Consider the following 56,223-nt stretch of genomic DNA (forward strand, 5'->3'; position numbering starts at 1 on the left):
CGCCATGCAAGACCCGACCGCAGAAACACCAGTCGCCGAGCCGTGTATGAGTCAGATCGAAGCTGTCGATGTCGAGCTGTCCGTGGTTCTCGGCCGTTCGGTGCTGCCCATGTCGCAATTGCTGAAGATGGGCCGGGGCGCGGTCATTCCGCTGGACGCCTCGGAACATGACGAGGTGTGGATTCTGGCCAACAACCACCCCGTCGCGCGCGGCCAGATCGAGATCCGCGACGACCGCATCGCCATTACGGTCACGCGCCCGGCGGATGTGTATGACTTCATGGCCGGCGCGGCCTGAAGGGCTTAGGGCTTAGGGCTTAGGGCTTAGGGCTTAGGGCTTAGGGCTTAGATTACCTGGGCCAACACGCCTAAATCTCTCCTAAGCCCTACTCCCTACGACCTAATCCCTCACCCGCCCCTTGCCCCGCGCCCGCCCCTAAGCTATCGCCCCCGCTCCGATGCGAGCGGTCGTGGCGGAATTGGTAGACGCGCAGCGTTGAGGTCGCTGTTCCCTAACCGGAGTGGAAGTTCGAGTCTTCTCGACCGCACCATCGACTTTAAAGGACGGAATCATCGGCTAAATAGCTGATCGACAGACAGGGAGGCGAAAGGCGTGAGCACCACCGCAACCGCACCCCTGCATGAGTCCGAGATCGAAGAGCACGAGGCGCTGGACGAGGACTATGTCCTGACGCCCGCCTTCGTCGAAAAGGTCGTGGACGCCGCCGACGACGGCGACGGCCTGCGTCTGCGCGGCCTGTTGGAAGACCTGCACCCGGCCGACGTCGCCGACCTGATGGGCTTCCTGACGGCCGAGCATCGGGCCGTGGTGGTGCTGTGGCTGCCGCCGGACCTGTTGGCCGAGACCCTGCCCGAGCTGGACGACGGCATCCGCGAAGAGGTGCTGGAGCGGGCGCCTCACGGCACCCTGGCCGAGGCGCTTCAGGAGTTGGATTCCGACGACGCCGTCGCCGTGGTCGAAGAGATGGAGGACGACCAGCGCGAACGCGTTCTGGCCGCCATGCCCGACGTCGAGCGCGCCGCCATCGAGCACGCCCTGGCCTATGCCGAGGAGACCGCCGGCCGCCTGATGCAGCGCGAGGTGATGGCCGCGCCCCAGTTCTGGAGCGTCGGCGACACCATCGACCACGTCCGGGCGCAGGGCGAGGACCTGCCCGAGCTGTTCTTCGACGTCTATGTGGTCGATCCGCTGAACCGGCCGGTCGGCGGCGTGCCGATCAGCCGCCTGTTGCGCGCCCCGCGCGCCACGGCCCTGGCCGAGATCATGGAGCCGGTGAACGAGATCACCGTCGATCAGGACCAGGAAGAGGTCGCCTACGTCTTCGAGAAATACCACCTGATCTCGGCCCCCGTAATCGACGAGGGCGGCCGCCTGGTCGGCCAGATCACCGTCGACGACATCGTCAACATCATCCAGGAAGAGAACCGCGAGGACATCCTGCGTCTGGCCGGCGTGTCGGACGAGGATCGCGGCTCGTCGGTGTCCGAGATCGTGCGCGGCCGTGTGCCCTGGCTGGCGATCAACCTGGCGACGGCGGCCCTGGGGGCCAGCGTCATCGCCTTCTTCGGCGCCACCATCCAGCAGGTCGTGGCCCTGGCGGCCCTGATGCCCATCGTCTCGGCCATCGGCGGCAACGCCGGCACCCAGGCCCTGACGGTGACCGTGCGCGCCCTGGCGACGCGTGAGCTGAACAGCTCCAACGCGCGGCGGACCTTCGGCCGGGAGCTGATGGTCGGCCTGGCCAACGGCCTGGTGCTGGCGCCCCTGATCGGCGTCGCGGCGGCCCTGTGGGCGCGGGACTGGCGCATGGGGGCGGTGATCGCCACGGCCATGGTGCTGAACCTGCTGGTGGCGGCCACGGTCGGGGTTCTGACCCCCCTGACCCTGTCGAAGCTGAAACAGGACCCCGCCGTGTCCTCAGCCGTGTTCGTGACGGCCACGACCGACTTCTTCGGCTTCCTGATCTTCCTGGGACTGGCGACGGCGGTTCTGCTCTAGCGGGAACCGGCCCATCCCTTGCTGCTTCCCCAGCGGGGCGAGCGATTCCGTCTCGAATTGGGTCAGTCAGGTGTCCGACGTCACGCCGAACCGCATGAAGATCTCCCGCGAGGGGATCGTGCTCATCAAGAGCTTCGAGGGCTTTCGGCCGCGCGCCGTGGCGCGTGGCGACGGCTGGGTCATCGGCTACGGCCACACGGCCTCGGCCCGCGACGGCCTGACGGTGGGCGAAGCCGACGCCGAACTTCTGTTGCAATATGACCTGATCCCGGTGGCCAAGGCCCTGCATGAGCGGGTCACCGCGCCGCTGAACCAGCATCAGTTCGACGCCCTGGCCAGTTTCGCCTTCTCGCTGGGCGTCGAGCGGTTCGCCACGTCCGACGTGCTGGCGCGGGTCAACGCCGGCGCCGCCGCCGAAGCCGCGGACGCTCTGTTCGGCTGGCCCGAGACGCCGGGACCAGACGCCGCCCTACGTCGCCGCGCGGCCGAGCGCGCCCTGTTCGTCGCCGCGCCCGAAGCGGCCGTGACCCTGGCCGACTTGCTGGCCGCCCCCCTACCCTTGCCCATCTCTCGCGATGACGACGCGCCGGAGACGCCTTCGGCTGACGCCCGCGCCGCCGCAGTGGCCCATCTTCTGGGTGAAGCCGAAACCACGCCCGAGACCGATGCGCCGGCGGGTGAAGCGCCCGCCGTCGAGGCCCCGCGTCCCCCTCGGCCCGTCGCGGCCGCCATCGATCCGCTGTTGCAGCGCTATTCCCCCTATCACGCCGCCGCGGTGGGTCCCCTGCCCGCGCTCGACCCGCAACGGATCCTGGCCGCCGTCGATCTGAGTCTGGTTCCCGCCGCGCCCGAACCGGCGCCCCAGGCCGAACCGGCCAACGACCTGGTTGAAACGGCCTTCCCCGCCGCCGAAGACGCCTTTGTTCCGCCGGTCGAAGCGGCGCCCATCGAAGACGCCGTCGCGTCTGAAGCCCAGGCCGAACCGGCGCTCCCTGAACCGGCCGTGGCCGAGACCGCGCCCGAACCCGTCCAAGAGGCCGTGGCCGCGCCCGCCTACGTCGAGCCGTTGATCATCGAACCGTCGGCGCCGGAGCCTCTGGTTCTGACGCCCCTGACCGAAGCCGAGACCGTCTTCGATTCGCGCCCCTTGTGGACGCCCGAGCAGCGCACCTTCGGCGAGACCGTCACGCCGGACCCCGATCCCTTGTTCGAGGACGGCGGCGACGCGACCCTGGGTCCCATCCTGCGCCATGAGACCGATGAGGAGGCGCCCGGAGGGTTCGACTGGAGCGAGACCGGCGCCTTCCTGGCCATGGGCGGGATCGGTCTGGTCTCCTTCGGCGCGGCCATGGCCGCCTTCCGGCGCGCGGGACAGGAAGGCTCGGGCGGCGACCAGACGGCGCTGATCGGCTGGGTCCTGGCCGTGATCGCCCTGGTCTGCGTCGGCGTGTCCAGCTTCAACCTGTATCAGCGGCTGGGTCGGGCGCAGCCGGAATAGTCGGCGGCTTTGCGCGTCGCGCGCGGGGTGCTAACCCCGCCGCATGAGCATTCCCAACGCCCCCCAATCGATGGAATTCGGTCTCGGCGAGACCGCCGACGCGATCCGCGACACCACGGCCCGCTGGGCCGCCGACCGTCTGGCGCCGCGCGCCGCCGAGATCGACGAGAAGAACGAATTCGCCCGCGACCTGTGGCCCGAGATGGGCGAGCTGGGCCTGCACGGCATCACCGTCGAGGAAGAGTACGGCGGCCTGGGCCTGGGCTATCTCGAACACGTGGTGGCGATGGAGGAGGTGTCACGCGCCTCGGCCTCGATCGGCCTGAGCTACGGCGCCCACTCGAACCTGTGCGTCAACCAGATCCGCCGTTGGGGCACGCCCGAGCAAAAGGCGAAATACCTGCCCAAGCTGATTTCGGGCGAACACGTCGGCTCGCTGGCGATGTCGGAGGCCGGTTCCGGCTCGGACGTCATGTCGATGCGCACCCAGGCCAGGAAGGTCGGCGACCGCTACGTCCTGAACGGCACGAAATTCTGGATCACCAACGCCCCGCACGCCGAGACCCTGGTGGTTTATGCCCGCACCGGCGAGGGCAATGGCGGCGTCACCGCCTTCCTGGTCGAAAAGGGCATGAAGGGCTTCAGCGTCTCCAAGAAGTTGGACAAGATGGGCATGCGCGGCTCAGACACCGCCGAACTGGTGTTCGAGGACTGTGAAATCCCCGAAGAGAACATCATGGGCGGCGAAGGCCGCGGCGCCGCCGTTCTGATGAGCGGCCTGGACTATGAGCGCGCTGTCCTGTCGGCCGGGCCTCTGGGCATCATGCAGGCGGCGCTGGACGTGGTGCTGCCCTATGTCCGTGACCGCAAACAGTTCGGAAAGCCGATCGGCAGCTTCCAACTGATGCAGGGCAAGGTCGCGGACATGTACGTGGCCCTGAACTCGGCCCGCGCCTATGTCTATGCCGTCGCGCGGGCCTGCGATCAGGGCTTGACCACCCGCTATGACGCGGCGGGCGCCATCCTGCTGGCTTCGGAAAACGCCGTGAAAGTGTCGCTGGAGGCGGTTCAGGCCCTGGGCGGGGCCGGTTACACCAAGGAATGGCCGGTCGAACGCCTGGTCCGCGACGCCAAGCTGTACGACATCGGCGCGGGCACCAATGAGATCCGCCGCTTCCTGATCGGGCGCGAGCTGCTGGGAGCGTAAGCGACCAGGCCGGGCGATGACAGCGCATGACCGTTGCCGAATGTTAAGTGGCGTCGCCCCTTTCCGCCGCCTAAAGGCTTGTCGGTAAGCCCTTCTCCACCGAGCGCCATGCCCGACTACGACTATCAGAGCGACGCTCGGCCGTTCTCTCAGGTGCTGGAGGACATCGGGGCGCGTGACGAACCCAAGCTGTATCTGGGGGAGTTGGTCAACGCCTTCGGCGAGCGCGGCTTCGGGGCCATGATGGTCTTTTTGGGCCTGCTGAACGCCCTGGCCTCGCCCATTCCCGGATCGACGACGGTGCTGGGCGCGCCGCTGATGCTGATCTGTCTGCAACTGCTGTTTCGACGCGACCAGTTGTGGCTGCCGCGATGGGCGTTGAAGAGCAGCCTGCCGCGCGAGGAATACCGCAAGGTGGTCGCTCGGGTTCAGGGACCGCTGCGCGCCATCGAGCGGATATCGAAACCCCGCTGGCTGTTTCTGACCAATGAGGTCTCGGAGGTGCTGATCGGTCTGGCCTGCTGCTGCCTGACCCTGATCGTCATGCTGCCGATCTTCGGCGGCAATCTGTTCCCGTCGCTGTTCGTGGCCCTGTTCGGCTTCGGCTTGATGCAGCGCGACGGCATGGCCGTGGCGGCGGCCTGGACCGGCGTCGCCGGCTTCAGCGCCTTCGTCTGGCTGGCCTGGGAGGTGATCAGCCGCATCTTCCTGGTCTCGATGGACTGGTGGCGCGGCCTGATCGGCTAATGGAAAGGGCCGCCGCGTGATCGCGACGGCCCTCCATTGTCTGACCGCGAAACGGTCAGCCGAAACCTAAAGCCTGAAAGGTCAGGCCCGGACCTCCGAAGAAGCCAGGGTCGCGGCCACCGCACGCGATTGATGACAATGAGACACTGGATCACCTCCTTTCACGACGCGCCCCCAAACGAGCGCACGAACAAGAGGTAAGGGCAGTTCGGCGACTTCGCCAAGATCGTTCGCCTTTTCGTGATGCGAACCGCCCTCGCGCTCAAGCAGCGAGGGACCGCGTCCCAAGCGTTGGCGCAACAAGAACGGTCCTCAAGCAGGGAGCCGCCGCGCGGCGAGCGATAGGGCAAGAAGAAACGCCCTGAAGCAGCGAGCGCCCGCGGCGCAAGCGGTAGGGCCAAAAAACGCGCCCTTGGCGTCATGCCAAAACGCCGGGGGAGCGAACTCCCCCGGCGCTTTTTTTAGAAACCTGAAAAGCCAATCAGCCGCGGAACAGCGACAGGACCAACTGAGGAGTCTGGTTGGCGATGGACAGAGCCTGGACTCCCAACTGCTGCTTGGTTTGCAGAGCCTGGAGCTTGGCGCTCTCCTTCGCCAGATCGGCGTCGACCAGATTGCCCACCCCGCTCTCCAGAGCGTCCGACAGTTTGCCGACGAACGTCTGGTGGGTCGTCAGGGCCTTCGACTGGGTGCCCAGCCGCGCGAGCGAGGCCGAGACACGGTCGATGGAGGTGTTGACGGCCGTCAGGGACGCCGTCGCCTTGGTCAAGGTGTCGATCGACTGCGTCGTGGCCACGGTGACGTTGGCGCCTCCCAGGGCCAGGACCTCCGGGGCGACCGTCAGAGACGACGTGCCGCCGGCGTTGGCCAGAGCCTGGAACCCCGTCGCGCCGGTCTTCAGCAGGTTCACCCCGTTGAAGTCGGCGTTGGAGGTGACGCTCGCGATCTGATTGCGAAGCGCCTTGAAGTCCTCGTTCAGCGCGGCCCGGGCCGCCGTCTTCAGCGACGCATCCGTCGCCGCCAGAGCCTTCTCCTTCATTTGGAGCAAGAGGTCGGAGACCGTCTCGCCCGCCGCCATCGCCACATCGACCGCAGCAATGCCCCGGTCGAGAGACTGTTTGACCGCCCCCAGGGCGCCGATGTCGGCTCGTTGGCCTTGGGCGATCGCCCAGATGGCCCCGTTGTCCTTGGCGGAGGCGACCTTCTTGCCGGTGTTGATCCGGTTTTGGGTCTCCGCCAGATCGGCGTTGGTGGCGTTCAGGTTCTGGAGCGCGATCATCGCGCCCACGTTGGTGTTGACCGAGCTAGAGAGCATGCGGCGATCCTTCCATTCTGGTCGGTTGTGAAACGGCCTTCTGGCCGTAGAACCGGTTCTGGTTCGCCCGCGCACACGCAAGAAGCGGACCTCGAGCCGGAACCAATTCCGTCTAGGTTTTTCAGTGACTTGAATGTCGTGCGAATGCCGCCCGGCAGGATCGGCCCGGTGACGGCGGATAGAGTTTGCCTAGTGGGTCAGGCCGCTTCCAGCGCGCCCGACAGCCCCTGCATGACCATCTTGTTGATGTCGATCAGGGGTTCAAAATCCTCGTCGCCCCGCATGATTTCGGACGAGTGGCGGTTCACGAACAGGCTGATGGAGATGATCTGCGCCCGCAGCGGATTGGCCAGGGCGTTATCCGGGTCGCTGCAATCGGTCGCCAGGGCCGACCACAGGCGACGGTTCCAGTCCAGAGCATCGATGCGGGTCTGGATGTCGGAGCGTTCAACCGTTGACGCATGCACCAGAGCGCGCGTCACCTGGCCGAACAGTCGGTATTCCATCTCACGCGGAGACTCGGCCCTCGCGGCCGCCGTCTTATAAGCCTGAAGCGACATGCGTCAGCTTGTCCTCGTACTCGACCAGTTTGCGGGCGGCGAGAAGCGCCTTGTAGTACTCACGCGCCAATACGTGCTTTGAGGCGGCGACGCAGTCGGCCATGGCGTCGGGATTGCGGGTCGCGGTCATGAATTCCGTCAGGCGCTGAGCGAATTCATCATAGAATTTAGCGGCCTGGTTCTCGTCTATGTACATCATCATGACGGGGAAATAGATGCGCCTGGCGGGCGTGGTCACCTCGTCGGCCTGCATGATGTCCTTCTCGCGCAGGACGTTGGCCTTGTTTTGCAGGATCAGCACGCCACGACGGTCGCCGTTCTGGACGACGGCCCCGTTGAGCACGAATTTCTCGCCGGGCTTCAGCGACAGCTTCAACGGCATATGATTGGCTTTCCCTCTGGCCCGTCCCAAGGTCTAGACGAGCGGCGCTGAGAGAAGGCTAAACAGACGTGGTTAACCATGTCTTGTGATGTGGGCGGCCACACAGGCGATGTCTTCCCAGTTCGAGCGTTCGATGGCCCTGACCGACCCTTCCGCCGACCTCGCCCACGCCTTTCAGCCCGTGGTCCAGGGCACGACCGGCGACGCCGCCTCGCCCGAGGCCATTCGCCGCCTGTCGAAGGAGCTGGCCGCCAGCGAACGTGGGCGGCTGGCGACCCAGAGGAAGGTGATCGAGAAGCTGAAGGCGGCCCTGGCGGCCGTGCGGATGCACGACTATCGGCTGGGCGCCAAACGCTGCCTCGACGCCCTGGCGCTGGACGAACGCAGCGGCCTGGCCTGGCACGTGCTGGCCATCTGCCGGGAAAAGGCCGGCGATCTGGCCCAGGCCCTGACCGCCTATGAGGCGGCGCTGAAACTTCTGCCCGACGAGACAGAGGTGGCGCACGACCTGGGCCGCCTGGCCCAGCGGTTGGGCTATCTGGAGATCGCCGAGAAGCTGCTGGTCAAATATCTGACCGCCAACCCCGGCCACGTCGAGGCGACCAACAACCTGGCCTGCGTGCTGCGCGACGGCCAACGCTATGGCGACGCTATCGACACCCTGCGCGACATGATCGCCGTCGAGCCGGCCAATCCGGTGCTGTGGAATACGCTCGGGACGGTGCTGAGCGATCAGGGCGACATGGCCACGGCCCTGACCTTCTTCGAGGAATCGCTGCGGCTCGACCCCGGCTTCGCCAAGGCCCGTTACAACCGCGCCAATGCACGTCAGCCGCTGGGTGACGAAGAAGGGGCGCTGGAGGACCTGGTGGCCGCCTACGACGGCGCCGAGCCGGGTTATGAGCAGGCCATGATGATGATGGCCCGCGCCCTGCTGCTGATGGGCATGGGTCGCATTCCCGAGGGCTTCGAGGCCTATGAGATCCGGCTGGACCCGGCCATGCCGGAGGCGGTTCGCTTTCTGGTCGACGCCCCGCGCTGGAACCCGGCGGACATGGACATCGCTGGAAAACGCCTGCTGATCGTCGGCGAACAGGGCATAGCCGATGAGATGATCTTCGGCGCCTGCATCCCTGACGCCATCGACGCCGTGGGTCCCGACGGCCAGGTCTTCATCGCCGTCGAGGCGCGCCTGGTCGACATGTATCAGCGCAGCTTTCCCCAGGCCGTGGTCGGCGCCCACCGCTCGGTGCGGCTGGAGGGCCGCCTGACCCGCGTCTGTCCCTTCATGGAAGAGTTGGCCGAGGCGGGCGAACCCAAACTGGACGCCTGGGCGCCCATGGCCAGCCTGCTGATCCCGTTCCGTCGCGGCCTGTCGGACTTTCCGAAGACGCACGGCTATCTGAAGGCCGATCCCGCGAAGATCGCCCACTGGAAGGCCGAACTGGAAAAGCTCGGTCCCGGCCTGAAGATCGGCCTGCATTGGAAGAGCCTGGTGCTGACCGGCGTCCGCGCCCGCTACTTCTCCAGCTTCGAGCGTTGGAAGCCGGTTCTGACCGCGCCGGGCTGCATGATGATCAATCTGCAATGCGGCGACGTGTCCGAGGATCTGGCGGCGGCCCAGGCGGCCGGCGTGACGGTCTGGACCCCGCCCATCGATCTGAGGAACGATCTGGAGGACGTGGCCGCCCTGTCGGTCGCCTGCGATCTGGTGGTCGGGCCGGGCATCGCCGGGACCAATCTGGCCGCCACGGTCGGGGCGCGCACCTGGCTGATCCACGCGCCGGACGACTGGCATCTGATGGCAACCGACCGCTACGTCTTCTATCCGCACGTCAGGACCTTCGCGACCGGCGGCTTCGACGGCTGGCCCCGCGCGATCGAGGCGGTGCGGGCCGGATTGGACGATGCGGTCGCGAACGGTTGGAACGACGCCTGACGCTCGGGCGTTTCCGTCTCGAAAGCGAGGCGCGCCATGTCCAAGATCACACTTGAACACGACGAGACCGACCCGAACGACCAAGACGACGACGCGAACCAGACAGCCGAGGGCGAGGTCGAACTGCTCTACGTCGGCCTGATGCGCAACATGCGCGGCGCCCAGGCCAGCGCCGCCCATTGGGAGGCGAAACGCCTGTCCGACGACGACATCGCCGACCTGGGCTACGGACCTGATCAGGAGCCGAGCCGATGACCCAGCCCCTCACCATCAGAGACGACAACGATCCCGACACGCCCTACGCCCGCCGGGCGCCGCGCGAACACGGCAAGCCGGATCAGTTGGAGGCCGAGACCGACCAGGCCGAGAACCGCCAGGAAGCCCTGATCGACGAGGGCCTGGAGGAGAGCTTTCCCGCCAGCGACCCCATCTCGGTCAAGCGCATCACCTGATCGTTGTTAAGCCGCCCCGTCCTGGGCTAGGGCTGTCGAAAGCCTAGCCGAGGATGGATGCGGATGCAGGGTCAGGGCGCGCGGTTCCAGGGAACCGCCAGCTATATCGCCACCGACGATCTGAAGATCGCCGTCAACGCCGCCGTGACGCTGGAGCGGCCCTTGCTGATCAAGGGCGAGCCGGGCACCGGCAAGACGGTTCTGGCCTATGAGATCGCCGCCGCCCTGGGCGCGCCGCTGATCACCTGGCACGTCAAGTCCACGACCAAGGCCCACAACGGTCTGTACGAATACGACGCCGTCAGCCGTCTGCGCGACAGCCAGTTGGGCGAGGAACGGGTCCACGACGTCCGCAACTATCTGCGCCCCGGAAAGCTGTGGGAGGCGTTCACCGCGCCGGTGCGGCCCGTCCTGCTGATCGACGAGATCGACAAGGCCGACATCGAGTTCCCCAACGACCTGTTGCAGGAACTCGACCGCATGGAATTCTACGTCCAGGAGACGGACGAGACGATCCGCGCGGCCGTGCGCCCCATCGTCATCATCACCTCGAACAACGAGAAGGAGCTGCCGGACGCCTTCCTGCGCCGCTGTTTCTTCCACTACATCCGCTTTCCCGACGACGAGACGATGAAGGCCATCGTCGAGGTCCACTTCCCCGGCATCAAGGCGCGGCTGGTGTCAGAGGCGTTGAAGACCTTCTATGCGCTGCGCGACACGCCGGGGCTGAAGAAAAAGCCGTCAACGTCCGAGCTGCTGGATTGGCTGAAACTGTTGATGGCGGACGACATCGATCCCGAGACCCTGCGCGAACAGTCGCCGGGCAAGCTGATCCCACCGCTTCACGGCGCCCTGTTGAAGAACGAGCAGGACGTGCATCTGTTCGAGCGCCTGGCCTTCCTGAACCGGCGTGAAGCCGGTCGCCCCGGCGTTTGAGCCACATCTCGGACGCAGGCGCGACATGGCGATTAACGCGAATTCACTGGTCAATGAGACCGGGGAGCGCAGGATGCGCCTCATGAGACCGTTCGCTCCGTCCCATATCCTTTTGCTGCCGCTCGCGGTCGCGGTGACGGCCCTGGCCGGCTGCGACGAACCGAATGTGCGCATCTCCTCGCCCGACACCACGACGGGCGGCGTGCTGAAAGTCGTCGAGGCCCTGCAATGCCCCGAGACGCAAGGCGTCTTGACGCGCAAGGGTTCAGCGCAGCCTGGCGGCAAGGCCTGCACCTACACCGGTCCCAAGGGGGCCGAGGTCAGCCTGCATCTGGTCGATCTGAGGGGCGATCCGTCGTCCCAGGTGCTGCGGTCGTTCGAGCATCAACTGGCCCAGGACCTGCCGCACACCCTGGCGGACATTCGCGCCCGCCAGGCCCAGGACGCCGCCAATGACGCGGAAGTCCGGGCCGCGGACGCCAAACGCGCCGCGGCGGACGCCGAGCGCGCCGTCGCAGACGCCGACAGGGCCGCCGCCGAAGTCCAGGCCCAGGCCGACGACACGGCCCAGGTTCGACTGCCCGGCGTCATGATCGACGCCCATGGCGACAAGGCCCGCGTGCGCATCGGCGGTCTCAACATCAACGCCGACGATACGGGCGGCACGGTCAATGTCCGCTCCGACGACGAATCCGTCGACATCAACGCCACCGACAGCGGCGCCGAGGTCCGAACGCGCGGCGCGGGCGACGCCACCCGCACGACCTGGATATTGACCGACAACGGCTCTTCAAACCCCGGCTGGCGCATGGTCGGCTATGAGGCGCGCGGCCCGGCCGGCGGTCCCATCGTCATCGCCACCGTGCGCACCAAGGAACGCGAACAGGACGCCGTCTTCGACGCCGCCAAGGCCTTGGTGACGCTCAACGTCGGCCGATAAGACGCCCCGCGGGCCTTGATCCCAAGGGCCGGATGCGTCACCTGACCTGCCCAACCGCAGGACTGTGACCTCATTGGCCGACGCCCCGACCAAGCCCGCCCCCCGCACCAAGCCGCCGCGCGCCTGGCAGCGCATGCTGTCCGGCCGCCGTCTCGATCTGTTGGACCCGTCGCCGTTCGACATCGAGGTCGAGGACATCGCCCACGGCCTGGCCCGCGTCGCCCGCTGGAACGGCCAGACCATCGGCGAACACGCCTTCTCGGTGGCCCAGCACAGCGTGGTGGTCGAAGAGATCGCCGCCCACATCAAGCCGGGCCTGGACCCGAAATGGCGTCTGGCGGCCCTGCTGCACGACGCCTCGGAATACGTGATCGGCGACATGATCTCGCCGTTCAAGTCGGCGCTGGGCGTCAACTACAAGGCCTTCGAGGCGCGCTTGGAGGGCGCGATCCACGTCCGTTTCGGCCTGCCGCCCAAGACCCCGCCGCAGATCAAGGCCCTGATCAAGAAAGCCGACAAGGCCTGCGCCTTCTTCGAGGCGACCCAACTGGCCGGGTTCTCGAAAAAGGAGGCGCTGGGCTTTTTCGGTTCGCCCCCGCCCGGCTATGACCTGATCATCGACCCCCTGCCCCCCTCCCTGGCCCAGGAACGGTATCTGGAGCGGTATCGGGTTCTGGCCGGCGCCGTGGGGCTGATCGCCCCCGCCGACGCCTGGCATACGGAATAGAATGGGCGCGCGGGGCGACGGCGCGGGAATTCGGATCGGCCTGTCGGCCGTGGTCATGGCCGTGCGAGAGCGCCAGGCCGTCGTCCTGACCGTCGGCGGCGAGGGCGAGGCCGCCCTGCCCTTCGGTCCCTTCGACCCTGCGACCGACCGCACCTTCGAGCTGGCCCTGCGCGCCTTCGTGACGGCCCAGACGGGGTTCCGCCTGGGCTTCGTGGAACAGCTCTACACCTTCGGCGACCTGGGCCGCGCCTCGCCGCGCGCCACCCCCGGCCCTGATCGGCGGCGCGAGGTCTCGGTCGGTTATCTGGCCCTGACGCGCGAGGCGGCCGAGACGCCCGGCGCCCGCTGGACCCCGGTCTTCGACCTGTTCCCGTGGGAGGATCGCCGCAACGGCCCGCCCGTCGTGATGGACGCCATCGCCGAAGGCCTGGCCCGCTGGTCCGGCGCCGACGTCCGACGCCGCGCCCGCGCCGATGCGCTGTTCGCCCTGGCGCCCGGCCTGCGCTGGAACGAGGAACGGGTGCTGGAGCGCTACGAACTGCTCTACGAGACCGGCCTGGCCGCCGAGGCCGCTCGCGACCGCGACGAGTCCTTCGCGCCCCCGCCCCTGGGCCTCGCCATGGCCTCGGACCACCGGCGCATCCTGGCCACGGGCCTGGGCCGACTGCGCAGCAAGCTGAAATACCGGCCCGTGCTGTTCGACCTGGCCCCCGAGACCTTCAGCCTGTTCGAGCTTCAGGCCGCCGCCGAGGCCGTTTCAGGCCTGACCTTGCACAAGCAGAATTTCCGACGCGGCGTTGAACGCGCGGACCTGGTCGAACCCACCGGCGTGATGTCGGCGACCGGCGGACGCCCCGCCGAACTGTTCCGCTTCGCCGGACTGGACCCGCAAGGCGCCCCCCTGGGCGGCGTCGCCTTGCCGACACAGCGATAATATCGCTGGCCCTGCAATAATTTCGCGCCGCCCGCTTGCGACGCGGCCCGGACGCCCTTAGAGAAGCCGTCCTTCAACCAAGCCTACTGAAGGCCTCGCGGAGAGGTGGCAGAGTGGTTGAATGTACCGCACTCGAAATGCGGCGTGCGTGAAAGCGTACCGGGGGTTCGAATCCCCCCCTCTCCGCCACTCTTCCCCGCCAGTATTGGGTTTTGAGCGCACTTGGGCGAGCGACGGCTAGGCCGTGCGGGTCGCCTCGGCGATCCGTGCGAACAAGGCCTCGTCCAGCAAGGGCTTTTCGACGATCGAGGCGCCGGCCGTCGCGGCCTGTCGCACCAGGGCGACGGACGGGGCCGTGGTGATGATCACGGCCGGGGCGGCCACGCCGCGCGCGCGCAACCGTCCCAACAGTTCGATGCCGGGCAGGTCTGGAAGGTTTTGGTCGATCACCAGGCAATGCAGACCGTCGGTCGCGGCGGCCAACGCCTCGGCCGAGGTTCCGCATCGACGCACGTCATAACCCCGCGCCTGGGTCAGAAAGGCCAAGGCGTGCAGAACCTCGGGGTCGTCATCGACGATCAGCAGGACCGGCCGCTTGGAACTGTGCACGGGCGACGAACCGAGGCTTGCGGACGCAAGGCGGTCCGACCGTCATCCTCATCGGCCGCGCGAACGACCGCCTTGTTCTGGAACAAGCCTTAGAGACCGGCGGCCAGGGCGATGCGCATCAGTTCGGCGATGTTGCGGGCGCCGGTCTTGCTCATCAGATTGGCGCGATAGATCTCCACCGTGCGTGGACTGATCTCCAGTTCGTGGGCGATGACCTTGTTGGGCTTGCCCGCGACCACGCCGCCGAGAACGTCGCGCTCGCGCGGGGACAGGCCGGACAGGCGCGCGTCCGCCGACAACCGCTCGCTCTCCGTCCCGCCGTCCGGTTTCAGGCGTGTCAGCGCCGATCGGACGGCCTTCAACAGCACGTCGTCGCCGAACGGCTTTTCGATGAAATCGACGACGCCGGCCTTCATGGCCTCGACCGCCAGGGGCACGTCGCCGTGGCCCGTCATGACCACGACCGGCAGATCGACGCCCCGCGCCTTCAACTCCTGCACCAGCTCCAGTCCTGTTCGCCCCGGCATGCGGACGTCGGTCAGCACGCATCCCGACGCAACCGGCAGGGCCTCCAGAAAGGCGTCGGCCGAGACATGGAAGTCGGCGTCCACGCCGTTGACCTCGAACAGAAAGGCCAGGGCCTCGCGCAGGCCCGCATCATCGTCGATCACATGCACGCGCTCAGTCGGCACCGTCGTCTCCCTCGGCGCGCGGAAGGGTGAAGGCGAAGACCGCGCCGCCGCCCTCTTTATCCTCGGCCCAGATGCGTCCGCCATGGGCTTCGACGATGGTGCGACATATGGACAGCCCCACGCCCATGCCGTCGGCCTTGCTGGTGACGAAGGGTTGGAACAGCCGCCCGCGCACCACCGGGTCCAGGCCCGAACCGGTGTCGGAGACGCTGATCCGCACCGTCCGAGCGTCCTCGGCTCGGACGACGATCTCCAGTTCGCGGCGGGCGGCGTCCGCCATGGCGTCGATCGCGTTGCGGATCAGGTTCAGGGCCACCTGCTGGATCTGGATGCGGTCCACGACCACCGGTCCCGCGTCGCGGTCCAACTTCAGGCTCACGCGCACGTCGCGGTCCTTGACCCCGACCAGGGCCAGGGCGCTGGCTTCCTCCAGCATCTTGGCCGGGTCTTCCAGGGTGTGCTCGGTCTCGCCCTTGGCGACGAACTCACGCAGGCGTTTGATGATGGCCCCGGCGCGCAGGGCCTGATCCCCGGCGCGATCCAGCGCCGAACGCAGCCGGTCCAGGTCGGGCGCTTCGCCTTCCAGCAGGGTGACCGACCCCTTCATATAGCTGGCGATGGCCGACAACGGCTGGTTCAGCTCGTGCGCCAGGGTGGACGCCATCTCGCCCATGGCCGTCAGCCGCGAGACGTGGACCAGTTCGGACTGAAGCTCCTGAAGCCGGCGTTCCTGTTTTCGATCCTCCGTCAGATCGGTGACGAAGCCGGTGAAGAAGCGATCGGCGCCCACGCGCGCCTCGCCCACGGCCAGCTCCATGGGAAAGGTCGAACCGTCCTTGCGCTGGCCGACCACGATGCGGCCGATGCCGATGATGCGACGCTCGCCGGTCGTCAGGTAACGCTCCATGTAGCCGTCGTGGGCGGAGCGATCCGGGTCCGGCATCAGAAGACTGACGTTGCGGCCCACCGCCTCCTCCGGCGACCATCCGAACAGACGCACGGCCGCGGTGCTGAAGGACTGCATGATCCCCCGCTCGTCGATGACGACCATCGCCTCGGGCACGGTCTCCAGGATGGATTCCAGGTGCGCCTCGCGCGTCGCCGCCTCTCGGCCCTTGCGACGCAGGCTCTCGCCGACGACGGCGATGGCCGGGCCGACCAACAGGAAGATCAGGGTGTCGATCAGATTGGCGGGGTCACGCCAGAGATCAGCCTTCAGCGCCCCGCCCGCGATCACCACGCCCAAGGCCGTGGCCAGCAGCGCCGGCCCGCGCCCGCCCAGCATGGCCGCGACCAGCACCATGGCGACATAGGGCACGAAGAAGGTCCGGCCCGCGAAGACGTCGTCCAGCAGCAGCCTGAGGCCCAGGGTGATCAGGGCGCCGACCAGGGCGGCGACATAGCCGTAGCGCCGCGAGGTGAAGCCTTCGTTTGCGCTTTCGGCGGGGATCAAGGGCGGCGGCTCCGGGCCTGCGCCGGAATCGGCGGACAGGGCGGACCCTATCACGCAGGCGGCGGCGGGGCGTCGTCGGCGTCGTCCATCAGCACCCGTTCGGCGGCGCCGCGCATATCCTCATACTGGCCGCCCTTGAGGCTCCACAGGAAGGCGGCGACGGCCGCGATGCCCAGCGCCAGGGAGATCGGGGCCAGAAGGACGATGATGTTCATCGCCGCACCCACAGGCGCAGGGCGTTCAACGTCACGATCAGGGACGAGGCCGACATGGCGATGGCCGCGACGAACGGATTGACCAGGCCCAGCATGGCGGCGGGCGCCGCGAACAGGTTGTAGATCCCCGCGAAGCCGAAATTCTCGCGCACCCGTCCGCGCGCCGCCCTTGCCGTGCGGATGGCGTCGACGACGGGGAACAGGGTCTCGCCGGTCAGCACCAGATCGGCGGCGTTCTGGCTGGCCTCCAGGGCCGTGCCGGGGGCGACGGCCGCGTGGGCGCGCGCCAGGGCGGCGGCATCGTTCAGCCCGTCGCCGACCATCAACACACGCCGCCCCTCGGCCTTCAGTCCGTCGATGACGGCGGCCTTGTCCTGGGGCGTCTGTCCGGCGCGGAAACGGTCGATCCCCGCCTCGGCGGCGATGCGGCTGACCGGTCCCTCGCGGTCGCCCGACAGCACCTCGACCGGCAGGCCCATGGCCTTGAGCGCCGCGACCGTGACGGCGGCGTCGGGACGGATGACGTCGGAGAAGACGAAGCGGGTCTTGGGTCCGTCGTCGAAGCCGAACCACAGCTCGGTCTCGGCGTGATCCGTCTGCGGCGCGCCGACGAAGGCGGCCCGGCCCAGCCGCGCGGGGCGGCCGTCGATCAGGCCGCTGACGCCCTGCCCCGCCGTCTCGACCACCGAGGCGGCGACGGCGCCCGATCCGGCCGCGCGTGTCAGGGCCTTGGCCAGCGGGTGGCTGGAGGCGCGGGCCAGGGGCGCGGCCTGGGTCAGCATGGCATGACCGCGCACCAGGGCCGGACGCCCCTCGGTCAGGACGCCGGTCTTGTCGAAGACCACATGGTCGATCTGGGCCAGCCGCTCCAGCGCGGCGCCGGACTTGACCAGCACGCCCTTGCGGAACAACCGCCCGCTGGCGGCCACCAGAACCGCCGGAACGGCCAGGCCCAGGGCGCACGGACAGGTGATGATCAGCAGGGCCGCCGCCCGGATCAGCGCCTCGCGCGGTCCCAGACCGAAGGCCAGCCCGCCCAGGAAGGTCGCCGCCGCCAGGCTGTGCACCACCGGCACATAGACGGCCGCCGCCTTGTCGGCCCATCGCACATAGGCCGAGCGCGACTGGGTCCCCGCCTCGACCAGCCGCGCGATGGCGGCCAGGGCGGAATCCTCGGATCGGGCCTCGGCGCGCAGGGTCAAAAGGCCGGTCAGATTGACCGCGCCCGCGCGGCACAGGTCGCCCTCGACCAGGAGCAGAGGCGCGCTTTCGCCGGTCAGCAGGCTGGCGTCCAGCGTCGAACGGCCTTCGACCACCACGGCGTCGACCGGAATGCGCTCGCCCGGCCGCACGCGCAGCAGGTCGCCCGGCGCGATCTCCGACACCGGAACGGCGGCTTCTTCGCCCTGGGCGTTCAGCCGTTGCGCCGCCCGCGCCTGAAGCGCCAGCAGATCGCCCGCCGCGCCCCGCGCCCGCGCCCGCAGCACATGGTCCAGATAGCGCCCGATCAGCAGCAGGAAGAGCAGCGACACGGCCGCGTCGAAATAGGCGTCCCGGCCGCCCAGGAAGGATTCGATGAAGCTGATGACCAGGGTCAGAATGACGCCGATCGAGATCGGCACGTCCATATTGGCCCGCCCAGCCCTCAGCGACCGCCAAGCCGACTGGAAGAAGGTCATGCCCGCGAACAGGGCGCAGGGCGCGCCGACGATGGCCGACAGCCACATCATCAGGCCGCGCGTCGCCGGACCCAGCTCCTGTCCGAACAGCCCGGCCCACAGGGGGACCGAGAACATCATGGCGTTCATGGCGCCGAAGCCCGCCACGCCCAGGGCCACCAGCAGGCGGCGGCCCTCGCGGTCCACCTGTTTGCGGCCCGCCGCGGGGTCGAAAGGGGTGACGCCGTAGCCCAGCCGCTCCACCGCCGCCACGACCCGTCCGGCCTGGACCTCGCGTCCGGCCAGGGTCACGGCCAGCCGTCCGGTCGACAGGTTCAGCCGCGCCGTCTCGACGCCGGGCATGGCCGACAGCTCACGTTCGATCTTGGAGATGCACCCGGCGCAGCGCGCGCCGGTGACCAACAGGTCCAGGCCCCGCCGCCCGTGCTCCAGCGGACGCAGGAAGGCGCTCATGTCGCGGCCGGAAGCCGCGTCCAGGGTCATCGCCAAATCAGCCTCCGCTCGGCGACGAAGTCTCGACCCTGATCGTCGGCGCTCTCGATGCGGACGTCCCAGGCGCCGTTCAATCCGTCGCGCCGGACCTCGTACTGGCCGGGCGCCGTCTCGGTCAGGGTCAGACGCATGGCTCCTTGTTCGGTGGCCGGCCGTTGCAGCAGAGCCGACGGCTTCAGCCCGGTCACGGGGCTTCCCTCGCGGTCGCGCATCCACAGCACCAGCATGCCCGGCCGCGCCTCTGTCGCCGCGCGCCAGCCCAGCGCCTGCTGGTCCCGGAACCGCTTGATCTCGGCGTTGTACAGCAAGCCGGTCTCATACGGCTTGGCCGCCACCTGGCCCGGATGCGTCCGATAGGCCAGGGTCAGGAACACGCCGTCGACGGCGATCACCACGGCGAAGAAGCCGACGACCATCGCGGCCACGTGCCAGCCCTTGATGACGAAGCCGGAAGGCCGATCCTCGGTCTGGGTCTTGGCGGTCATCGCTCGGCGTCTCCATAGTCGAAGGCGGTGGGAAGGGTCTCGCGTTCGCGTCCGGCGCTGATGTCGAACACCGCCTGCTGAGGACCGCCGACGCCTTCGGCCGGCTCCGGCGCGGTGACGAAGACGCGCACGGGCGTGACCTGATTGGGTTTGACGTCGAAGATCAGGGTCTGGCCCCCGGCGCGGCCGGGGCTGCTTAAGACCGTCCCCTCGGGACCCGAGAAGCGCACCTTGACCTGGGCGTCGTCGAAACCGCGATTGGCGATCTTCAACGTATAGCCGTTGCGCACCGAACCGTCGTGCAGGACGACATAGGTCGGATTGCGGTCGCGCAGGGCGTGGACGCCGATCAACGTCCGCTGGCTGAACCCCCACAGCATCAGCCCCGACACCACGACCACCGCCACGGCGTAATAGAGCGTGCGGGGCCGCACCAGCTTGTGCTGGACCGGACGGCCGCAGGCGCGGGCGGCCACGGCGGCGTCGGTGTCATAGGCGATCAGGCCGCGCGGGCGGCCGACCTTGTCCATCATGGTGTCGCAGGCGTCGATGCACAGACCGCAGTTGATGCACTCCATCTGGGCGCCGTCGCGGATGTCGATGCCCATGGGGCAGACGACCACGCACTGGTTGCAGTCGATGCAGTCGCCGCGGCCTTCCCAGCCGGTTCCCTTCTTGTGCGGCCCGCGCGGTTCGCCCCGATCGTAGCGATAGGTGACCTGGAAGGACTGGTCGTCCAGCATGGCCCCCTGGATGCGCGGCCAGGGGCACATATAGGTGCAGACCTGCTCGCGCATGTAGCCGGCGAAGACATAGGTGGTGAAGGTCAGGATGGCGCACGAAATATAGGCCGTCATCGGCCCGGTCCCGACCCAGAAGGTGCGGATCAGGGTCGGCGCGTCGTGGAAGTAGAAGATCCAGGCCCCGCCCGTGCCGAAGGCGACGCCCAGCCAGACGGCGTGCTTGCCGACCTTGCGCCACAGCTTGTTGAACGACCACGGCGCGGCGTCCAGGCGCATCCGCGCGTTGCGGTCGCCCTCGAACATCCGTTCGACGTAGATGTACAGGTCCGTCCAGACAGTCTGCGGGCAGGCGTAGCCGCACCACAACCGGCCGAACAACGCCGTGGTCAGGAACAGGGCCAGGGCCGCCAGCACCAACAGGCCGGTGATGAAATAGACCTCCTGGGGCCAGAGCTGGATCCAGAAGAAGTAGAAGCGTCGCCCGGCGAAATCGACCAACACCGCCTGATCCGGCAGGTCGCCCGGACGATCCCAGCGGATCCACGGCGTGATGTAGTAGATCGCCAGCATGACGATCAGCAGCGCCCATTTGATCATGCGCCAGCGGCCGTGGACCAGCTTGGGATAGATCGGCACCCGGGCCTGGTAGAGACCCTTGGGCTTGGCCTTTTCGCGCTGTTGCTCGGCGATTGAGACCGCACCCGCCTCACCGGCGGGCGGTTTCGGCTTGGTGCGGTCGATCAGGGTGGTCATCGGGTCGGCGCGGCCTCGACTGCGGCGGCCTGGGCCGAGGCCGTTTGCACGGCCGCGGGGACGACGGCGGTCGGATGCGAATCCCCGGCCGAGTTGGCGTGGACGTAAACGGCCAACGCCTTGATCACGCCAGGCGAGAAGCGGCCTTCCCAGGTCGGCATGACGCCGCCGCGGCCGTTGTGGATCTGGGCCGCGATGGATTCGCGATCCGAACCATACAACCACTCGCGATCCGTCAGATCGGGCGCGCCCTGCGCCCGATCGCCGGTTCCGGCCGCCCCATGGCAGGCGGCGCAGTTGTCGGCGTAGAGCTGGGCCGCGCGGCCCACGGCGGCGCGATCCGCCTGACGCCCCGACAGGGCAACGACATATTCGTTCAGGTCGCCGACCTGTCTTTGGTCCAACATGCCGTCACGGCCGAAGGCGGGCATCTGCGACGTGCGGGTCTGGGCGTGGCCCGAGCGGATGCCGACGCGGATGGTGTGTTCGATCTCGTCAAGCGACCCGCCCCACAGCCAGACGTCGTCGCGCAGGTTGGGATAGCCCTTGGCCCCGCCGCCGCCCGCGCCGTGGCAGGTGGCGCAGTTGTCGCCGAAGACCGAGGCCCCGACGGCCATCGCATGGGCCTGCAGCTCCGGGTCGGCCTCGATCTGTTGCAGACTGGCGGTCTGCAACTCCACCTCATTGGCCCCGCGTTGGGCCTGCAAGGCCCGCAGCTCCTGGGCCACATTGGCGCGGTCGGACTGTTTCAGCACGCCCGGCGTATAGCCGTTGATGCCCGGCCAGGCCGGCATCAGCACCCAATAGCCGATCGAGAAGGCGATGCTGGCGTAGAAGACCCACAGCCACCAGCGCGGCAGCGGGTTGTCCAGTTCCTTGATGCCGTCCCACTCATGCCCGGTCGTTTCGACGCCGGAGTGGTCGTCGCGTTCACGCTCAGACGTGTTCGTCATGGTCATCCTCGAGGGGGAGTTGCGACATCCGGCGGAAGGTCTCGCGACGCGACGGCCACAGGGCGTAGGTCAGCCCCGCGAAGAAGATGGCGCCGAAATAAAGAGTGCCGGCCTGTTGGGCGAAACGGGCCACGGTTTCATAGTCCAGACCGGTCACCGCAGGTTCTCCGGGCTTTCGGCCTGATAGGTGCGGAAGTCGACCATCGTGCCCAGCACCTGCAGATAGGCGATCAGGGCGTCCAGCTTGGTCAGTCGGGTCGGATCGCCGTCGAAGTCGCCCTGATTGACGCGCGCGTCATAGCGACGGCGCAGGTCCGACGTCTGGCTGGCGTAGGGATCGACCTGGGCCAGCAGATCGGCTTCGGCGTTGGCGATCTGGTCGTTCGTATAGGGAACGCCGACGGCGCGCATGGCTTGCAGCTTGGCCCGAATGGCGTGCCGGTCCAGATCCTGCTCCGCCAGGAAGCGATACGGCGGCATGTTGGATTCCGGCACGACGGCGCGCGGATTGATCAGGTGATCGCGGTGCCAGTCGTTGGAGTATTTGCCGCCGACGCGGGCCAGGTCCGGCCCGGTGCGCTTGGACCCCCATTGGAACGGGTGGTCGTACATGCTCTCGGCCGCCAGGCTGTAGTGGCCGTAGCGTTCGACCTCGTCGCGCAGCGGACGGATCATCTGCGAGTGGCAGTTGTAGCAGCCCTCGGAGATGTAGATGTCGCGCCCGGCCAGCTCCAGCGGCGTGTAGGGACGCACGCCCTCCACCTCTTCGATGGTGCTCTCGACCCAGAACAGGGGCGCGATCTCGATCAGGCCGCCGATCGACACAGTGACGACGATGCCGATGATCAGCCAAAGCGAGTGGCGTTCAAACTTCTCATGCTTCTTCCACATGGGTGCGATCCTCACTCGGCCGGCTGAAGCTGGGGCGGGATCGTCGACGACGGCACGCTCGCGTCAGCGCGAGACGGCATCCGAACGGTGCGCCACAGGTTGTAGGACATGATCACCGTGCCGGTCAGGAACATCAGGCCGCCGATGGTGCGGATGACGTTCTCGACGTGTTTGGCGGCGACCGTTTCGATGAAGCTGTTGGCCAGGAAGCCGTCGGGCGTGTACTCGCGCCACATCAGGCCCTCCATGATGCCGGAGACCCACATCGCGGTGATGTAGAGCAGGATGCCGGTGGTCGCGATCCAGAAATGCCACTCGACCAGGGCGTTGGAATACAGCCGGTCCTTCTTCCACAACCAGGGCACCAGGCAGTAGACGGCGCCGAAGCTGATGAAGCCGACCCAGCCCAGGGCGCCGGAGTGCACGTGGCCGACGGTCCAGTCGGTGTAGTGCGACAGGGCGTTGACCGTCCGAATGGACATCAGCGGTCCCTCGAAGGTCGACATGCCGTAGAAGGCGATGGCCACGACCATCATGCGGACGACGGGGTCGGTGCGCAGCTTGTCCCAGGCGCCCGACAGCGTCATCAGCCCGTTGATCATGCCGCCCCACGACGGCATCCACAGCATGATCGAGAACGTCATGCCCAGGGTCTGCGCCCACTGCGGCAGGGCCGTGAAATGCAGGTGGTGCGGACCCGCCCAGATGTAGATGAAGATCAGCGACCAGAAGTGGACGATCGACAGGCGGTAGGAATAGACCGGCCGCTCCACGCGCTTGGGCACGAAATAGTACATCATCCCCAGGAAGCCGGCGGTCAGGAAGAAGCCGACGGCGTTGTGGCCGTACCACCATTGGGTCAGAGCGTCCTGGACGCCCGCGAAGGCGGAATAGCTGCGCGCTTCCAGCAAGCCCACCGGGACGGCGGCGTTGTTCACCAGGTGCAGCACCGCGATGGTGATGATGAAGGCCAGATAGAACCAGTTGGCGACGTAGATGTGCGGCTCGCGGCGCTTCCACAGCGTGCCCAGGAAGACCAGCAGATAGGCGACCCAGACGATGGTCAGCCACAGGTCCACATACCATTCCGGTTCGGCGTACTCCCGCGACTGGGTGATGCCGGCGACATAGCCGGTCGCCGCCAGGACGATGAACGCCTGGTAGCCCCAGAAGACGAACCAGGGCCAGACCCCGCCAGCCAGCCGCGCCTTGGTCGTGCGCTGCACCACCCAGAAGGAGGTGCAGATCAGGGCGTTGCCGCCGAAGGCGAAGACGACGCCCGAGGTGTGCAGAGGCCGAAGTCGGCCGAAGTTCAACCAACCCGCCTCGGGGAAGTAGAGCTGGTTCGGCCACGACAATTGGGCCGCGATGAACACCCCGACCGCCATGCCGATCACGCCCCAGAACATGGTCGCGATCACCCCGGCGCGAATGACGCCGTCGGCGTATTTCGACTGATCAGACCGGAAGGCGTCGTTCGACACGCCGATGGTCATGGCCGACAGGGCCAGCACGGCCAGGGCGGTCATGATGTAGCCGTGGAACCGGAAGGCCGGATCGTCGGTGAAGGCCGTGCCGAGCAAGGCCAATACGGCTATGCCCGCGACGGTCAGGAACAGGGCGACGACATCGGTCGGCGTCTTGTCCTCTATGGCGGCGGTGGTCTGCATCTGTCGTGCGATCCCCTCGAAAGCGATTGAAACCGCCATTGCCCGACTCGCGCCCGCCGCTCTTTGACCTGGCGCAATGCCGCCGTCGAAGGCGTCGTGCAGAGGTGTCCGCCATTAGGAGGACCGCATGGATTCGCTGACCGTTCAGGAACGTCGACTCGTCGCCGGCGCGGTGGCGGTGTTGGGGCTGACCTTGTCCGTGTGCGGCGCCGTCGCGACCCAGATCGCGGTCGAACACATGGCGCGCGACGCCGCGATCTGCGGCCCGCTGAACGGACATTGCGGTTGGTGCTATGGCGCGGCCGGACTGATCATCGCCGCCGTGGCCGCGTTCGGCTTGGCGGCGCGGCTCGGCTGGTCGAAAGCTCGGGCGGCGGCGCGCGCCGCCTGACCGTTCAGGCCCGGATCGTTCAGGCGCAGAGCGTCTCCAGACACTCGCGGCGCAGCAGACGGATATGGCGGCTTGACCGGGCCTCGATCAGGCCGCGTTCCTGCATCTGCGACAGGGTCCGCGACACCGTGTGGATGGTCATGCCCAGATAGTCGGCGATGTCCTGACGGGTCATGGGCAGGTCGAAGGCCTCGTCATCGCCGATCCGCGCCGCGAACTCGACCAGGAAGGCCGCGACGCGCTCGGCGGCGCTGAGGCGGGCCAGGATCATGGCGTGGTCTTCGCTGCGCCGGAACGCCTGGATCGAGACGCGCCACAGGGCCTGGGCCAGGCCCGCCTCGCGGGCGGCGCGGGCCGACAGCTCCTTGCGCTCCACGGCCGCGGCCTCGACCGGAGTCAGGGCCTCGGCGGTCACGGCGTGTTCGACGCCCGCCTCCAGCCCCAGGAAATCGCCCGGCAGATGGAAGCCCGAGACCTGGCGACGACCGTCGCTCAGAATGCGATAGCTGATCACCGCCCCCGAAACGATGCGATACACCAACCGGGCCGCGTCCCCCTGGCGGAACAGGCAGTCGCCGGGCTGGAAGGGGGAACGGGGCGCCGCAGCCGCGCCGACAAAGGCCGTGCGAAGCGCCTGCTCGTCCACCGTGACCGCGGTCTCGAAGACGGGCGTGAAGTCGTCGGCTTGACGTTGGGCCTGCATCGCGAAATCCCCTGTGGCGATGCGGGAGGCATAGTCTCCGTCCGCGGACACGCCATTCAGGAGGCGCCCCTAAGGGAAAATACGGAGGCGGCGGGAACGGCCCCCAAAGACACCCGCTCCCGCCGCCCTGCCTCAGGTCAGAATTTGCGACCAATCCCGACCGAGACGACCCAGGGGTCCAGATCGACGCTGCTCTTCAACGCGCCGGCGTTGATGTTCGCATCGGTGTTGAACCAGACTTTCTTGACGTCGAAATTCAGGCTCCACGGCCCGTGCAGGCCGACGTCGGCGCCCGCTTGCAGCGCCCAGCCGACGCCGTTGTCCAGATCGACCTTGAACCCGTTCTTGTCCTCGCCGCTGTAGAACAGCATGGCGTTGACCCCGGCGCCGACGTAGGGGCTGAAATTGCCCTCAGTGAGCGGGCGATACTGCACCGTCACCACCGGCGGCAGGACCCAGGTCTCGTGCACGGCCACGTCGGTGGCGCCGCCCTGAGCGCGAATCTCATGCTGGGTCGTGCCCAGGATGGCTTCGACCGCGATGTGGTCGGTGAAGAAATAGGTGAAGCCCAGCGTCGGCTTCAGATCGTCGGACACATCGACCTTCAGGCCGGTGGCCGCGCCGGCCGAGGTCAGGATGGCGTCTTCCGTGGTCGGCGCCACATCGGTGATCCGGCCCGTGACGATCCAGTCGCCGGCGCGCGGCGGCTGCCAGCTCGTGGTCTGGGCCTGGGCGGCGCCCGCCAACATGACGGTCGCGGCGGTGATCAGAAGCGCGGTCTTGGCTTTCATCGTAGTCATCCCCGACGACGAAAACGCCCCATGCGCCGCGTCGTCGAGGGGGGTGTGCGCCGCCTCCGCGCGGCCCGCATTGCTCTACCTCAAAAGCGGCGCGGCGGTCAGATGACCTTGGCGTGCCGCCCTTCCGAGGCCTGCAACAGCGGATCGAACACGGCGGCCACGGCGCGCACGAACGGCGCGCCGCGCGGGGTCATGCGCACGCTTGATCCCGCCAGTTCGATCAGGCCGTCGGCCGCGAACCGGTCCAGGGCGGGACGGACCACGGCGACATCTCCGGCCGCTCGTCCATGGCGTTCGGCGACCGCATCGACGTCGACGACGAAGTCGCACATCAGCCGTTCGATCAACTCGGCCACGAACAGGTCGCGCGGCGTCAGGGCGACGCCGCGCACGACGGGCAGCCGTCCCTGGGCCACGGCGGCGCGCCAGTCGCGCTCGACCGTCGCATTCTGCGCATACAGCCCCGGCGCCCGCGAGATCGACGACGCGCCCAGGCCGATCAGCACCTCGGCCGTGTCGGTGGTGTAGCCCTGGAAATTGCGGCGCAGACGCCCGGCCTGGTCGGCGGCGGCCATGTCGTCGTGCGGCAGGGCGAAATGGTCCAGGCCGATGGGACGCCAGCCCTTGTCCACCAGTCGGTCATGCGCGGCCCGGCTCATGGCGAACCGCGCCAGCGGCCCGCCCAGGGCGGCCTCGTCGATCAGCTTCTGATGCGGCTTCATCCACGGCACATGGGCGTAGCCGAACAGGGCCAGCCGTTCCGGCCGCAGGGTGGTGACCCGGTCCAGCGTCGCCAGCACCTCGTCCACGCCCTGGTGCGGAAGGCCGTACATCAGGTCCAGGTTCAGCGAGAAGACGCCGACCGCGCGCAACGCCTCGGCCGCCGCCTCGATGGTCTCGAACCGCTCGGGCCGGTTCACGGCGGCCTGAACGACCGGCGACAGGTCCTGCACCCCCAGGCTGGCCCGCGTCAGGCCCAGCGACCCGGCCATGTCGATCCATTCCGGGGTCAGCACCTCGGGGTCCAGTTCGGCCGCGAACTCGGTCAGGCCCGACAGGTCAAAGCGTTGCGACAGACCGTCGATCAGGGTGCGCAGCACCTCGGGCGGCAACATATTGGGCGTGCCTCCGCCCAGGTGCAGGGCGGCGATGCGCGGCCGCTCGCCCGCCGCCGCGATCGCCAGATCGGCCTCCCGCAGCACCAGATCGACATAGGAGACCATGGGGTCGACCCGGTTCATCGCCCGGGTGTTGCAGCCGCAATACCAGCACAGCCGCTTGCAGAAGGGGATGTGCACATACAACGACGCCGGGCGGCTCCAGTCCGCGGCGGCCAGGCTTCGCGTCCAATCGGTCTCGCCCACGGCCGGCGTGAATTGAGCCGCCGTGGGATAGCTGGTGTAGCGCGGCACATTGGCGTCGTAGCGGACGATCAGGTCCGCCAGGTCGGGCCACAGGCCGCCTTCGGGATCAGGCGTCGTCATCGCCGCCCGCCTGCGAGAGCGAAGCTCCCGCGTCATCGTCGTCGAACCGACGAAACTCGTGCCACAGGCCGTTCAGAATGCCGAAGGCGACGGCCAGGCCCAGGCCCAGTATCCAGGCGAAATACCACATGGGTCAGTCTCCGCGTCGCGTCAGTACAGGTCGGGATTGGTGCGCAGCGCCGCCGTCGTCGAACGGCCCCATAGCACCCGATAGACCCAGGCCGTGTAGATCAGGATCAAAGGCAGGAAGATCGCCGTCACAATCAGCATGACGAACAGGGTCAGATGGCTGGACGAGGCGTTCCAGACCGTCAGGCTGGACTGGGCGTCGATCGAGCTGGGCAGGATGAAGGGGAACATCGACAGGCCGACGGTCGCGATGATCCCCAGCGCCGACGCCGACGAGCCGCCGAAGGCCAGAGGCTCGCTGCGCCGCCACAGGCCCAGCAAGGCCGCCGCCGCGCCCAGGAAGCCCAGAGCCGGGGCCAGCATCATCCAGGGATAGCGGCCGTAGTTGTCCAGCCAGGCGCCCGGCGCGGCCTGAACCGCGGTGCGCAGCGGATTGGAGAAGCCGTTGACGTCCAGCGCGCCGGTGATGCGGAAACCCAGGTCGCCGAAAGCCGCGGCCAGACCGCCCGCCGCGAACAGCGCCAGGCTGAGCAAGGCCGCGACCGTGCCGATGGCCCGCGCCCGATCCGCGACCGGCCCGCGCTCAGCCTTCAGGCCCAGCCAGGCGGCGCCGTGCAACACCAGCATCGACACCGACAACAGGCCGCACAGCAGGCTGAAGGGCGTGAACAGGCCCAGCAGCGTTCCCTCATAGAAGGCCCTGAGGTCGCTATCCAATCGGAAGGGCACGCCGATCAGGACGTTGCCGACTGCCACGCCGAACACCAGGGCGGGCACGAAGCCGCTGATGAACAGGCACCCATCCCAGAAACGCCGCCAGGCCGCCTGGGGCCGTTTAGACCGGTATTTGAACGCCACCGGCCGCAGGATCAGCGCCGACAGCACCAGATACATGGCCAGATAGAAGCCCGAGAAGCTGACCGCATAGACGAAGGGCCAGGCGGCGAAGATCGCGCCGCCGCCGAGCACGAACCAGACCTGATTGCCTTCCCAGGTGGCGCCGACGGTGTTGATCACCATGCGCCGTTCCTCGTCGGTCTTGGCGACGAAGGGCAAAAGGGCGCCGACGCCCAGGTCGAAGCCGTCGGTCAGGGCGAAGCCGATCAGCAGCACGCCCATCAAGGCCCACCAGATCAGGCGAAGGGTGGCGAAATCGAGAGGCAGTTCCATCTTCGATGTCCTTGATCTGATCGGTCAGACGACGGCCGACGCGTCGGCGTCAGGCGACGAAGCGGCATCGTCGTGCCCGGCGAATGGTCCCTTCTTGATCGCGCGCAGGATCAGCCCGACCTCGACCACCGCCAGGGCGCCGTAGAGCAGGGTGAAGCCGATGATCGTCGTCCACAGTTGGGCCACGGTCAGGCTGGAGGCGCCCAGGAAGGTCGGCAGCACCCCGTCCACCGCCCAGGGCTGGCGGCCATACTCGGCGACGATCCAGCCCAGCTCGATGGCGATCCACGGCAGGGGCAAAGACAACACCGCCGCCCACAGGAACCAGCGCGTCTCATGCTTCCTGAGGGTGCACAGCACGAAGGCGGTGGCGAACAGGGCGATCATGTAAAGGCCGATCCCCGCCATGAACCGGAAGGCCCAGAACAGCACCGGCACATTCGGCACCGTGTTCCAGGCCGCCATGCGAATCTGATCCGGCGTGGCCGTGCGCGGGTCCTCGACGTAACGCCGCAGCAGCAGGCCGTAGCCCAGGTCGTTGCGATGCCGTTCAAACACGGCGCGACTGCCGATGTCGCGCGGATTGTCCTTGATCCGCTCCAGGGCGTCATAGGCGACGACGCCGGATTCGATGCGGTCCTCGGCCACCGCCACCAGCTCCAATATGCCCGACACCTCGCCGTTCAGACTGCGGGTGGCGATCAGGCCCAGGACGTAGGGGACCTTGATCTCATAGTGGGTGTGGCGGTCTTCCAGATTGGGGAAGCCGATGACGGTCAGGCCAGCCGGCGCTGGTTCGGTGCGCCACATGGCCTCGATGGCCGCCAGTTTCATTTTCTGGTTGTCGGTCAGGGCGTAGCCGCTCTCGTCGCCCAGCACGACGACCGACAGGGATGAGGCCAGGCCGAAGGCCGCCGCCACCGTCATCGACCGTTTCGCGAACCCCCGGTGCTTGCCCTTCAGCAGATAGAAGGCCGAGACCCCCAGCACGAACACCGAGGCGCAGACATAACCGGCCGACACCGTGTGCACGAATTTGGCCTGGGCCACCGGATTGAACAGCACGGCCATGAAGTCCACGACCTCCATGCGCATGGTGTCGGGATTGAAGGCCGCCCCGACCGGATTCTGCATCCAGCCGTTGGCGATCAGGATCCACAAGGCCGACAGATTGGTGCCCAGCGCCACCAGGAAGGTCACCAGCAGGTGGACCTGCGGCTTCAGCTTGTCCCAGCCGAAGAACATCAAGCCGACGAAGGTCGCCTCCAGGAAGAAGGCCATCAACCCCTCGATCGCCAGGGGGGCGCCGAAGATGTCGCCGACGTAGTGGCTGTAATAGCTCCAGTTCATGCCGAACTGGAATTCCATGGTCAGACCGGTCGCCACGCCCAGCGCGAAATTGATCCCGAACAGCACGCCCCAGAACCGCGTGATCGTCTTCCAGATCGGCCGCCGGGTCATCACATAGATCGACTCCATGATGACCAGCAGGAACGACAGTCCCAGCGTCAGCGGCACGAACAGGAAGTGGTAGAGCGCCGTCAGCGCGAATTGCAGGCGCGACAGGTCGACGACCGCGAGGTCGATCATGGCTTAGGCTCCTGAGCCGGCTCCGGCGACCGACGTCGGCCCCGCGATTAGGCGCTTCAAACAACAGACGCCTTGATTTCGATCAAGGCTGTAGGGCGCGCAATGGGTGTTTAGAGTGCGACCTATGACCGCCCTCCCCTCGCCCGCCTTCGATCCGAAGCCCTGGCTGCGCGCCTCCGGGCGGACGGCCGCGCGCGACGGGCGGCTGGCCGCCGTATTGGTGGCGTTGGACGTGGTTCCGGCGGCGGCCTTCGCCCTGGGGCTGACGATGACGCTGGCCGCCTATCCGCGCGGTCTGGCGGCCCTGGCGCCGGGTCTGGCGCTGATGATCGCCGCCGTGGTCCTGCGCGGCCTTTTGGCGCACGGGGCCATGGTCATGGGCGGACGGGCGGCGCGAGCGGTGAAGACCCAGGTGCGTGATCGCGTGCTGGCGGGCCTGTTCGCCGGACGATCCGCCCCCCTGTCGGCGGCCAGCGAAGGGGTCGAGGCCCTGGACGGCCACTATTCGCGGTTCGAGCCGGTGCGGCTGGCGGCGACGACGGCGCCTCTGCTGTTGATCGGCTTGGCGGCGTTCGCCAGCCCGTTCGCGGCGGCCATCCTGCTGTTCACCCTGATCCCCTTCGCCCTGGGCATGATGCTGGCGGGCACGGCGGCCGCGAGCGAGAGCCGACGCCAGTTCGCGGCCCTGTCCGCCCTGTCCGGCCTGTTCCTGGACCGGGTGCGCGCCCTGCCTGCCGTCATCGCCTTCCAGGCCCAGGCGCGCACGGCCGAAGAGGTGGCGCGCGGTTCCGACGAACTGCAACGACGGACGGCGCGGGTGCTGCGTGTCGCCTTTCTGTCGTCGGCGGTGCTGGAGTTCTTCTCGGCCCTGTCGGTGGCCCTGGTGGCGGTCTATTGCGGCTTCAACCTGCTGCGTCTGTTGCCCTTTCCGGCGCCCGAGACGCTGGACCTGGGGCGCGCTTTCTTCGTCCTGGCCCTGGCGCCCGAGGTCTATGCGCCGATGCGCCGTCTGGCCGCCGCCTATCATGACCGCCAGGCCGCCGAGGCCGCGACCCCGACCCTGGCCGCCGCCTGCAGTGAACCGGCCGCGACCGCCGTTCCCGCCCTTCTGCTGACGCGCGAACCTTCGATCCAGTTCGAGGGGCTGGCGATCCGCTACGGCGAGGCCGCGCCGGTGCTGGAGGATTTCGATCTGGAGATCCGCCCCGGTCAGTTGATCGCCCTGACCGGTCCCAGCGGCGCGGGCAAGTCCAGTCTGTTGCACGCCCTGATCGGCCTGGCGCCGGTCACGCGCGGCCGCATCTTGATCGAAGGCCGGCCGCTGGACGAGATCGGCGGCCTGGCCGGGCGCGTCGCCTGGGCTGGGCAGGCGCCGATGGTCGTGCCGGGCGCGGTGCGCGACAACATCGCCCTGGCCCAACGCCACGCCACGACGGATCAGGTGACGGCGGCCGCCGTCGCCGCCGGCCTGAACGGCGATCTGGACCGGGTGCTGGACGAACGCGGCGGCGGCCTGTCGGGCGGCGAGCTGCGGCGGCTGGGCCTGGCCCGCGCCTTTCTGAAGGATTCCCCTATCCTGTTGCTGGATGAACCGACCGCCAATCTGGACCGCGAGGCCGAGGCGGCGATGATCGAGACGATCCGTCGCGCCGCCCAGGGCCGCACGACCCTGATCGCCACCCATTCGGCCGCCGTGGCCGCCGTGGCCGACCGCGTGGTGCGGCTGTGAACGTCCGCGACCTGATCCGGGCCGAGATCCGCCGGGAGGCGCCGCGCCTGCGTCTGGCGGCGGCCACGGGGGCGGTGGTGGCGGCCTCGGCCGTGGCCCTGTTGGGAGTGTCGGGCTGGTTCATCACCGGCGCCGCCCTGGCCGGGGCCGCCGGGGCGGCGGCGGTGTCGAGCTTCAACTTCCTGCTGCCCAGCGCGGCCATCCGTCTGTTTGCGGTTCTGCGGACGGGCGGGCGCTATGTCGAACGGGTCGCCGGTCACGAGGCGGCCCTGGCCGCCCTGGCGCGGTTGCGGCCCATCTTGTTCCGCGCCCTGGCCGACGGCCCGCCGCGGCGCGCCCTGGCCCTGTCGGCGGGCGAAGCTTCGGCCCGGCTGGTCGAGGACGTGGAGGCGGTCCAGACCCTGTTCATCCGCCGCTCGGCGGCCTGGGCGATGGGGGCAGGCGCGATCCTGTCGGCGGTCCTGGCGACGACGGCGCATCCCCTGGCCGGGACGGCGGTCCTGGCGGCCATGACGGCGACGGGGGTCGGGACCCTGTTCATGGCCCGGCGCTGGGCCGACCCGGCGGGCGCCCAGGTCCAGGTCGAGACCGGCCGCCTGAAGGCCGAGATCGCCGCGCTTCACGCCGCCGCGCCCGAGTTGAAGGCCTATGGGCTGGAGGTCTGGGCGCGCGACCGGGCGACGCATACGGCCCAGGGGCTGGACGACGCCCGCATGGCGCGGATCGTCGTCGAAGGCCGGATATCGGCCTGGCATGTCCTGTGCCTGGGGGTCGGCGCCGCCTCGGCCTTCGCCGCCGCCGCGATCGGCGGCGCGGAACAGCCGATGGCCGCCCTGGCCGCCCTGGTCGCCGTGACGGGGGTGGAAGCCGCCGGAGGCCTGGCCCAGGCCCTGCTCCAACGCGGAGCGGCCGAGGCGGCGATGGCGCGGTTGGACGATCTGACGGTTCCGGCGCCCGCGACCGGCGAGACGGCGAACGGGGCGACGATCCGCCTGATCCAGACAGACCTGACCCTGACGCCGCCCACCCGGTTGGCCATCGTCGGCCCGTCCGGCGTCGGCAAGACCTCCCTGATCGAACGGCTGATCGGCCTGCGCCCCGCCCTGGACGGCGAGGCCGAGGTCGGCGGCGTGGCATTGGGCGCCCTGGCCCAGCGCCAGGCCACGGCGCTGTTCGCCTATGCGGCCCAGGACGTGCGGCTGATCGACGGCTCCGTGCGCGACAATCTGCGGCTGGCCGATCCCCAGGCTGATGACGCGCGGCTGTGGGCGGCGCTGGAGGATGCAGGCCTGGGCGAGCGGGTGCGGGCCGCGCCCCAGGGCCTGGACCTGGCCGTCGGCGCGAACGGAATGCGGCTGTCCGGGGGTGAACGACGGCGGCTCGGCCTGGCCCGCGCCCTGTTGCGGGACGCGCCCTGGCTGGTGCTGGACGAACCGACGGAAGGCCTGGACGCGGCGACGGAGCGCGGGGTTCTGGATCGTCTCGAAGCCCGACTGAAGACGACCGGCCAGGGGCTGATCATGATCCCTCACCGCCCCGCGCCGCTGGCCCTGTGCGAACAGATCGTCATCGCCAGGGGCATGGACGCCGACGGCCGTCTGTCGCTGGCGGTCGAGACCCGGAAGGTCCCGGCCTAGGGTCCGTCAGGTCGCGGGCGGCCGCGAACCGGTGAACCGCATGTCCCGCCAGTCGCGCCAGGCGTCGTGCACCATCTGGCGCGGACGGTCGGCGCCGGTCTGGGCGATCTGTTCGGCCCAGACGTCGGACAGACGACGCACCGTCTCCGTGCCCCATCCCGGCGGCTGTTGGCGCGACCAGTTCTGGATCGAGACGGCGTTGAAGACCAACAGGAACAGGGTCGCGATGACAATGATGCGGCTGGTCCAGCGCCGGTCGCGGGCGCCCAGGCCGTCGTCATCCAGCGGCGGTCCCGGCGGAAAGGCGAACCGGCCCAGGGCCGCCAAGGGGTGGTCCGCCGCCGTCGGCGGTTCGGCGGTCGGCAGGTCGTGGGCGTCGGCTCCGGCGTTCCAGTCGCTGGGCGGATCAGCGACCAGCACCGGCGGAAACAGGCTGACCGGCGGCGGCGGAAAGGCCGTCGGAAACGGATCGACCGGCGGCCCGTGCGGGGGGTGGACGTCGTCGTCGTTCGGATCGTTCATGACCGCTCCAACGCCTCAGAACTGGAAATAGATGAAGGGGGCGACGCCGTCCGGCCGCGCCGCCTCGATCAGCAGGATCGCCAAACCGATCAGCACGCCCATGGTGATCGACGGGGCCGGTTTCAGCTTCAGCGTCAGGCTTTCCACCGCACGCGGCGGCAGCCAGTGCATCGCTAGGCCGCCGACGATCAGCGTCAGCAGGAAGGGCGTCAGCATCATGACCGGCCCGATCCGCCCCAATCCCTGCAACATGGCCATCGCCAGATCGAAGGTCTCGGCCCGGAACAGGATCCAGCCCAGGCAGACGATGTGGAAGGTGATCAACACCCCCAGGACCGTCGGCATGATCTTGCGGTCGCCCAGCGCCGCGCGCCCCAGCCGCTCGATCACCTGCACCGATCCGTGCAGCGCCCCCCACAGCACGAAGGTCCAGGCCGCCCCGTGCCACAGGCCGCCCAACAGCATGGTGATCATCACGTTCACGCAACTCGCCGCCAACCCCTTCTTGCCGCCCCCCAGCGGCACATAGAGGTAGTCGCGCAGCCAACTGGACAGGCTGATGTGCCAGCGCCGCCAGAAGCTCTGCATCGAACTGGCGCGATACGGCTGGTCGAAATTGCGCGGGAAGGAATAGCCCAAGAGGGCCGCGATCCCGATCGCCATGTCCGAATAGGCCGAGAAGTCGCAGTAGATCTGAACCGCATAGCCATAAACGGCCGCCGCGATGTCGATGGAACTGTAGGCCGACGGATCGAAGAACACCGGATCGACCAGCCGCGTCGCCAGCTCGGATGCGATGATGGTCTTCTTGAACAGGCCCCAGACGATCAGCAGCAGCCCGTGCGTCGCCATCTCGCGCGTCAGACGCGGAACCCGGTCGAACTGGGGCAACAGGTCCGACGCCCGTACGATGGGTCCCGCCACCAGATGCGGGAAGAAGCTCATCAACAGCATGACGTCGAGCAGGCTCTTGGCCGGCGGCGTCTTGCCGCGATGCACGTCGACGACATAGCTGATGCCCTGGAAGGTGAAGAAGCTGATCCCCACCGGCAGCACGATCTGCAACAGCGGCAGATCCCGCTCCCAGCCGAAGCGGGCCAGGAGGTCGCCCGCCTGTTCGACGAAGAAGCCGTAGTATTTGAAGAATCCCAGGATCAGCAGGTTCGCCGCCACGCCCAGGCCGACCAGCCAGGTCCGGCGCGCCTCGGGCCTTCGCGCGATCAGGGCCGCGACGCCCCAGTTCAGCACCGCCGACAGGATCAAAAGCCCGACGAACCGCCAGTCCCACTGGGCGTAGAAGAACCAGCTCGCCAACAGCAGGAACAGCTTGCGCCGCCCGTTCTCGCGATCCAGCGACCACGAGGTGAAATAGACGAACAGGAAGAAGACGCCGAAGGCGAGCGTGGGGAACAGCATCTAGCGGCCCTCCCCCTTCCAACGGTCATAGGCGGCCATCAGGTCGGCGGCCAGGATGCCGCCGATCCAATCTGATCCGGCCGAGGTGAAATGCACCCGGTCGCCGCGCATCAGCGGCTCGGGCGTGTTCGCCAGTCCATCCGAGGCGCAGTCGCCGCCCATTCGCCCATGCCAGTCCCAGTACGCCACACCCATGTCGGCCGCGACCCGCCGCTGCACGTTCCGCACCATCGCCAACGACGGCGGCGGCGCGCGGCGGCCGTCGGTGCTGCACGGCTGGGCGGCCGCGCTTCTCAGGGCGTCGGGCGCGCCCAGGATCATCAGGGCGGAGACCGGCGACAACCGTCGCAGCCGAGCGATCTGACGGCGCAACAGGGCCTCGTAGGCGGCGGGGTCCAGGTCGTTCTCGAACCCTTCGTTGGTCCCGAAGGCGATGACGATCAGCGACGGCGTCCACTCGCCCAGCTCGGCCGCCGCAACCGTCTCGTCCCGCGCCGCCAGGTCGCGCAGCGTCGCCCCGACCACGCCCAGATTGGACACGATCACCCCCGGTCCCTCGTTCTCGACAGACAGGTCATAGGCCAGGGCGTCGCGGCCTTCAGCCCTCAGCTCCAGCGATGACGACGGCGTCGGCAGGTGATGCCGGACGCAGGTCGGTCCCCGCGTCGGGCGCCGCAGGTTGAACGGAAACCATCCCGCCGCCGTGCGGACATGAAACCCCGCCGCGTGCGGTCCCCCGCGCCCGCACAGCCGCAAGACGGCGGGTTCCGCGCCCGGATCAAAGGTCAAGGTCAGCACCGGCGCGCGGCCATAGGCGGGCGGATTGACCCCGGTCAGGCCGACCCCGGCGCGCTGATAGTCGTCGCGCGCGGCCAGGGGCGCCGAGGTGTTGATCCAGCCCTTCGCCTCCACCCGCACCTGATAGGGGGCATAGCCGTCGTGAGGGATTCCGGCGGGCAGGACCCCGCGCCCGCCGTTGCCGAACCGCGCCTGCAAGACGGCCCGCACGGCGCCGGTGATGCGGTCCCCCGCCGTATGGCTGTCGCCGAGCTGAAGGATGTGCACCGGCGTCCGGCGCGCCCCGGTCTCGGTCTCGGCCAGGGCCTCGAACAGGGGCGCCAGGGCCTCGGCGCCGCACAGTCCGTCGGGACAGGTCGAGGCGCCGGGCGTCGGCAGGGCCTGGGGCTGATAGGGAATCTCCTGCGCCCAGACCGAGGAGCCGAAGGCCGCGCCGACCATCAGGGCCGTCGCCGACCACGCCGCGCGCCGCACCCGTTCAGCCCTGGGTCGCGGAAGAGGCGGTCTGGCCGATGCCCGCGTCGCGGCGCAGACGCTCGGCGACGGGCTTGCCGATCCGCAGATAGCCGGCCATCGACATGTGGACGCCGTCATTGGCCCGCATCAGCACCTTGCGGCCCGAGGCGTCGGGCAGATAGGGCGCATAGGCGCCGTCCGCGTCGGCGGTGATCCCCGTCGTCTCCAGATAGGGCACGCCCAGCGCCCGCATCCGCTCGGCCACCACCGCATTGATGACGCCCATCTTGTCGTCAAAGCTTTCGCGCTTCATGCGCGGCAGGCCGACCCAATAGACCGCCACGTCGCGGCTGCGCAGCAGGGTCACCAGATCGGTCACCCGTTTCGCATAGGCGGCCTTCCAGCCGTCCGAGCCGAACGGATGGATCACGCCGTCCAGGCTGATCCCTTGCGCGTCATTGGTGCCGAACAACAGGACCGCCACGTCCACCGGCTCGGCGTCCAACTGACCGCGGGTCTTGGCCTGGATGTCGACATAGTCGTAGCGCGACAGGCCGGTGGAGACCTCGCTGAACCGGGTCACGGTGACGCCCGGCTCGTCCTTCAAATCACGGTACAGGGCCGTCCACAGACCCTCGGCCATGGAATCGCCGAACACGCCGATGCGCAGCCGGCCCTGGGCCATGCGTTGGCGCAACGGGGTCACGGCCTGAACGACCGGCGCCGGGGCATAGGCGGCGGGCGGCGGCGGGGTCGGCTCAGACGGGGCCGAGGCGTTGGCGCCGCCGCCCAGCAACAGCGTCGGACGACGCAGCCAGGCGCGTCCGTCCGGCGTCGCCGCCAGGCCCAGGACCCCGCCGATCAGCAGGCCCGCCGTCAATGCGTTTATCGCCCGCACGCCCCTCGCGCCCCGAACGCCACTGATACTGAAGACGTCTTTTACCCTATCGGGCGAACGGCGCCACGCCTTGCCCGCATGGCGCGAAGAAGACGGTTAAGGCCCGGCGTCGCGCGGACGACTTGCCCCCCGCGCCCGCCCGGCCTAGGAACGGATGACGCCGCGATATTCATCAGACGGTGAAAAAGGGAGCGACATGCGCAAGATCTATCCCGACGCCAAGTCGGCGCTGGAGGGCCTGACCTTCGACGGCATGACGGTGATGTCCGGCGGTTTCGGCCTGTGCGGCATCCCCGAGAACCTGATCGCGGCGCTGCGGGACTCGGGCGCCAAGAACCTGACGGTCATCTCCAACAACGCGGGCGTCGACGGCTTCGGCCTGGGTCAGCTTCTAGAGACGCGCCAGATCGCCAAGATGATCTCGTCCTATGTCGGCGAGAACAAGGAGTTCGAGCGCCAATATCTGGCCGGCGAACTGCAACTGGAGTTCAACCCCCAGGGCACCCTGGCCGAGCGCATCCGCGCGGGCGGCGCGGGCATTCCGGCCTTTTTCACCGCCACCGGCGTCGGCACCCTGGTCGCCGAGGGCAAGGAAGTGCGGAATTTCGACGGCCGCGACTATGTGATGGAGACCGGCCTGGTCGCCGACCTGTCGATCATCAAGGCCTGGAAGGCCGACGAGCGCGGCAATCTGGTGTTCCGCAAGACGGCCCGCAATTTCAACCCGATGATGGCCACGGCCGGCAAGGCCTGCGTGGTCGAGGTCGAGGAGATCGTGCCGACGGGGTCGCTGGGCGCCGATCAGATCCACACCCCCGGCATCTATGTCGACCGCATCATCAAGGGCGCGTTCGAGAAACGCATCGAACAACGCACCGTCCGCAGCCGGGAGACCGCATAATGGCCCGCACCCGCGAACAACTGGCCGAGCGCGCCGCGAAAGAGCTGCAGGACGGCTTTTACGTCAACCTGGGCATCGGCATCCCGACCCTGGTGGCCAACTACATTCCCGACGGCATGGAGGTCACGCTCCAATCCGAAAACGGCATGCTGGGCATGGGACCGTTTCCCTATGACGACGAGGTCGATCCCGACCTGATCAACGCCGGCAAGCAGACGATCACCGAGATCCCGGAGTCGGCCTATTTCAGCAGCGCCGACAGCTTCGCCATGATCCGCGGCGGCCACATCAATCTGTCCATCCTGGGCGCCATGGAGGTGGCCCAGAACGGCGACATCGCCAACTGGATGATCCCCGGCAAACTGGTCAAGGGCATGGGCGGGGCCATGGATCTGGTCGCGGGCGTCAAGCGCGTGGTCGTGGTCATGGAGCACGCCAACAAGCACGGCCAGTCCAAGGTGCTGAAGGCCTGCACCCTGCCGCTGACCGGCACGGGCGTGGTCAGCCGCGTCATCACCGACCTGGCCACCTTCGACGTCAAACCGAACGGCGGCGGGCTGGAGCTGATCGAACTGGCCGAGGGCGTGACCCTGGACGAGGTCGCGGCCAAGACCGAGGCCGACTACGTCATTTCCGAAAATCTGAAGACGCTGGCATAGTGCCCTCAACCGGCTGATGAAAAGCCGGGCGATGGAGGGTTAGGCATGGCGGACGAAGCTTATCGCACGCCCGGCGGCGCGCCGGCGCCCGACCCTTCGCGCGTCGCCGAGCTGGCGGCCGGGCTGACGCCTTCATCGGATTTCGCGGCGGCCGAAGAGGCCCGTGCGGCCGAGGCCCTGTCCCGCCTGGTCGAGGCCGCCAAGGCGCGAGGCGAGGACTGCGCCGAGCTGTTGGCCGACATTCGCGGGCGGCTGTCGCGCCTGTCGCCCCAGGGCCTGGTTCCCCGGCGCGGGCTGGCGGGTCTGTTCGACGGGCGCGGCAAGCGGCTGAAGACCTTCCGCGCCGCCTTTAACGACGGCTGCGCCTCCCTGTCGGGCGCCCTGGCCGGCCTGGGCGAACGCGCCGAGACCGGCGCGCGCCGCACCGTCGATCTCGACAGCCTGGCCCACGATCTGCGCGCCGCCGTCTCGGCCCTGACGGAACAGATCGCAGCGGCGCGCGAACGTCTGGCGCGCGAAACCGCCGACGATGAGGCGATCCAGGCCTTGCGCGCCCGCGTCGAGGCGCTGGAGGCCCGGCTGGCGGCGACGGTGCGGGCGCTGCCCCTGGTGCGCGCGCTGCAAAACGCCGACGTCCGCACCCGTGACGCCCTGGCCGGCGCGCCCAAGGCCATCGAAGCCTGGCAGGCCGACTGGAAGACCCATCTGGGTCTCGACGGCAAACGCCCGCGCAGGGTGCGCCCCGCGCCCGAGGCCCTGGCGCCCGCCCATGACAAGGTCGCGGCGGCCCTGGCCCGCATCGAGACCGAACAGGCGGCGACGGCCCAGCGCCGTCAGGAGATTTTGCGCCGCCTGAGCTAGGCGCGGCTCACTGCGGCTGCGCGGGCCTGGCCGGCGGCGGACGGCGGGCATGGGTGCGCAATTCATAGGCGTGACCCAGCGACAGGATGCGGGCGTCGTCCCACTTGCCGCCGATGAAGCTGAGACCCACGGGCATGCCCCGGTCGAAACCCATCGGCACCGTCAGGTGCGGATAGCCGGCCACGGCCGCCAGGCGGCTGGCCGAGCCTTGGCCGTCATCGTCGTCGTCGCGGTCGTTGGTCCAGGCGCGGCTGGTGGTCGGCGCGATCAGGGCGACCACCCGATGCTCGCGCATCAGCCGGTCGATGCCTTCCGGCCCGGCCAGGCGGAGCGAGTCGGCACGGGCCTGGATGTAGGCGGGATCGTCCAGGCCCTGGGTCGCCTCGGCGGCGATGAACCGCTCTTGGCCGAACAGCACGGTCTCGCGCGGTTCGCCGTCATTGAAGGCGATCAGGTCGGCCAGGGTCCGATACGGGACCTGCGTCGGGTCGGTGGAGGCCAGATAGGCGGCCATGTCGGCCTTCAGCTCGGTCATCAGCACCTGGATCTCGCCGCGTCCGATGGCCTGCATGTCCGGCCCGTCGGTGATCTCGACCAGCACGGCGCCCGCGTCGCGCAGGGCTTGCAGGTTCTGCTCGAACACCGCCTGGGCCTCGTCCGAATAGCCGTTCAGGAAACGCATCACGCCGATGCGCGCCCCCGACAGGCTGTTCGCGTCCAGGGCGGCGCGATAATCGACCTTGCGCGCGTCGGCCTCGACCGTGGCCGGGTCGGCGGGGTCCGAACCGGCGATGGCGCTCAGGATCATGGCCGCATCCTCGACCGTGGTCGTCATCGGCCCGGCGGTGTCCTGACTGTGGCTGATCGGCACGATGTGGGTGCGCGACACCAGGCCCACGGTCGGCTTGAAACCGACCACGCCGTTGACCGAGGCCGGGCAGACGATGGAGCCGTCCGTCTCGGTCCCGATCGCCGCCGGGACCAGGCCGATCGCCACCGCCACCGCGCTGCCCGAGGACGAACCGCAGGCCGTGCGCGCCGGATCATAGGGGTTGGCCGTCAGCCCGCCCACGGCGCTCCAGCCGCTGATGGAATTGGTCGAGCGGATATTGGCCCACTCCGACAGATTGGCCTTGCCGACGATCACGGCGCCGGCGTCGCGCAACCGGGCGACCAGGGGTGCGTCGCGGCCGGGTGCGTTGTTCGCCAGGGCCAGAGACCCCGCCGTGGTCGCCATGTCGCGGGTCTCGATATTGTCTTTCAACAGCAGGGGCACGCCGTGCAGCGGCCCGCGGAAACGCCCGGCGCGCGCCTCGGCGGCCGACTCTTTCGCCGCTTCTTCGAGCGTGTCGTTCAGGGCTAGGACGCCGTTCCCGCCTGGAAAGGCCTCGCCCTGCGAAGACGCGATCAGCAGTTGCGACAAGCCGACGGCCTCGACCGCCTCGCGCGGCGGCTGGGGCGACCGCAGCCCGTCGGCGATGCCCGCGACGGTCAGCGGAACATAGCGATAGCCTGCCGGTCCCGCACCCTCTTCCGGGAGGGTCCAACTGCCGTCGCCGTTGGACGTGGCGCAGCCCGCCAGCGTCAGCGCCGCCAGCGCCGCCCCGATCAATCCCGCGCGGCGGGCGCCCGTGTGCCGATGGTGCGGTCCAGGAAGTCCAGATAGGTCCGCCATTGCTGAAGCTTCCTCTGATTGCCCTGAATCCCGTGGCGCTGGCCTGGGTAGAGCATCAGTTCGAACGGCTTGCCCTGCAATTGCAAGCCGTCCATCACCCGCAGCGTATTGTCCAACAGCACATTGTCGTCGGCCATGCCGTGCATCAGCAGCATTCGGCCCGTCAGGTTCGCCAGACGCGGCACGGCGTCGGCCTGGGCATAGCCCTCGGGATTGTCCTGGGGCGTCGACATATACCGTTCGGTGTAGTGGGTGTCGTAGAGGCTCCATTCGGTCGGCGGCGCCCCCACGGCTGCGGCGGCCAGACCCATATCAGGCTCGGTGATCGCCCGCAGCGACAGGAAACCGCCATAGCTCCAGCCCATCATGGCGATATGATCGCCATCAACATAAGGCAGCGTTCTCAACCAATTGATGGCGGCTTGTTGATCTTCCAGTTCAGGAACACCCATGCGGCGATAGATGGAATTCTTGAACGCCCGCGACCGGTCGCCCTCGCCCCGGTTGTCCAGTTTGAAAACGATGTATCCGGCCTCAGTCAACAGTTGACTGCTCAACGGCTGCCAGTTGCGCAACACCTTGGCCCCGACACTGGGACCGCCATAGACCTCCATCACCACCGGATAACGTCTCGACGGATCGAAGCCCGGCGGGGTCTGCATACGCCAGCTCAAGGTCTCGCCCGCGTTCTGCAACGTGCCGAACTCCGGCGTGCGCTGGCGCGAGCGGAACGGCCAATAGGGATGGTTTTCGTCCAGCCGGTTCTCTTCGATCCAGCGGATGCGGGTTCCGTCCGCGCGATACAGGGCCGACTGCGGCGGAGTCCGCGGATCGGAATAGTTGCCGACGAAGGCCGTGCCGGTGCGGTTGACCGAGGCCGACCACCAGCCGCCGCCAGGCGTGACCGCCACCGGCGCCGCGCCGTCCAGGGTGGTGCGGAACAACTGCTGCTCGTACGGCAGTTCGCGTCCGTTGCGCATCGAGGCGGTGAAGAAGACCTCGCCCGTCTCTTCGTTGATCCCGTCCAGTTCCTTGACCGGCCACGGCCCGCGCGTGATCTGGCGCACCCGTCGCCCGTCGGCCTCATAGAGGTACAGATGCCGCCAGCCGTCGTCCTCGTTCGACCAGATGAAGCGGCCGTCGCGCAGGGCGCGGAAGTCGCTCGACAGATCCACCCAGGCCTGGCCGGTCTGGGTCAGGATGACGCGTGAGGCGCCGGTCGCCGGATCGACCGACAACAGGTCCAACGTCTTCTGATCCCGGGACTGGCGCTGGACATAGAGGGTTCGTCCGTCGCGCGACCAATCCACCCGCGCCAGATAGATGTCCGGGTTCGCCCCCAGGTCGACCTTGATCCGCCGCCCCGAGGCGACGTCGAACACATACAGATCGACCAGGGCGTTCGGCCGCCCGGCGCGCGGATAGCGCTGCATGACCGTGACCGCGCCGCCGCCCGAGATGTCCAGGCGCGGAATGACATCCACCGGGCTTTCGTCGGTGCGCTGAACGGCGATGAAACGCTCGTCGGGACTCCACCAATAGCCGTGGTCGCGGTCCATCTCTTCGGCGGCGACGAATTCGGCCAGGCCCCAGGTGATCAGGCCCTCGCCGTCGTCGGTCACGGCGCGCTCGCGGCCCGTGGCCAGGTCATACAGCATCAGATCCTGGTCGCGGACCCACGAGACATAGGTCCCCAGCGGCGAAACACGGGCGTCCACCTCGTCCGCCTGGGTCTCGGTCAGGCGCCGCACCGAGCCGTCGGCGCGCGAGGCCAGGAAGACGTCGCCTTCCAGCGGCGCCAGGATGTAGCGGCCCTGCTGGTCCCATGAATATTCGACCACGCCGCGCTGGCTGATCCGCATCCGCTCACGCCGGGCCTTCTCGGCCTCGGACAGTTCGCCCGCGTCGGGGACCAGGGCGCGGGCGTCGATCAGCTTGAACGGCTGCCCCTCTCCGGTCGGCGCGGCCCACAGGTCCAGCACGCTGACGTCGTCGGCCCGCGCCCGCAGGAAGGCGACCAGTTCGCCGTCCGGCGACAGGCTGACGCCCTGGGCCACCGGCCCGTTCAAACTGGGGTCCGAAAAGACACGCTCAGGCGTCAGGACGGCGGGATCGGGGGACGAGTTCGTGGACTGGGCCAGAGCGGAACCGGCGATCAACGAAGCGGCCGTGGCGAGAAGAATGGTGCGCATGGCATGAACCCTAGAGGGCCGTTTCCGTCACGTCACTTGAGAAGTCGGATGACGGTGATCTTCCGGCGACAAAGCGACGCCCTTCCGTCGGGCGGTCTTGGCGCCTATTACAGCCGCGATGACCGACGCCCCCCTCGCCGCCCAAGCTCCTGGCGCGCCTCCCAAGGCCAGCGCCTTTCACGAATTGAACGTTCTGTGGGTTCGTCACTGGACGGACCAGTTGTTCAGCTTCGCCATCGAGCGGCCCGAGGATTTCCGTTTCCGTTCGGGCGAGTTCGTGATGATCGGCCTGCCGGGCGAGGACGGCGGCAAGCCGGTCCTGCGCGCCTATTCCATCGCCAGCCCGGCCTGGGACGAACAGCTTGAATTCTTCTCCATCAAGGTCGCCGACGGTCCCCTGACCAGCCGGTTGCAGAAGATCCAGCCCGGCGACCGCGTGCTGATGGGCAAGAAGCCGACCGGCACCCTGGTTCTGGACGCCCTGACCGGCGGCGAGCGGCTGTGGCTGATCGGCACGGGCACGGGTTTGGCGCCCTGGCTCAGCGTCGCGCGCGACCCGGACACCTATTCCCGCTTCGGCCAGGTGATCGTCTGCCACACGGTGCGCAACGTCGCCGACCTGGCCTATCGCGACTTCTTCACCTCGGGCATCCACGACGATCCCCTGGTCGGCGACGAGGCCAAGGCCCAGTTGATCTATTATCCGACCGTGACGCGCGAAAAATTCGAGACGCCCGGCCGGATCACCGACCGCATCAAGTCGGGGGACCTGTTCGCCGACCTGGGCCTGCCGATCGGCTTTTCGCCGAACAGCGACCGGGTCATGCTGTGCGGCTCCATGGCCATGATCAAGGAGACCGGAGAACTGCTGGAGACCTATGGCCTGAAGGAAGGCTCGAACGCCGAGCCGGGCGACTATGTGCTGGAGCGCGCCTTTGTCGGATGAGCTGAAGATCGACGCCCGCACGGCGCCCGAGACCTGCGAGACCATGATCCAGGTGCGTCAGGGCGTCGACGCCCTGGACCGCGCCCTGGTGACCCTGCTGGCCGAGCGCCAGCGCTATATGGACGCCGCCGCCCGCATCAAGCCCAGCCGCGACGTGGTGCATGACGACGCCCGCATCGAGGACGTGGTGGCCAAGGTGCTGGCCGCCGCCGAACCCGCCGGCCTGTCGCCCGCCATCGCCGAGCCGGTCTGGCGCACCCTGATCGACCGCTGCATCGCCCACGAACTGGCGACCTGGGATCGGACGCGGGCTTAGGGTTTGCGGCTCCGGCCAGGTTTGGCCGCCTCGCCCTTGGCCTTCTTGGCGATCTCTTTCAGCTTGCGGCCCTGCATGGCCGACAAGGCCTGACCGGGCGCGCCCTTTTCGGGATCGGCGAAGGCGCGGCCGTGGGTCTTCACCCGTTCAGCGACCGAATCGAGGAACTCGCCCTCCCATTCGGATAGGGCGACGCCGGCCTTCTCGGCCGCGCGTTTGGCGCGTTTCAGGGCGTTGACGGCCGCGCGCTGGGCGGCCTTGCGTTCAGCCTCGAACGGCTTGGGCGGGGTCTTGGACGCGAACGAGGCGCGGGCGCCGCCGCCCTCGACGGGCGGCTTCCTTAGGCCGAAGCCTGTGCGCTTGAGGCTCAGACCTCGCCCAGGGCCGAGAGGTAGAGATCCAGGATGGCCTCTTCTTCCTGACGCTTGGCCTTGTCCTGTTTGCGGATGCGGATGACCTTGCGCAGCGTCTTGACGTCGTAGCCCTCGCCCTTGGCCTCGGCGAAGACCTCCTTCATGTCGGTCATGACGGCCTGTTTGTCCTCTTCCAGACGCTCCAGCCGCTCGATGATGGTGCGCAGACGTCCCTGGGCCGACGAAGTCAGCACGTCGGGGGAGGCGTCGAAGGAAGCGTCGTCGGCCATTTTAAGTCCTTGTGCGCTGCCGCTCGGCGCGCGGCGCCTCGCTGATTGAGCGCGTATGAGTGGGGTGGACAGGCTTAACCACGTCGGGCCGGGGGTCTCAACGCCGGACGCGAAAAAGGCCGCGGACAACGCCCGCGACCTGTGGATGTTTTCGCCGTGTCAAAGCGGCGCGCCGAAGCGCGCGGCGGGGTGATTAGCCCTGCTTGGCCTTGAAGCGCGGGTCGGTCTTGTTGATCACATAGACCACGCCCTTGCGACGCACGATCTTGCAGTCGCGGTGACGACCCTTGAGCGACTTGAGCGAGCTGCGGACCTTCATGGTCTTATCCTTGGTGCGCTATCCCTCGCCGCGCGGCGGCTCGGTGCTTGAGCGCGTCTCGTGGCGAAGACAAATAGAAAAGCCGCGGGCGGACCTGCGGCGGAGCGGTGCGTATAGGGAAGGCTAAGCCCGGCGTCAACCGGGAGGTTGCTCCTTGGAGGCCTGGCCTCCGAGTCGAACGGAGGGTTGACGGGGTTGCATCCCCGTTGCGTCGCCCCTCCGCCACCAGGCCGTCAGAAGGAACACGACGGTTTTACCCCGCAGGCGTTAAGAAGCCGCAATCAGGCACGGTTATTGCTGGTGAAACCATGATCGCGCCGCAACGCTTGTCCGGCGGATGCGCTAAAGGCTGCGTCGTCGGATTCGAGGAGACTGTTTTTTGACCATGCGCATCGACCCTCGCCTGTTGTTGATCGCCTGCGTCTCGGCCTGCGCGCCGATGATGCCCGAATCGTCGACGACGCGGCCACCGGTCCCCTCGCCCCTGACCCCGCCGCATACGTCCGCGACGCCGCTTCCGGCCGCGCATGCGCCGCCGACGGCCGCCCTGCCCGACGCGGCCGGGTTCGAGGGCTGGAAACAGGGCTTCCTGTCGCGTCACGGCGGCGCACGACGCGCCGACTACGAACGTGAGCTGGCGGGCCTGGTCCCCGACCCCGCCGTCATCCGACTGGACAACAACCAGCCCGAATTCAGCCGCCCCGCCGGGGCCTATGTCCAGAACGCCGTCACCGCCAGCCGCATCGCCCAGGCCCGCCAGCGCGTCGACCGCGTGCCGTGGAGCGTGGTCCAGCGCACCGGCGTGCCGTCCGAAATCCTGGTCTCCATCTGGGCGCAGGAGAGCGCCTTCGGCCAGGTCCAGGGCGACTATGACGTCATCCGCTCCCTGGCGACCCTGGCCTATGACGGCCGCCGCCGCGCCTGGGCCGAGGCCCAGTTGAAGGATGCGCTGGACATCGTCATCGACGGCCGCCGCGCCCGTTCGGGCCTGAAGGGCAGTTGGGCCGGCGCCATGGGCCAGACCCAATTCATGCCCGACAACTATCTGCGCCTGGGCGTCGATCAGGACGGCGACGGCAAGGTCGACATCTGGGGATCGGACGCCGACGCCCTGGCCTCGGCGGCCAATCTGCTGGCCCGGGCCGGATGGAAGCGCGGCCAGACCTGGGGCTATGAGGTGACCCTGCCGTCCAACTTCGACTACAGCCTGGCCGAGGGACCGCGCCATGACTGGGCCTTCTGGTCCGCGCGCGGGGTGCGGTTGGCCGCCGGCGGCGCGCCCACGCCGATCGAGGGCGACGAACAGGCCACCATACTGCTGCCCCAGGGGGCCAACGGCCCGGCCTTCCTGGCCTTGCCGAACCACTATGTGATCCGCGCCTACAACAACTCGGCCAGCTACGCCCTGGCCATCGCCCTGACGGCGGACGGGGTGCAGGGCAAGCCCGGCCTGACCAAGGCCTGGCCCGACGACGCCCCGCTGACCCGCGACCAACGCATCGGCGCCCAGTCGGCCCTGACGCGGCTGGGCTATGACACCCAGGGCATCGACGGGGTCATCGGCGCCAACACGCGGGCCGCGCTGAGACGCTGGCAGGCGGCCAACGGGCGGGTCCAGGACGGCTATCTGACGGCGCCCCTGGCCGATGAGTTGATCCGAAAGGCGCAGTGATCCCCTGTCCCTCTCCCCTTGCGGGAGAAGGAAGAAGTCAGCCGATCAACGCCCGTGCGGCGGCGCGCGCCTCGTCGGTGACCTGGGCGCCGGACAGCATCCGCGCGATCTCTTCCTGGCGGCGGCCTTCGTCCAACGGCGCGACAGTGGTGTGGGTGCGGCCTTCGGCGTCGGCCTTCATCACCTTCCAGTGGGCGTCGCCGCGCGCGGCGACCTGAGGACTGTGGGTCACGACCAGGACCTGACCGCCACGCGACAGGCGCTCCAGGCGCCGCCCCACGGCCTCGGCCACGGCGCCGCCGACGCCCTGGTCCACCTCATCGAAGATCATGACCGGCTGACGTTGATCCTCACGGCCCGCCAGGGCGGCTTTCATGGCCAGGGCGAAGCGGGCCAGTTCGCCGCCTGAAGCCACCGAATCCAGCGGCCCGAACGGGGTGCCGGCGTTGGTGGCGATCTCGAAACGCGCCGTCTCGGCCCCGCCCGGCCCGCGCCGCCCGTCGCCGACCGGCTCCAGCGCCACGCGGAAACGGGCGCGGTCCAGCTTCAGCGGACCCAGCTCCTGCATCACCGCCGTGGTCAGACGGTCGGCGGCCGCCTCGCGGCCCGAGGACAACATGGCGGCGACGGCGTCATAGTCCTCGGCCGCCTGGGCCGCCTCACGCCCGGCGGCGGACAGGGCGTCGGCGCCGTCCTCGATCAACCTTAGCTGCTCGCGAAAGCGGACCCGCAGGTCCGGCAACGCCTCGACCGTGGCGTTCAGCTTGCGGGCGGCGGCGCGCAGGGCGAACAGGCGCTCCTCGGCCTTGTCCAGACGGCCCGGCTCGAAGTCGAAGGCGTCGGCGGCGGCGTCGACGGCGGCCACGGCCTCGACCGCCTCGACCAAGGCCCGGTCGATGGCTTCGGCGGCCAGGCCCAGGCGATGGATCACCGGATGCTCGGGATCGGCCCCCGCCTGGGCCGCGCGTTGACGGGCGTGTTCGACGGCGCGCAGGGCCGCCGCCAGCTTCTGGCTCAGCTTGTCGCCGCCCAGTTGCGTGCGGGCGTCAGACAGGTCGGCTAGGGCCTTTTCGGCGGCGCCCAGGACGGCGCGCTCGCCGGCCAGTTCGGTCTCTTCGTCGGCGCGGGGGTCCAGGGCGTCCAACTCGGCCAGATTCAGGGCGATCTCTTCGGCGCGGGCCGCCGCATCGGCCGCCTGGGCGCGCAAGGCCGCCAGTTTCGCCTCGGCGGCCTTCAGCCGCATCGCCGCCTCGGTCACGGCCGAGACCTGAGGCTCCAGCCCGCCATAGACGTCCAGCAGGCCGCGATGGGTCTTCCAGTCCAGCAGACCGACCGTCTCGTGCTGGCCGTGCACCTCGACCAGCCGGGCGCCGATCTCGCGCAGGGCGGCGACGCCCGCAGGTTGGTCGTTGATGAAGGCCCGGCCCCGGCCGTCGGCGCCGACGACGCGACGCAGGATCAGGTCCTCGCCCGGCACGGCCTCGAAGCCGCGCTCGGCCAACAGGGCCAGCAGATCCGCGTCGTCCGGCGCCGAAAAGACCGCCGTGGCTGATCCCTGTTTCGCCCCGCCGCGCACCAGGCCCGCGTCGCCGCGTCCGCCCAGGGCCAGGCCCAAGGCGTCCAGGATGATGGACTTGCCCGCACCCGTCTCGCCGGTCAGCACGATCAGGCCGCCGGGGACGTCGAGGTCCAGGGCGTCGATCAGCACGATGTCGCGGATGGAGAGGGCGGTCAGCATGGGGATTCGCATCCCCGTCGTACCAGCCTCGGCATCAGCACGCCATGCGCGCCTTGATCCTAGAACAGCTTGCGCAGGCTCAGGGACACCTGACGACCCGTGGGGTCCAACTGATCCGGCAGATAGCCCAGGGGCGTCGCGCCCGAGGCGTCGCGGACATCCAGGCGGCTGTCGAACAGATTGGTGACGCCCACGCTGACGCGCGCGCCCTTCAACCACGGATATTTGGCCGTCAGGCCCTGACGCTGGCCCAGGTCGGCGAACAGGTTGAGGTTCACCGTGGTCTGGTCCGAGAAATACAGGTCCTGGCCGGTCAGGCCGCCATCGACGCGGGTTTCATCGCGCCAGGTGACGTTCAGGAAGGCGCCCATGCCGCTCTTGAACACCCCGGCCTGGCCCTGGATCTCGTGGCGCGGGCTGCCGCCCCGGCCGCTGACCGAGGCGCCGTCCAAGAGGTCCAGCACCGGCAGGCCGCTGCGGATCAGCAGTTCATCCTGGATGCGCCAGGTGTGGTAGAGCGAGACGTTGAAGCGGCCCTGGCCGGGCTGCATCATCGGGCCGCGCGGACGGCCGAAACGGACCTCGGTCGTGCCGCCGCCACGCGCGCCGCCGCCGCCGCCCGGACCCGGGCCGCCTTCCATTCGCACCATCATGCCTCCGCCGCCCGGGCCGCCCGGTCCCCGCGCGCCGGGACCGCCCATCTGGGGCATGGCGCCGGTGGCCTGGCCGAAGGCGCGGCTGAAGTTGAAGCCGGTGCGCAGTTCCTGGCGTTCCTGATATTCAAAATTGACGGGCCGCGCGTCGATGGCGATCAGATTGCCGCCCAGGTCGCGCGTGAACCGGGTCGGGAAGGCGCGCTCCAGGTCCGGCGTGATCGTCGGGAAGGTGGCGATCTGGTTCTCGATCCGGCTGGCGGTGTAGTCGCTGGTGATCCGCAGATCGGCGTCCTTCAGCGGTTGCCAGTTCAGACCGAATTTGAACACCCGGCGATCATCCGAGGACAGGTTCGCATTGCCGCCGTCGACGCGGGTGACGTTGACGCTCTGGCCGGTGACGAAGTCGAACACCTGGACGTTGGGCGTCGAGACCACCGGGTCGTTCAACTGCGACACCGAAGGCGCGCCCTGTTCGGCCGTGTAGCTGGCGATGAAGCCCCAGTCGGCGTTGGGCGACCAGTTCAGCCCCCCGCCGAAGGTCGACAGGCCGCCGAAGTCCGACAGTTCGTCATAGCCCAGGTTGATGTTGGCGCTGAGGTCGCCGAAGGCCGCGCCCACGCCGCGTTCCTTGTTGGTCAGCGGCAGGCTGAAGCTGCCCTGGAAGCTGGCGGTGTCGCGCGATTGCTCGCGGTCGGTGGTGACGCCGGAGCGGAAACTGGTCGAATCGAGCGCGCGGCGGTTGGCGCTGAAGCGCAGGGTCGAGTTCAACTTGCCCGCCGGGCCTTCCCAGGGGCTGCCCGTCAGAACCAATTCGCCGTTCAGATAGCTGCTGACCGAATTGGCGGTGTCCGACGGGGCGCGGGTCAGGCCGCTGACCTGGCCGAAGGGATTGGCGGTCGGATCGTTGGCGTTCAGCCGGGCCTGGAAGGCCGAGGCGTCCAGGCCCCGACCGGTCTGGGTGTCGGTCTCGGTGCGCTCGTAATTGCCGTTGAAGGTCCAACGCCAGTTGTCGCCGATGAAGCCGTCCAGCACCGTGGCCAGCTCCAGCGCGCGGGTGTCGACCTGACGCGACAGAGACTCGGGGTCGTCGAAATAGCGATAGACCAGGGCGTCGCCCGCGAACGGCGAATAGATGTTCGGTCCCGGCAGGGTCAGGGTCACGCCCGGCAGGCCCAGATAGCTGAGATTGGACGTGTCGGTCAGGCCGAAGCGGAAGGTGCCGTTGGTGTTCTGCGACAAGCCGCGCGTCATGGAGGCGTTCAGCCGCGCCTCCTCGCGACGCGGCAACAGGGTGCGCCAGGCGGTGGCGTCTTCGGCCACCCGTTGGCCCGCGCCCGGCGCGAAGGCCGACAGACCGACCGGCCCGCTCGCCGCCGTCGCCGGGGCCAGGGCGGTGGTCACCGTCGATCCGGCCAGGCCGGACAGGGCCGGGTCGATCTCGCCGCCCGCCAGAAGGCCGCCGACGGTTCCCAGGCGCGAGAACGGCAGGCCGGCGTCGCGGGTGATGTCACGCTCGTCTTCGAACAGGGCGGTGTCGCGGCTGGCGCCGACATCGACATTCCAGCGCGCGCCGCCGCTGACCGTGAACAGGCCGGTCTCGCCGTTCAGACTGGTGCGGCCGCCCTGGCTCGGAACCCGGACGCTGCCCTGGACCTGGGTCGAGCGGAAACTCGGCTTGAGCACGAAATTCACCACCCGCTGATCGGCGCGGTAGCCGTAGGACAGGGCCACCTCTTCCGGCAGGATCTCAGTGCGCTCGATGGCCTCGGTCGGGATGTTGGCGATTTCGCGGAAGCCCGAAATGCGGCGACCGTTGACCAGCAGGATGGGCTGGCCCCCGCCGCGGCCGCGATTGCTCTGGGTCAGGGGTTCGATGGCCGCCAACAGCTCGCCGATGGTCGAGGCGCCGTAGGTGGCGATCATCGACTCGTCCAGAACCAGATCCGGCTGGATGTCGCCGATGACCGAGCCGCGACGCGTGCCGGCGGCGTCGACCCGACCCAGGTCGTAACCGTCCTCCAGCTCTTTCTCGGTCGGCCCGGAGGGCGTCTGCGGATCGGCCGCGGGCGACTGCACCTGAACCGGAGGCGGGGTCTGGGGCGTCTGGGGCGTCTGCTGCGTCGCACCGGCCGGTTCCGCCGCCAGGGCCGCGGCTTGAAGGGTCAGGGCGAGCAAGGTCATGGGCCGGTCCCAGGCTGTTGAATCGAAAGGAAGACCTTCGCGACGCAGATGACGCCGCGAGTTCGGGGACCATACCGGCGCGTAACGGGAACGCCCGTTAAATCACCGTCAGGCGCGGCCCCGATTTGGCCTTACCCGCGCAATCAAACGGAGATGGAGCGGGTTTCCGTCTCGCGTGCCGGGAAATTTGTTTCAGCCCGGAATGATCCGCGACAGCCAGCCTTCGCGGCGGCCTTCGGGCGCCGTCTGGGGCGCGGCGCCCTGTTCGTTCAGCAGATCGTAGGCCTTGGAGTACCAGGGGCTGCCCGGATAGTTGTGGCCCAGGACGGCGCCGTTGCGGGTCGCCTCGTCCTTCAGCCCCAGGGCCAGATAGACCTCGACCAGACGGTACAGCGCCTCGGGCGTGTGCGAGGTGCGTTGGAAATCCCGGTTCTCGATCACCGTCTTATAGCGGTTGATCGCCGCCAACGGCTGATTGGCGCGCTGATAGTAGCGGCCGATGTTCATTTCCTTGCCGGCCAGTTGGTCGTTGACCATGTCGATCTTGACCAGGGCGTCGGTGGCGTAGCTGGTGCCCGGATAGCGCCGCACCACGTCGCGCAGGCCTTGCAGGGCGTTTTCGGCATAGGCTTGGTCGCGGTCCACATCGACGATGCGTTCAAAATTGCAGACGGCCTTCATATAGAAGGCGTAGGCCGCCGAGGGATTGCCCGGAAACAGTTGGATGAAGCGGTCGGCCGCGGCCGACGCCTCCTGGTAGTCGTTGTTCTGATACTGGGCGTAGATCTGCATCAGGATCGCCCGGCGCGACCACTCCGAATAGGGGTGCTGGCGCTCCACCTCCTGGAAATAGTCGACCGCGTCGTTCCAGCGGCTGCGGCGCAGGCGATCGTAGCCGGCGTTGTACAGCGCCTCGACCGGGCGCTCTTCATAGGCCAGCTTGGGACGCGGCCGCGAACCGTTGCAGGCGGCGATCGAGGTCGCGGCGATCAGGACGGCCATCAGGGCCAGGCCGGTGCGGGACTTGGAGACGAACAAGGACGACGACCTCATGACACGGCTGGGGGGCGTCGCCACGGCGCCGCCCCCGGATGCGCGATCTCTACACCACGGTCAGGATCGAAGCCAATGCGGACGAATTCGTCCCCGTGCGGCTTGCCCCCTGCGGCTCCACTGGTAAAGAGCGCGCCAGATTGAACCCGCAGTCGGCGTTCCGATGACGGCGAAAGGATGACCGGCCATGAAGCTGCTCTCAGGCAACTCCAACCGCACCCTCGCCAAGGCCATCGCCGGGCACCTGGACGTGCCCCTGACCAAGGCCCAGGTCAAACGCTTCGCCGACAATGAGGTCTTCGCCCTGATCGAGGAAAACGTCCGCGGCGAGGACGTCTTCGTCATCCAGTCGACCAGCTATCCGGCCAACGACAACCTGATGGAGCTGTTGATCCTGATCGACGCCCTGGTGCGGGCCTCGGCGCGGCGGGTCACGGCGGTCATGCCCTATTTCGGTTACGCCCGGCAGGATCGAAAGACCGACGGCCGCACGCCGATCTCGGCCAAGCTGGTGGCCAATCTGATCACCCGCGCCGGCGCCGACCGGGTGCTGACCATGGACCTGCACGCCGGTCAGATTCAGGGCTTCTTCGACATCCCCACCGACGCCCTGGTCGCCACGCCGGTGCTGGCGAAAGACATTCGCGAGCGGTTCGAGAACGCCAATGAGGTGATGATCGTCTCGCCCGACGTCGGCGGCGTGGTGCGCGCGCGCTCGCTGGCCAAGCGCCTGGACGCGGAACTGGCCATCGTCGACAAGCGTCGGCCCCGCGCCGGCGAGAGCGAGGTGATGAACATCATCGGCGACGTCGAGGGTCGCCGCTGCATCCTGTTCGACGACATCGTCGATTCGGGCGGGACGCTGGTGAACGCCGCCAAGGCCCTGATGGACCGGGGCGCGACCGAGGTTTCCGCCTACATCAGCCACGGCGTCCTGTCGGGTCCGGCGGTGCAACGCGTGCAGGACGGGCCGTTGAAGCACCTGATCATCACGGACTCGATCGAACAGCCTGACGAAGTTTTGAAGTGCGGGAAAATCGTCAGAGTTTCCGCGGCTCCCCTGATCGGCAACGCTATCCGGCGGATCGCCAACGAGGAATCGGTCTCGACCCTGTTCGATTAACGGTCGGAAAACCCTCTGTGTCGCGATATAAGGGCGACAAGGTCCCGGCGCCGAAGACGCGCCGTGCTTTCAGTTGGGGAAGAGTTCGCCGATGTACCAGGCATCCATGCGCCGCGGCCTGACGGTCGCCGCCCTCGCCGCTCTCGCCGTATTGTCCGCCTGCGCCACGCCGGAGCCGGAGCCGACGCCCGCGCCGCCGCCGCCGCCGCCCGCGCCGCCGCCGGCCGTCAGCCTGAACCAGGACGTGGCCCAGGCCGCCTCCATCTATGTCGCCTTCATGCGCGAGGCCGGCTCGATCCAGGCCGGCTTCCCCAGCGCCGAGTCGATCCAGGCGGCCCTGCGCAAGGGCGCGGCCTATGAACCGGCCCAGTTGTCGCGCGGCCTGATCGCCTACGGTTCGATCCTGGCGCTGCAATCGCCCGAGTTCGTCAACGGGGTCCGGTCCTTCGCCGCCGACCCGGACCAGCGGCGCACCGTCATCAACCGCATCATCGCCGACCCGGCCTACGCCGCCACCCTGCCGGGAGCCGAGGCCGCCGCGGGCCTGATCGCCACGACCATCGGCGCCGACTCGGCCGCCATGCGCGTCATCGCCGACGCGGTCGAGGGCGACGCCTATACGATTCAAGAGCGCAACGATCCGCGTCGTCGCTGGGCCGTCGTTCATATCCCGAACCGCGAGAACCGGCTGGAGAGCACAAAGACCCTGTCGGCCGCGCGGATGCTGCCTTCGGCCGACGAATCGGCCCGGCTGTTCGCCGCCGCCAATTCGGGTTCGGGCCTGAACGCCTCGGGCGGGCGGCTGCCGCCGCCCTTCACCCCCGCGATGGTCAACTCCCTGGCCATCGCCGCCCTGGCCGCGCTGGGCGCAGGCGGGGACGAGTATCGGGCCAACACCGAGGCGCTGACGGTGGAATCGAACAGCGAATTCTGCCTGAACATGTCCAAGCTGATGCTGTTCCAGTGCCTGGCCGCCTCGCGGCCCAGCTATGAGGACATGTTCTGCGTCGGCCGCCACGTGGCCCGAGATCTGTCGCAGTGCACGGCCCAGGCCCTGGCCCCGACCGGGTCGCCCCAGGTCAGCCTGGCCGCTGCGCCGCCGATCGCCGCCGACGCGGCCGTCGCTTCTCAGAACGCGGTCCAGTCCGGCCCGAACTGACGCGGGACCGGCTCTGAACAATCAGGCTCAACCGGGCGGTTGCGTGCTCGGCGTGATGCGTGTATTGACGCCCGCTCTTGAATTCGAGGGTTTCAACCCCGCCGCGCAGGCGAT

At 68.5% G+C, this 56,223-nt stretch carries 55 protein-coding genes and 2 tRNA genes; 25 read left to right on the forward strand and 32 right to left on the reverse strand.

What is annotated here, in order from left to right:
* Positions 1–4: 4 nt before the first annotated feature.
* From V7D63_RS01420 to V7D63_RS01445, 6 genes are all read left to right on the forward strand, one after another.
* The gene (locus V7D63_RS01420) at positions 5–298 is read left to right on the forward strand and encodes a FliM/FliN family flagellar motor switch protein (protein WP_333590470.1); all 294 of its coding nucleotides are present in this window, start codon (positions 5–7) and stop codon (positions 296–298) included.
* Positions 299–464: 166 nt separating this feature from the next.
* A tRNA-Leu gene (locus V7D63_RS01425) sits at positions 465–551 on the forward strand.
* Positions 552–613: 62 nt separating this feature from the next.
* Positions 614–2,020 carry a magnesium transporter gene (gene mgtE, locus V7D63_RS01430; protein ID WP_333590471.1) on the forward strand — a complete coding sequence of 469 codons (1,407 nt, stop codon included), beginning with the start codon at positions 614–616 and terminating at the stop codon, positions 2,018–2,020.
* A 70-nt stretch (positions 2,021–2,090) separates the two neighbouring features.
* On the forward strand, positions 2,091–3,518 hold the full coding sequence (locus tag V7D63_RS01435; protein WP_333590472.1) for a glycoside hydrolase family protein: 1,428 nt from the start codon (positions 2,091–2,093) through the stop codon (positions 3,516–3,518).
* Between the two features lie 43 nt (positions 3,519–3,561).
* Positions 3,562–4,725, forward strand: a complete 1,164-nt coding sequence (locus V7D63_RS01440; RefSeq protein WP_333590473.1) for an isovaleryl-CoA dehydrogenase — start codon at positions 3,562–3,564, stop codon at positions 4,723–4,725.
* Positions 4,726–4,833: 108 nt separating this feature from the next.
* Positions 4,834–5,472 (forward strand): exopolysaccharide biosynthesis protein, encoded by a 639-nt coding sequence (locus V7D63_RS01445; protein WP_333590474.1) that lies wholly within the window; start codon positions 4,834–4,836, stop codon positions 5,470–5,472.
* A gap of 481 nt (positions 5,473–5,953) precedes the next feature.
* Here V7D63_RS01445 and V7D63_RS01450 read toward each other — a convergent pair whose 3' ends face one another.
* The 3 genes from V7D63_RS01450 to flbT form a co-directional block, all read right to left on the reverse strand.
* Complete coding sequence (locus tag V7D63_RS01450; RefSeq protein ID WP_333590475.1) at positions 5,954–6,787, reverse strand: flagellin; 834 nt, start codon at positions 6,785–6,787, stop codon at positions 5,954–5,956.
* A 197-nt stretch (positions 6,788–6,984) separates the two neighbouring features.
* Entirely contained in the window at positions 6,985–7,347 is a 363-nt protein-coding gene (gene flaF, locus V7D63_RS01455; RefSeq protein WP_333590476.1) for a flagellar biosynthesis regulator FlaF, read from the reverse strand.
* Positions 7,328–7,729, reverse strand: coding sequence for a flagellar biosynthesis repressor FlbT (flbT, locus tag V7D63_RS01460; RefSeq protein ID WP_333590477.1), 402 nt, complete (start codon positions 7,727–7,729; stop codon positions 7,328–7,330). The genes flaF and flbT overlap by 20 nt, the downstream gene beginning before the upstream one ends.
* 133 nt (positions 7,730–7,862) lie before the next feature.
* Here flbT and V7D63_RS01465 point away from each other — a divergent pair, with 133 nt between their 5' ends.
* The 8 genes from V7D63_RS01465 (at position 7,863) to V7D63_RS01500 (ending at position 13,846) form a co-directional block, all read left to right on the forward strand.
* On the forward strand, positions 7,863–9,668 hold the full coding sequence (locus tag V7D63_RS01465) for a tetratricopeptide repeat protein (RefSeq protein WP_333590478.1): 1,806 nt from the start codon (positions 7,863–7,865) through the stop codon (positions 9,666–9,668).
* Between the two features lie 36 nt (positions 9,669–9,704).
* Entirely contained in the window at positions 9,705–9,923 is a 219-nt protein-coding gene (locus tag V7D63_RS01470; RefSeq protein ID WP_333590479.1) for a hypothetical protein, read from the forward strand.
* Positions 9,920–10,120 (forward strand): hypothetical protein, encoded by a 201-nt coding sequence (locus V7D63_RS01475; protein ID WP_333590480.1) that lies wholly within the window; start codon positions 9,920–9,922, stop codon positions 10,118–10,120. Before V7D63_RS01470 ends, V7D63_RS01475 begins: the two co-directional genes overlap by 4 nt.
* A gap of 63 nt (positions 10,121–10,183) precedes the next feature.
* Positions 10,184–11,056 (forward strand): AAA family ATPase, encoded by an 873-nt coding sequence (locus tag V7D63_RS01480; RefSeq protein WP_333590481.1) that lies wholly within the window; start codon positions 10,184–10,186, stop codon positions 11,054–11,056.
* A gap of 82 nt (positions 11,057–11,138) precedes the next feature.
* Positions 11,139–11,996 carry a methyltransferase type 11 gene (locus V7D63_RS01485; RefSeq protein WP_333590482.1) on the forward strand — a complete coding sequence of 286 codons (858 nt, stop codon included), beginning with the start codon at positions 11,139–11,141 and terminating at the stop codon, positions 11,994–11,996.
* Between the two features lie 133 nt (positions 11,997–12,129).
* Positions 12,130–12,723 carry an HD family hydrolase gene (locus V7D63_RS01490; RefSeq protein WP_333590543.1) on the forward strand — a complete coding sequence of 198 codons (594 nt, stop codon included), beginning with the start codon at positions 12,130–12,132 and terminating at the stop codon, positions 12,721–12,723.
* A gap of 1 nt (position 12,724) precedes the next feature.
* The gene (locus V7D63_RS01495; RefSeq protein WP_333590483.1) at positions 12,725–13,657 is read left to right on the forward strand and encodes an NUDIX hydrolase; all 933 of its coding nucleotides are present in this window, start codon (positions 12,725–12,727) and stop codon (positions 13,655–13,657) included.
* Positions 13,658–13,756: 99 nt separating this feature from the next.
* Positions 13,757–13,846: transfer RNA gene (locus V7D63_RS01500), tRNA-Ser, on the forward strand.
* A gap of 48 nt (positions 13,847–13,894) precedes the next feature.
* Here V7D63_RS01500 and V7D63_RS01505 read toward each other — a convergent pair.
* From V7D63_RS01505 to ccoN, 11 genes are all read right to left on the reverse strand, one after another.
* A complete protein-coding gene (locus V7D63_RS01505) occupies positions 13,895–14,266 on the reverse strand; it encodes a response regulator (RefSeq protein ID WP_333590484.1) in 372 nt (123 codons plus the stop codon).
* Between the two features lie 89 nt (positions 14,267–14,355).
* Positions 14,356–14,958: a response regulator FixJ gene (fixJ, locus tag V7D63_RS01510; protein WP_333590485.1), complete on the reverse strand. Its 603-nt coding sequence runs from the start codon at positions 14,956–14,958 to the stop codon at positions 14,356–14,358.
* The gene (locus V7D63_RS01515) at positions 14,948–16,411 is read right to left on the reverse strand and encodes a PAS domain S-box protein (RefSeq protein WP_333590486.1); all 1,464 of its coding nucleotides are present in this window, start codon (positions 16,409–16,411) and stop codon (positions 14,948–14,950) included. Before V7D63_RS01515 ends, fixJ begins: the two co-directional genes overlap by 11 nt.
* Before the next feature lie 50 nt (positions 16,412–16,461).
* Complete coding sequence (ccoS, locus tag V7D63_RS01520; RefSeq protein WP_333590487.1) at positions 16,462–16,626, reverse strand: cbb3-type cytochrome oxidase assembly protein CcoS; 165 nt, start codon at positions 16,624–16,626, stop codon at positions 16,462–16,464.
* Positions 16,623–18,788, reverse strand: coding sequence for a heavy metal translocating P-type ATPase (locus tag V7D63_RS01525; RefSeq protein ID WP_333590544.1), 2,166 nt, complete (start codon positions 18,786–18,788; stop codon positions 16,623–16,625). Before V7D63_RS01525 ends, ccoS begins: the two co-directional genes overlap by 4 nt.
* Complete coding sequence (locus V7D63_RS01530; protein WP_333590488.1) at positions 18,785–19,282, reverse strand: FixH family protein; 498 nt, start codon at positions 19,280–19,282, stop codon at positions 18,785–18,787. Before V7D63_RS01530 ends, V7D63_RS01525 begins: the two co-directional genes overlap by 4 nt.
* Positions 19,279–20,778, reverse strand: coding sequence for a cytochrome c oxidase accessory protein CcoG (gene ccoG / locus V7D63_RS01535; protein ID WP_333590489.1), 1,500 nt, complete (start codon positions 20,776–20,778; stop codon positions 19,279–19,281). Before ccoG ends, V7D63_RS01530 begins: the two co-directional genes overlap by 4 nt.
* Positions 20,775–21,731 (reverse strand): cytochrome-c oxidase, cbb3-type subunit III, encoded by a 957-nt coding sequence (gene ccoP, locus V7D63_RS01540; protein ID WP_333590490.1) that lies wholly within the window; start codon positions 21,729–21,731, stop codon positions 20,775–20,777. Before ccoP ends, ccoG begins: the two co-directional genes overlap by 4 nt.
* Positions 21,715–21,888: a cbb3-type cytochrome c oxidase subunit 3 gene (locus V7D63_RS01545; RefSeq protein ID WP_333590491.1), complete on the reverse strand. Its 174-nt coding sequence runs from the start codon at positions 21,886–21,888 to the stop codon at positions 21,715–21,717. Before V7D63_RS01545 ends, ccoP begins: the two co-directional genes overlap by 17 nt.
* A complete protein-coding gene (gene ccoO / locus V7D63_RS01550; protein ID WP_333590492.1) occupies positions 21,885–22,622 on the reverse strand; it encodes a cytochrome-c oxidase, cbb3-type subunit II in 738 nt (245 codons plus the stop codon). Before ccoO ends, V7D63_RS01545 begins: the two co-directional genes overlap by 4 nt.
* 11 nt (positions 22,623–22,633) lie before the next feature.
* Entirely contained in the window at positions 22,634–24,118 is a 1,485-nt protein-coding gene (ccoN, locus tag V7D63_RS01555; protein ID WP_442882104.1) for a cytochrome-c oxidase, cbb3-type subunit I, read from the reverse strand.
* A 301-nt stretch (positions 24,119–24,419) separates the two neighbouring features.
* On the opposite strand from ccoN, the gene V7D63_RS01560 reads away from it, so the two are divergent.
* Entirely contained in the window at positions 24,420–24,683 is a 264-nt protein-coding gene (locus tag V7D63_RS01560; RefSeq protein WP_333590494.1) for a hypothetical protein, read from the forward strand.
* Positions 24,684–24,702: 19 nt separating this feature from the next.
* Here the strand turns inward: V7D63_RS01560 and V7D63_RS01565 are convergent, their stop codons facing one another.
* The 6 genes from V7D63_RS01565 to V7D63_RS01590 form a co-directional block, all read right to left on the reverse strand.
* On the reverse strand, positions 24,703–25,386 hold the full coding sequence (locus V7D63_RS01565) for a helix-turn-helix domain-containing protein (protein WP_333590495.1): 684 nt from the start codon (positions 25,384–25,386) through the stop codon (positions 24,703–24,705).
* A 137-nt stretch (positions 25,387–25,523) separates the two neighbouring features.
* Positions 25,524–26,177 (reverse strand): OmpW/AlkL family protein, encoded by a 654-nt coding sequence (locus V7D63_RS01570; RefSeq protein WP_333590496.1) that lies wholly within the window; start codon positions 26,175–26,177, stop codon positions 25,524–25,526.
* Positions 26,178–26,284: 107 nt separating this feature from the next.
* Positions 26,285–27,670, reverse strand: coding sequence for an oxygen-independent coproporphyrinogen III oxidase (hemN, locus tag V7D63_RS01575; protein ID WP_333590497.1), 1,386 nt, complete (start codon positions 27,668–27,670; stop codon positions 26,285–26,287).
* Complete coding sequence (cydX, locus tag V7D63_RS01580) at positions 27,657–27,800, reverse strand: cytochrome bd-I oxidase subunit CydX (RefSeq protein WP_333590498.1); 144 nt, start codon at positions 27,798–27,800, stop codon at positions 27,657–27,659. The genes hemN and cydX overlap by 14 nt, the downstream gene beginning before the upstream one ends.
* Before the next feature lie 20 nt (positions 27,801–27,820).
* The gene (gene cydB, locus V7D63_RS01585; RefSeq protein WP_333590499.1) at positions 27,821–28,969 is read right to left on the reverse strand and encodes a cytochrome d ubiquinol oxidase subunit II; all 1,149 of its coding nucleotides are present in this window, start codon (positions 28,967–28,969) and stop codon (positions 27,821–27,823) included.
* 24 nt (positions 28,970–28,993) lie between these two features.
* Positions 28,994–30,556, reverse strand: a complete 1,563-nt coding sequence (locus V7D63_RS01590; RefSeq protein WP_333590545.1) for a cytochrome ubiquinol oxidase subunit I — start codon at positions 30,554–30,556, stop codon at positions 28,994–28,996.
* 127 nt (positions 30,557–30,683) lie between these two features.
* On the opposite strand from V7D63_RS01590, the gene cydD reads away from it, so the two are divergent.
* The gene (gene cydD, locus V7D63_RS01595) at positions 30,684–32,288 is read left to right on the forward strand and encodes a thiol reductant ABC exporter subunit CydD (protein ID WP_333590500.1); all 1,605 of its coding nucleotides are present in this window, start codon (positions 30,684–30,686) and stop codon (positions 32,286–32,288) included.
* Positions 32,285–33,925, forward strand: a complete 1,641-nt coding sequence (locus V7D63_RS01600) for an amino acid ABC transporter ATP-binding/permease protein (RefSeq protein WP_333590501.1) — start codon at positions 32,285–32,287, stop codon at positions 33,923–33,925. The genes cydD and V7D63_RS01600 overlap by 4 nt, the downstream gene beginning before the upstream one ends.
* A 6-nt stretch (positions 33,926–33,931) precedes the next feature.
* Here V7D63_RS01600 and V7D63_RS01605 read toward each other — a convergent pair whose 3' ends face one another.
* The 4 genes from V7D63_RS01605 to V7D63_RS01620 are packed head-to-tail and all read right to left on the reverse strand — an operon-like array spanning position 33,932 to position 38,015.
* Positions 33,932–34,447: a hypothetical protein gene (locus tag V7D63_RS01605; protein WP_333590502.1), complete on the reverse strand. Its 516-nt coding sequence runs from the start codon at positions 34,445–34,447 to the stop codon at positions 33,932–33,934.
* 15 nt (positions 34,448–34,462) lie between these two features.
* A complete protein-coding gene (locus V7D63_RS01610) occupies positions 34,463–35,863 on the reverse strand; it encodes an MBOAT family O-acyltransferase (RefSeq protein ID WP_333590503.1) in 1,401 nt (466 codons plus the stop codon).
* Positions 35,864–37,135 carry a GDSL-type esterase/lipase family protein gene (locus V7D63_RS01615; protein WP_333590504.1) on the reverse strand — a complete coding sequence of 424 codons (1,272 nt, stop codon included), beginning with the start codon at positions 37,133–37,135 and terminating at the stop codon, positions 35,864–35,866.
* Between the two features lie 4 nt (positions 37,136–37,139).
* Positions 37,140–38,015: an SGNH/GDSL hydrolase family protein gene (locus tag V7D63_RS01620; protein WP_333590505.1), complete on the reverse strand. Its 876-nt coding sequence runs from the start codon at positions 38,013–38,015 to the stop codon at positions 37,140–37,142.
* A gap of 196 nt (positions 38,016–38,211) precedes the next feature.
* Between V7D63_RS01620 and V7D63_RS01625 the strand changes: the two genes are divergently transcribed.
* The 3 genes from V7D63_RS01625 to V7D63_RS01635 are packed head-to-tail and all read left to right on the forward strand — an operon-like array spanning position 38,212 to position 40,436.
* Entirely contained in the window at positions 38,212–38,916 is a 705-nt protein-coding gene (locus V7D63_RS01625) for a CoA transferase subunit A (RefSeq protein ID WP_333590506.1), read from the forward strand.
* Positions 38,916–39,575: a 3-oxoacid CoA-transferase subunit B gene (locus V7D63_RS01630; protein ID WP_333590507.1), complete on the forward strand. Its 660-nt coding sequence runs from the start codon at positions 38,916–38,918 to the stop codon at positions 39,573–39,575. The genes V7D63_RS01625 and V7D63_RS01630 overlap by 1 nt, the downstream gene beginning before the upstream one ends.
* A gap of 45 nt (positions 39,576–39,620) precedes the next feature.
* Positions 39,621–40,436: a hypothetical protein gene (locus V7D63_RS01635; RefSeq protein ID WP_333590508.1), complete on the forward strand. Its 816-nt coding sequence runs from the start codon at positions 39,621–39,623 to the stop codon at positions 40,434–40,436.
* A 7-nt stretch (positions 40,437–40,443) separates the two neighbouring features.
* On the opposite strand, the gene V7D63_RS01640 is transcribed toward V7D63_RS01635, so the two are convergent.
* Both V7D63_RS01640 and V7D63_RS01645 read right to left on the reverse strand, forming a co-directional pair.
* A complete protein-coding gene (locus V7D63_RS01640) occupies positions 40,444–42,111 on the reverse strand; it encodes an amidase (RefSeq protein ID WP_333590509.1) in 1,668 nt (555 codons plus the stop codon).
* Entirely contained in the window at positions 42,045–44,303 is a 2,259-nt protein-coding gene (locus tag V7D63_RS01645) for a S9 family peptidase (RefSeq protein WP_333590510.1), read from the reverse strand. The genes V7D63_RS01640 and V7D63_RS01645 overlap by 67 nt, the downstream gene beginning before the upstream one ends.
* Positions 44,304–44,421: 118 nt before the next feature.
* On the opposite strand from V7D63_RS01645, the gene V7D63_RS01650 reads away from it, so the two are divergent.
* Both V7D63_RS01650 and V7D63_RS01655 read left to right on the forward strand, forming a co-directional pair.
* The gene (locus V7D63_RS01650; RefSeq protein ID WP_333590511.1) at positions 44,422–45,249 is read left to right on the forward strand and encodes a ferredoxin--NADP reductase; all 828 of its coding nucleotides are present in this window, start codon (positions 44,422–44,424) and stop codon (positions 45,247–45,249) included.
* Positions 45,221–45,565: a chorismate mutase gene (locus tag V7D63_RS01655; protein WP_333590512.1), complete on the forward strand. Its 345-nt coding sequence runs from the start codon at positions 45,221–45,223 to the stop codon at positions 45,563–45,565. Before V7D63_RS01650 ends, V7D63_RS01655 begins: the two co-directional genes overlap by 29 nt.
* Here V7D63_RS01655 and V7D63_RS01660 read toward each other — a convergent pair.
* From V7D63_RS01660 to ykgO, 3 genes are all read right to left on the reverse strand, one after another.
* Positions 45,562–45,795, reverse strand: coding sequence for a hypothetical protein (locus V7D63_RS01660; RefSeq protein ID WP_333590546.1), 234 nt, complete (start codon positions 45,793–45,795; stop codon positions 45,562–45,564). The genes V7D63_RS01655 and V7D63_RS01660 overlap by 4 nt on opposite strands.
* A gap of 137 nt (positions 45,796–45,932) precedes the next feature.
* Positions 45,933–46,208 (reverse strand): DUF2312 domain-containing protein, encoded by a 276-nt coding sequence (locus V7D63_RS01665; RefSeq protein WP_333590513.1) that lies wholly within the window; start codon positions 46,206–46,208, stop codon positions 45,933–45,935.
* 193 nt (positions 46,209–46,401) lie between these two features.
* The gene (gene ykgO, locus V7D63_RS01670) at positions 46,402–46,527 is read right to left on the reverse strand and encodes a type B 50S ribosomal protein L36 (protein WP_006274063.1); all 126 of its coding nucleotides are present in this window, start codon (positions 46,525–46,527) and stop codon (positions 46,402–46,404) included.
* Between the two features lie 385 nt (positions 46,528–46,912).
* Between ykgO and V7D63_RS01675 the strand changes: the two genes are divergently transcribed.
* Entirely contained in the window at positions 46,913–48,199 is a 1,287-nt protein-coding gene (locus tag V7D63_RS01675) for a lytic murein transglycosylase (protein ID WP_333590514.1), read from the forward strand.
* Positions 48,200–48,236: 37 nt separating this feature from the next.
* Here the strand turns inward: V7D63_RS01675 and recN are convergent, their stop codons facing one another.
* The 3 genes from recN to V7D63_RS01690 form a co-directional block, all read right to left on the reverse strand.
* Positions 48,237–49,937: a DNA repair protein RecN gene (recN, locus tag V7D63_RS01680; RefSeq protein WP_333590515.1), complete on the reverse strand. Its 1,701-nt coding sequence runs from the start codon at positions 49,935–49,937 to the stop codon at positions 48,237–48,239.
* A 59-nt stretch (positions 49,938–49,996) separates the two neighbouring features.
* On the reverse strand, positions 49,997–52,774 hold the full coding sequence (locus V7D63_RS01685) for a TonB-dependent receptor (protein WP_333590516.1): 2,778 nt from the start codon (positions 52,772–52,774) through the stop codon (positions 49,997–49,999).
* A gap of 192 nt (positions 52,775–52,966) precedes the next feature.
* Entirely contained in the window at positions 52,967–53,827 is an 861-nt protein-coding gene (locus V7D63_RS01690) for an outer membrane protein assembly factor BamD (protein ID WP_333590517.1), read from the reverse strand.
* Between the two features lie 187 nt (positions 53,828–54,014).
* Between V7D63_RS01690 and V7D63_RS01695 the strand changes: the two genes are divergently transcribed.
* Positions 54,015–54,950 carry a ribose-phosphate pyrophosphokinase gene (locus V7D63_RS01695; protein WP_333590518.1) on the forward strand — a complete coding sequence of 312 codons (936 nt, stop codon included), beginning with the start codon at positions 54,015–54,017 and terminating at the stop codon, positions 54,948–54,950.
* 91 nt (positions 54,951–55,041) lie between these two features.
* Positions 55,042–56,109 carry a hypothetical protein gene (locus tag V7D63_RS01700; RefSeq protein ID WP_333590519.1) on the forward strand — a complete coding sequence of 356 codons (1,068 nt, stop codon included), beginning with the start codon at positions 55,042–55,044 and terminating at the stop codon, positions 56,107–56,109.
* Positions 56,110–56,223: the final 114 nt, after the last annotated feature.

Source organism: Brevundimonas sp. (genome assembly GCF_036732845.1).
Taxonomy (GTDB): Bacteria; Pseudomonadota; Alphaproteobacteria; order Caulobacterales; family Caulobacteraceae; genus Brevundimonas.

Coding starts and splice junctions, on each gene's coding strand:
- V7D63_RS01465 (WP_333590478.1), top strand. CDS start 7,863: ATGGCCCTGACCGACCCTTCCGCCGACCTCGCCCACGCCTTTCAGCCC.
- V7D63_RS01610 (WP_333590503.1), bottom strand. CDS start 35,863: ATGCTGTTCCCCACGCTCGCCTTCGGCGTCTTCTTCCTGTTCGTCTAT.
- V7D63_RS01480 (WP_333590481.1), top strand. CDS start 10,184: ATGCAGGGTCAGGGCGCGCGGTTCCAGGGAACCGCCAGCTATATCGCC.
- V7D63_RS01605 (WP_333590502.1), bottom strand. CDS start 34,447: ATGAACGATCCGAACGACGACGACGTCCACCCCCCGCACGGGCCGCCG.
- cydB (WP_333590499.1), bottom strand. CDS start 28,969: ATGGAACTGCCTCTCGATTTCGCCACCCTTCGCCTGATCTGGTGGGCC.
- V7D63_RS01630 (WP_333590507.1), top strand. CDS start 38,916: ATGGCCCGCACCCGCGAACAACTGGCCGAGCGCGCCGCGAAAGAGCTG.
- V7D63_RS01445 (WP_333590474.1), top strand. CDS start 4,834: ATGCCCGACTACGACTATCAGAGCGACGCTCGGCCGTTCTCTCAGGTG.
- V7D63_RS01665 (WP_333590513.1), bottom strand. CDS start 46,208: ATGGCCGACGACGCTTCCTTCGACGCCTCCCCCGACGTGCTGACTTCG.
- V7D63_RS01625 (WP_333590506.1), top strand. CDS start 38,212: ATGCGCAAGATCTATCCCGACGCCAAGTCGGCGCTGGAGGGCCTGACC.
- V7D63_RS01675 (WP_333590514.1), top strand. CDS start 46,913: ATGCGCATCGACCCTCGCCTGTTGTTGATCGCCTGCGTCTCGGCCTGC.
- V7D63_RS01475 (WP_333590480.1), top strand. CDS start 9,920: ATGACCCAGCCCCTCACCATCAGAGACGACAACGATCCCGACACGCCC.
- V7D63_RS01645 (WP_333590510.1), bottom strand. CDS start 44,303: ATGCGCACCATTCTTCTCGCCACGGCCGCTTCGTTGATCGCCGGTTCC.
- ykgO (WP_006274063.1), bottom strand. CDS start 46,527: ATGAAGGTCCGCAGCTCGCTCAAGTCGCTCAAGGGTCGTCACCGCGAC.
- V7D63_RS01650 (WP_333590511.1), top strand. CDS start 44,422: ATGACCGACGCCCCCCTCGCCGCCCAAGCTCCTGGCGCGCCTCCCAAG.
- V7D63_RS01530 (WP_333590488.1), bottom strand. CDS start 19,282: ATGACCGCCAAGACCCAGACCGAGGATCGGCCTTCCGGCTTCGTCATC.
- V7D63_RS01420 (WP_333590470.1), top strand. CDS start 5: ATGCAAGACCCGACCGCAGAAACACCAGTCGCCGAGCCGTGTATGAGT.
- recN (WP_333590515.1), bottom strand. CDS start 49,937: ATGCTGACCGCCCTCTCCATCCGCGACATCGTGCTGATCGACGCCCTG.
- V7D63_RS01685 (WP_333590516.1), bottom strand. CDS start 52,774: ATGACCTTGCTCGCCCTGACCCTTCAAGCCGCGGCCCTGGCGGCGGAA.
- V7D63_RS01655 (WP_333590512.1), top strand. CDS start 45,221: ATGTGCTGGAGCGCGCCTTTGTCGGATGAGCTGAAGATCGACGCCCGC.
- V7D63_RS01525 (WP_333590544.1), bottom strand. CDS start 18,788: ATGACCCTGGACGCGGCTTCCGGCCGCGACATGAGCGCCTTCCTGCGT.
- flaF (WP_333590476.1), bottom strand. CDS start 7,347: ATGTCGCTTCAGGCTTATAAGACGGCGGCCGCGAGGGCCGAGTCTCCG.
- V7D63_RS01570 (WP_333590496.1), bottom strand. CDS start 26,177: ATGAAAGCCAAGACCGCGCTTCTGATCACCGCCGCGACCGTCATGTTG.
- ccoO (WP_333590492.1), bottom strand. CDS start 22,622: ATGTGGAAGAAGCATGAGAAGTTTGAACGCCACTCGCTTTGGCTGATC.
- V7D63_RS01560 (WP_333590494.1), top strand. CDS start 24,420: ATGGATTCGCTGACCGTTCAGGAACGTCGACTCGTCGCCGGCGCGGTG.
- V7D63_RS01700 (WP_333590519.1), top strand. CDS start 55,042: ATGTACCAGGCATCCATGCGCCGCGGCCTGACGGTCGCCGCCCTCGCC.
- ccoG (WP_333590489.1), bottom strand. CDS start 20,778: ATGACCACCCTGATCGACCGCACCAAGCCGAAACCGCCCGCCGGTGAG.
- V7D63_RS01470 (WP_333590479.1), top strand. CDS start 9,705: ATGTCCAAGATCACACTTGAACACGACGAGACCGACCCGAACGACCAA.
- cydD (WP_333590500.1), top strand. CDS start 30,684: ATGACCGCCCTCCCCTCGCCCGCCTTCGATCCGAAGCCCTGGCTGCGC.
- V7D63_RS01450 (WP_333590475.1), bottom strand. CDS start 6,787: ATGCTCTCTAGCTCGGTCAACACCAACGTGGGCGCGATGATCGCGCTC.
- ccoP (WP_333590490.1), bottom strand. CDS start 21,731: ATGACGAACACGTCTGAGCGTGAACGCGACGACCACTCCGGCGTCGAA.
- V7D63_RS01485 (WP_333590482.1), top strand. CDS start 11,139: ATGAGACCGTTCGCTCCGTCCCATATCCTTTTGCTGCCGCTCGCGGTC.
- V7D63_RS01640 (WP_333590509.1), bottom strand. CDS start 42,111: ATGGCGGACCTATCTGGACTTCCTGGACCGCACCATCGGCACACGGGC.
- cydX (WP_333590498.1), bottom strand. CDS start 27,800: ATGTGGTATTTCGCCTGGATACTGGGCCTGGGCCTGGCCGTCGCCTTC.
- V7D63_RS01695 (WP_333590518.1), top strand. CDS start 54,015: ATGAAGCTGCTCTCAGGCAACTCCAACCGCACCCTCGCCAAGGCCATC.
- V7D63_RS01635 (WP_333590508.1), top strand. CDS start 39,621: ATGGCGGACGAAGCTTATCGCACGCCCGGCGGCGCGCCGGCGCCCGAC.
- V7D63_RS01490 (WP_333590543.1), top strand. CDS start 12,130: ATGCTGTCCGGCCGCCGTCTCGATCTGTTGGACCCGTCGCCGTTCGAC.
- V7D63_RS01565 (WP_333590495.1), bottom strand. CDS start 25,386: ATGCAGGCCCAACGTCAAGCCGACGACTTCACGCCCGTCTTCGAGACC.
- ccoS (WP_333590487.1), bottom strand. CDS start 16,626: ATGAACATCATCGTCCTTCTGGCCCCGATCTCCCTGGCGCTGGGCATC.
- flbT (WP_333590477.1), bottom strand. CDS start 7,729: ATGCCGTTGAAGCTGTCGCTGAAGCCCGGCGAGAAATTCGTGCTCAAC.
- hemN (WP_333590497.1), bottom strand. CDS start 27,670: ATGACGACGCCTGATCCCGAAGGCGGCCTGTGGCCCGACCTGGCGGAC.
- ccoN (WP_442882104.1), bottom strand. CDS start 24,118: ATGACCATCGGCGTGTCGAACGACGCCTTCCGGTCTGATCAGTCGAAA.
- V7D63_RS01440 (WP_333590473.1), top strand. CDS start 3,562: ATGAGCATTCCCAACGCCCCCCAATCGATGGAATTCGGTCTCGGCGAG.
- V7D63_RS01690 (WP_333590517.1), bottom strand. CDS start 53,827: ATGAGGTCGTCGTCCTTGTTCGTCTCCAAGTCCCGCACCGGCCTGGCC.
- V7D63_RS01495 (WP_333590483.1), top strand. CDS start 12,725: ATGGGCGCGCGGGGCGACGGCGCGGGAATTCGGATCGGCCTGTCGGCC.